This window comes from Streptomyces sp. NEAU-174, assembly GCF_052665095.1.
In genome coordinates this window covers 55,352-111,370 of sequence record NZ_JBQTCE010000023.1, presented here as the reverse complement: position 1 = coordinate 111,370, position 56,019 = coordinate 55,352, and the positions used below count along the sequence as shown (strand labels likewise).

The window sequence follows — 56,019 nt, the reverse complement described above, 5'->3', positions numbered from 1 at the left end:
TCCGCCCCAAGACCCCGGGGGCCCGGGGTACCAGGGGCGGAGCCCCTGGCACACGGCTGTCAGTGGCCCGGCCGGCCCGATGTGACCGCGTAGAAGGCGACCGCCGCTGCCGCGCCCACGTTGAGGGAGTCCACGCCGTGGGCCATGGGGATGCGGACCCACTCGTCCGCGGCCATCAGGGCCTGGGTGGAGAGGCCGTCGCCCTCCGCGCCCAGCATCAGCGCGACCCGCTCCAGGCGGTGCGGGGCCGCGTCGTCGATGGTGGTGGCCTTCTCGTCGGGGGTCAGCGCGAGGATCTTGAAGCCCGCCTCCCGGACCGCCTCCAGCCCGCGCGGCCAGCTCTCCAGCCGGGCGTACGGCACGGAGAAGACGGCGCCCATGGAGACCTTGACCGAGCGCCGGTAGAGGGGGTCGGCGCAGTCCGGGGAGAGGAGCACGGCGTCCATGCCGAGGGCCGCCGCGCTGCGGAAGATGGCGCCGGTGTTGGTGTGGTCGTTGACGGACTCCATGATGGCGACGCGACGCGCGTCCGCCAGGATCGTCTCCGCGTCCGGCAGCGGCTTGCGCTGCATGGAGGCGAGGGCGCCGCGGTGGACGTGGTAGCCCGTCACGCGTTCGGCCAGTTCGGGGCTGACGGCGTAGACGGGGGCGGGGACGTCCTCGATCACGTCCCGCATCACATCGACCCACTTGGACGACAGCAGCATCGAGCGCATCTCGTAACCGGCGACCCGGGCGCGCCGGATCACCTTCTCGCCCTCGGCGATGAACAGGCCCTCGGCCGGCTCCCGCTTGCGGCGTAGCTCCACATCGGTCAGACCCGTGTAATCGCTCAGCCGCGGGTCGTCCGGATCATCGACGGTGATGAGATCAGCCACTTAAGTGATACTGCCTTGTCCTGGATGCGGTGCCAATGAGCCCGACGTGAATAAGTTACCGGCGGTTACGTCCGATGACGTCACCGGTGGTCACGGGACGAGACCGCGACGACCTCACCGATCACCACGACCGCCGGGGGCCGTACGCCCTCGGCCGCGACCCTCTCCCCGACGGTGGCGAGGGTCGCGTCCACCCGGCGCTGGGCCGGGGTGGTGCCCTCCTGGACCACGGCGACGGGGGTGTCGGCGGCGCGGCCGTGGGCGACGAGGGCCGCGGCGATGGCGCCGATCTTCTCGACGGCCATGAGCAGCACCAGCGTGCCGCGCAGCCTCGCCAGCGCCGCCCAGTCCACCAGGGAGCTGGGGTCGTCGGGGGCGACATGGCCGCTGACCACCGTGAATTCATGCGCGACGCCCCGGTGGGTCACCGGGATCCCGGCCGCGCCCGGAACGCTGATGGAGCTGGAGATGCCGGGCACGACGGTGCACGGGATACCGGCCTCGGCGAGCGCCTCCGCCTCCTCCATGCCGCGCCCGAAGACGAAGGGGTCGCCGCCCTTGAGGCGGACCACCGACTTGCCCGCCTTGGCGTGCTCGATCAGCGCGTTGTTGATCGCCTCCTGGGCCATGAAGCGGCCGTACGGGATCTTCGCCGCGTCGATCACCTCGACATGCGGCGGCAGCTCATCGAGCAGATCGCGCGGGCCGAGGCGGTCGGCCACCACCACGTCCGCCTCGGCGAGGAGGCGGCGGCCGCGCACGGTGATCAGGTCCGGATCGCCGGGGCCGCCGCCGACCAGCGCCACATGGGGGCCGCGGGTGCGGTGGCGGGGCGCGGCGAGGGTGCCGTCGCGCAGCCCCTCCACCACGGCGTCCCGTACGGCGGCGGAGCGGCGCGGATCCTGCCCGGTGAGAACGGCGACGGTGACGCCCTCGCTGCGCCCGGTGGCCGGGGTCCAGGCGGAGGCGGCCTCGGCGTCGTCGCTGCGCACACACCAGATGCGGCGCGCCTCGGCCTCGGCGGACGCGGCGGCGTTGGCCTCCGGGTCGTCGGTGGTGATCAGGACGTACCAGGCGCCCTCGAAGTCGCCCTCCTGGTAGCGGCGGCGCTCCCAGCGCACCTCCCCCGCCTCGGCCATGGCCTCGACGGAAGGCGTGGCGGACGGCGAGATCAGCAGGATGTCCGCACCGGCCGCTATCAGCGCGGGCAGCCGGCGCTGGGCGACCTGACCCGCCCCGAGGACGACGACACGCCGCCCGGAAAGGCGCAGCCCGACCGGGTATGCGAAGTTTTCGGACATGGCGGTGCGGCTCTCCTCGTGCGAAGCAACGGCCGCTGCGGCGCTGGAGCGGCTGATCGTCTGTGGGGCGGGGCCCCCGCCGACACCCTACGCGGCGGGGGCACGCGTCAGTTCTTCTCCGTGACCCCCGCGGAGTCGAACGTGGCCACCTCGTGCATCGCCCGTGCGGCGCTCTGCACCACCGGGAGGGCCAGCAGCGCCCCGGTGCCCTCGCCGAGCCGCAGATCCAGGTCGACCAGGGGACGCAGGCCCAGTTTGTTCAGGGCCGCCACATGGCCCGGCTCGGCACTGCGGTGGCCCGCGATGCAGGCCGCCAGCACCTCGGGCGCGATGGCGCGGGCGACCAGCGCGGCGGCGCCCGCGCTCACCCCGTCCAGGATCACGGGCGTACGCAGCGAGGCGCCGCCCAGCAGCAGCCCGGTGATCGCGGCGTGCTCCAGCCCGCCGAACGCCGACATGACGCCGATGGGGTCGGCCGGATCGGGCTGGTGCAGCTCGAGCCCGCGCCGTACGACATCGATCTTGCGCGCGTGCATCTCGTCGTTGATGCCCGTGCCGCGCCCGGTCACCTCGGCCGGGTCGGCGCCGGTGTAGATGGCGACCAGGGCGGCCGACACGGTGGTGTTGGCGATCCCCATCTCCCCGGTGAGCAGCGCCTTGTTCCCGGCGGCCACCAGATCGCGGGCCGTCTCGATGCCCACCTCGATGGCGCGCAGCACCTCCTCGCGGGTGAGCGCGGGGCCGACGGTGAAGTCTCCGGTGCCCGCCCGCACCTTGCGCGGCAGCAGCCCGGGGGTGCTGGGCAGATCGCTCGCCACGCCGACGTCCACGACGCACACCTCGGCGCCCACCTGACCGGCGAAGGCGTTGCAGACCGCGCCGCCGCCCAGGAAGTTGGCCACCATCTGGCCGGTGACCTCCTGCGGCCAGGCGGTGACGCCCTGGGCGTGCACCCCGTGGTCGCCCGCGAAGATCGCGACGGCCGCGGGCTCCGGGATCGGCGGCGGGCACTGCCGGGACAGCCCGCTCAGCTGGGCGGAGATGATCTCCAGCATGCCGAGCGCGCCGGACGGCTTGGTCATCCGCTTCTGCCGCTCCCACGCCTCGCCGAGCGCCTTGGCGTCCAGCGGACGGATGCCCCGCAGGGTCTCCTGGAGCAGATTGTGCGGGTCCCCGCCGGGCAGGGTGCGGCGGCCGTACGACTCCTCGTGGACGACCCAGGACAGCGGGCGGCGCTTGGACCACCCGGCCTTCATCAGCTCGGGCTCCTCCGGGAACTCGTCGACGTAGCCGACGCACAGATACGCCACGACCTCCAGATGCTCGGGCAGCCCGAGCTCCCGCACCATCTCGCGCTCGTCGAAGAAGCTGACCCAGCCGACGCCGAGGCCCTCGGCGCGGGCCGCGAGCCAGAGGTTCTCCACCGCGAGCGCGGAGGAGTACGGCGCCATCTGCGGCTGGGTGTGCCGGCCGAGGGTGTGGCGGCCGCCGCGGGTGGGATCGGCGGTGACGACGATGTTGACCGGGGTCTCGAGGATGGCCTCGATCTTCAGTTCCTTGAACTGCTTGGCCCGGCCCTTGGGGAGGGACTTGGCGTACGCGTCCCGCTGGCGCATGGCCAGGTCGTGCATGGCCCGCCGGGTCTCCGCCGAGCGGATCACGACGAAGTCCCACGGCTGGGAGTGCCCCACGCTGGGCGCGGTGTGCGCGGCCTCGAGGACGCGCAGCAGGACCTCGTGCGGGATGGGGTCGGGGCGGAAGCCGTTGCGGATGTCCCGGCGCTCACGCATCACGCGGTGGACGGCGGCGCGCTCGGCCTCGTCGTACCCCTCGGCGCGGGGGCCGATGGGGATGGGCACCGCTTCGGGCTCGGGCTCGGTTTCCGGCTCGGTTTCCGACTCGGGCTCCGGCGCGGATTCGGGGGCCGTTGCGGGGGCGGCGTCCTCGGGGTTCACGTCCTCGGGGGCCGTCTCGGGTTCCGATGCGGGCTCGGGCTCCGGCTCGAGGGCGGTGGCCTCGGCGTCGGTGGCTTCGGAGTCGGTGGCGTCGGAGTCGGTGGCTTCAGAGTCTGCGGCGTCTGAGTCGGTGGCCTCGGGCTCCGTGGCTTCCGGCTCGGCGGCTTCCGCGTTCGTGGTCTCCGCTTCGGCGGTCTCGGTCTCGGCCTCGGCCTCGGGCTCGGTGGGTTCCATCGCCTCGGCCTCGGGCTCGGTGGCTTCCGGGGTGTCGGCTTCCGGAGCACCGGCCTCCGGCTCCGTGGCCTCCTGCTCGGTGGCCCGGGTCTCGGGCTCAGCTGCCTCGGGCTCGGTGGCTTCGCCTTCGGGAGCCGTTTCGGGGACCGTGGCCTCGGGTTCGGCGGGCTGGGTCTGCGCCCCTGCCTCATCCGTGGGCTCGGTGGCCCCCGTACCGGCCTCCGGCGCTGCCTCGGCGTCCTGGGTGTCCTGGGTGTCCGCCGCTTCCGCCTCCGGCTCGGCGGGCGTCGCCTGGGCCTCGGCGGTCTCGGGCGCCTCCGCCTCGGGCTCTTCGCTCGCGGCGGCCCCGGGCTCCGGGGTGTCGGCCGCTTCGGGCTCGGGAGCCCGCTCCTCCGGGGACGGCTCCTCAGCCACGACCTCGGCCGCCGCCTCAGGAGTCTCCGCCTCGACGGCGGTCGGCTCGGGCTCCACCTCGGCCGCCACCTGCTCCTCGGCGGGCTCCTCGGACGTCGCGGCCTCGGCCTCCGGTGCGACCTCCACCTCAGCCTGCGGCTCGGCGGCGGACGGTTGCTCGGCGACGGCGGGCGCCTCGGGCTGGGGCGTCTCGTCGGCCACTATCGAGTGACCCGGGTCCACGGCGGTCTGCTCCACCGTTTCGGCGGGCTGCTCCGGGAGTTGCTGAGCGGCCTCCTCGGCAGGGGCCTCGGCGGGGGCCTCGGCGGCGGGAGCTGGCGGCATCTCGATCGCGATCGGCTCATGGGCCAGCTGCGCCGGGATCTCGGGCGCGGCCTCCGCGACCGGAGCCGGGGCGGGCTGGGCCTCGGGCCGTTCGGTGACGGGCTCGGTCTGGGCCTGGGCCGGGATCTCGACGACCTGCTCCTCCGCCACGGCGGGCTGTGGGGCGGGCTCCACGACGGGCGCCCCGGCCTGGGCCGGAATGCTCGCACCCGTCTGGTGCGGATCCATGGCAGCCGGATCCACGGCGGCCGGGTCCACATACGCCTGGTCCATCGCGACCGGCTGCGCCTCCGGCGCCACAGCCTCGGGCGCCACAATCTCCGGCGCCACCGCCTCCGGCTGAGCGAACTGCTCCGGAGCGGGCTCCGCTTCGGGCACCCCCGCGACCTGGGGCTCCTCGGCCGGAACGCCCGTCTCCACGGGCACGGCCTGCTGCACCGGCGGCGTGGAGTCCCACGCGTCCCCCGGCGGCGGGGCGTCGACGAGCTGCGAGAGGTCCGCGAGCTGGGGCCCGGGGAGCCGCCCCGGGTCGTCGGGCTGCGGGGTGAAGTACTGCGGCCCGGCGGCGTACTGGGGCGCGGTGGAGTAGTCCGCCGCCAGCGGCTGCTCGGGCATGACCGGCCGCTGCTCAGGCATGACTGGCTGCTGCTCGGGAGCGACAAACTGCTCAGGCGCCGCGAACGGCTGCTCAGGCATGACGAACTGCTCGGGCCCGGCGTACTGCTGCTCGGGCATCCCGTCCTGCTCGGGCACCGGGACGCCCTGCTGGGCCCCCATCCCGTACTCCGGCTGCGGCTCGGGCCGCACCTCCGGCTGGGACGCCCCCTGGTGCGGCACCTGCGGCTGCGGCTCAGGCGCAACCTGTGGCTCTAGGGTCTCCGGAACGGCCTGCTGCTCCGGCGCCGCCTGCGGCTGGGGCTCCGGCTGGCGTACGGGCGCGGCGTGCCGACCCGCCGCCGGACCCCGGTCGGCGAGCGAACGCACCACGCCGCCGGAGGTGTCGGGTACCGGCGGGCCCATGTGGAGCGGGCGCCGGATGGGGGCGGCGGGCGCCGCGTAGGCGGCCGGGGCGGGGGCGGGGGCCGGCTGCGGTACGGGCTGCTCCGCCACGGGCTGGGGCTCGGGCATCTGGGTCTCGGCGTACGCGGCGGGGTCGAGCACCCCCGCCTCGTACGCCCCGGTCTGGTACTGGGCCTGCTGCTCGCTCCAGGCGCCCTGGGCGCCCGGCATCAGCAGCAGGTCGTCCTCCTCGCCCACGTGTTCGGAGCCGTCGAGGAAGGTGTAGGCGGTGCCGGGCTGGACACCGGGCTGTGGCTGTTCGATGTAACCGGCGTCGGCAGGCGGGGCATGGACATCCGCCGGGTGCGGATGTCCGAGTCGTCCGCCTGCGTTCTCCGGCAGTCCCTCGCCCGGGACCTGGCCGGTGTCGGTCATGCGTACCCCTCGCCCATCGCTAGTGCTCCTTCCAACCGCCTACCGCCGAGAGCAAGCCCCCTGAGCAAGAACGAGCATGCGCCGTGCGCGGCACGTAGACACGCCCGAGCCTTGCCTACCGCGGCCCCACCAAGGGAGGGGCACATTCCGGCCTTTGGCCAATAAAGCGCCGAACGCCGGGCAGCGGTATAGGCAGTACAACGATCCGCCAGCCTACCCCGCGCACTACCTCGAGCAGGTCACCGGGGCGAAGCTCGGGGCGAACGTCACAAGGACAAAATCACTGGTGCGGGCGGTGGCCGCACAGCATGAAGGCGACCGCGCGCTCCCGTTCCGTCCAGCCCCGCGTGTCCAGTTCGACGGACTGGAGGAGTACGCATTCGACGGCGTAGCCGCCGTCCTCGAGCGCCGCGCCGATGGCCTCCGCCTCGTCCCGGGTCGTGGCCTGGGTGACGATGCGCTCGGGGCGGCGCGCGGCGCACGCGGCGACCACGGGCGCGCCCCCGCCACCGATCCGCACCACATCCGGCTCCGGCAGGTCCTCCAGCACCCCGGGGGCGACGCCCTGGATCACCTGGAGCTGTACGGCGAAGCGGCGGGCCAGGGTGGCGGTGCGCTCACAGGCGTCCGGGTCGCGGTCGACGGCGATGACGGCGGCGCCGAACCCGGCGGTCTCGACGGCCGCCGCGCCGCTGCCCGCTCCGATGTCCCAGACCAGGTCGCCCAGGCGGGGGCCGACGCGCGCGAGTTGCAGGGAGCGCAGCTGCGGGGACTCGCTCTCGCTCAGCGCGGTCCCGTACGCGGGGCCGGGCAGCGCCCAGCCGCGGACGGTGCCCGGGTAGCCCGGCTCGCGTCCGGCGATCCAGCCGCCGCTCTGGAGCGCGCCACGGGCGGCACCGGCCGACGAGCCGCCGCGGACGGGCGCTATGCCGGAGCCGCCGATGACGATGACGACGTTGGGGTCGCGCCAGGCGTGGTCGGCGGCCTTGTCGGAGGTCAGCACGGTGACCTGCTCGCGCTCGGTGCCCAGGGCCTCGCAGATGACGAAGGTGCGGTGCACCGGGCCGAGCAGCAGCGCGAGTTCGGCGGGCCCGGCGCCGGGCGAGGTGAGGACGGCGACCTTGGTGTGGGCGCGGCAGACGTTGACCGCGCGGCGCAGATCGCGGCTGTGGGCGACGACGACCTGGGCGTCGTCCCAGGGCATCCCGGCCCGCGCGAAGGCGGTGGCGACGGAGGAGACGGCGGGGACGACCTCGACCTCGAGCCCGTGCTCGGGGGCGCGCAGGGCGCGGACGACGCCGAAGAAGCCGGGGTCGCCGTCGGCCAGGACCACGGCGGAGCCGCGGTGCTGGGCGATCCTGCGGGCCGCGAGGTCCACGCTGCCGAGCCGGATCCGCTCGGCACCGGGCGGGACTTCGGGCAGCGCCAGGTGATGGGCGGCGCCGGCCACGAGGGTGGCCGCGCCGAGGGCGGAGCGGGCCGCGTCCGTGAGCGGGGTGCCGTCCCAACCGATCACCGTGACGCGGTCGGCCATCGTCCTTGTTCTCCCCTATGTGTGGCGGGTCGGGTCTGTCGGGTGCGTCGCGGTGGGGTGCGGCTGCGTCGCGGCGGGTTGCCCGTGAGGGTCCACGGGCGGTCGCGGCCGGTGCGCCGCGGATGCGCGGGTCACGGCCCCGGATGCGGCCGAGGCGCGGGTGCTCGGCGCGGACAGAGAGTACCCCGGCTGGTCCGGACCGCCGGAGCGGGGGCGGGCGCTGGGGTGGTGCGCCGAGGGCGCGGACGGCGCGAATGCGCCGGATGTCCGCCCCGGCCGGGGTGCGGTGGGGGTGTCGGCCCCGGCCGGATCAGCCCCAGTCGGAGTGGCTGGGATAGACGCCGAAGCCGTCGGGCCCGGAGAGCTGGCCGGTGGCGCCGTCGAGGTCCTCGGCGAGCAGGCTCCAGACGATGAGGTCGGTGCGCAGATCGGTCCAGCCGCCGTCCTCCGTCTGGGTGCGGGCTATCCAGGCGTGGCGCAGTACGCCCTCGCTGATGCAGCCGACCTTCTGGGCGACCTGCTGGGCGGCGGTGTTGCCGGCGGCGGTGCGCAGCTCCAGGCGCTCGAACTTCTGGTCCTGGAACAGCCAGCGGGCCACGGCCAGCACCGACTCCGAGGCATAGCCCTCACCGCGCGCCCAGTGGGCGACGATATAGCTGACCTCGGTGGCCAGCAGCCGCCAGTCGGTATTGCGCAGATGCACGATGCCGACGAGCCGCTGGGTGAGGAATTCGGCGACCGCGAAGACGATTCCGCGACCGGTGGTCCGTTCCGCCGGGGCGAGCCGCAGCGCCTGGTCGCGGGCGTCGCCGAGGCTGTACGGATAGGGCGCCCGGGTCCAGGCGATGACGCTTTCGTCGTTCATCATGTCGGCGAGCGCGGGTATGTCCGCTTCCTCGAACGGGCGCAGCACCAGCCGTTCCGTGCTGATGGAGATGTCCGGGAAGGTGGATGTCATGCGCCGCTCCGTAACCGGGGGTGGTTGTCTGGGCCGTGGAAAAGCCCAGCATGCAGCATCACCCAGGGGAAATGCAGCACGGGGGGTGAATCGGAAGGCTCCGCATCCGGTCGCGGTCCGGATGCGGAGCCTCGGGGATCCGCCGGCGGGCGGGAAACGTTGGCGAATTCGTTGCGGTGGTGGCGGTGTGCCGCGGGATCAGAAGGACGGCAGTACGGAGCCCTGGTACTGGTCCTTGATGAACTTCTTCACCTGTGGGGAGGTGAGCAGCTTGGCCAGCTTCTTCACGCGCGGGTCGTCCTCGTTGCCCTTCTTCACGGCCAGGAAGTTGGCGTACGGGTTGTTCTGGGGCGACTCGAGGATGATGGCGTCCTTGGCGGGCTTGAGGTGCGCCTCGATGGCGTAGTTGCCGTTGACGACCGCGGCGTCCACGTCGTCGAGCGACCGCGGCAGCTGGGCGGCCTCCAGCTCCTTGAACTTCAGGCCCTTGGGGTTGGCCGTGATGTCCTTGGGGGTGGCCTCGTTGCCGACGCCGCTCTTGAGCTTGATGACCCCATTGGCGTCCAGCAGCTTCAGCGCGCGGGCCTCGTTGACCGTGTCGCTCGGGACGGCCACGGTGGCGCCCTTCTTGAGCTCGTCGGCCTTCTTCACCTTGTGCGAGTAGAGGCCGAGCGGCTCGAGGTGCACGGTGACGACGGGCACGATGTCGGTGCCCTTCTTCTTGTTGAAGTCGTCGAGGAACGGCTGGTTCTGGAAGTAGTTGGCACCGACCGAGCCGTCCTGGGTGGACAGGTTCGGCGTGTTGTAGTCGGTGAACTCCTTCACCTCCAGCTTGAGGCCCGCCTTGTCGGCCAGGTGGTCCTTGACGTAGTTGAGGATCTCCGCGTGCGGGACGGGGCTCGCGGCGACGACCAGCGCGCCGTTCTTGTCGTCCGACGAACCCGGGGCGCCGCACGCGGCGACACCGAGGGCGAGCGCTCCGGCGGCGAGGACGGTGGTGACGGTCTTGGTGGTGTTACGCACGAAAAGTGCCTTTCTTCGAGGGCGCACGAATCCGCCGCGGGTGCGGAAGCGGAGTACGAGCGGGGTGGTACGGGGTGCGGGGGTGTGGGGGCTCAGGGGACCTTGGTGGGCTCCACGGACTCGATCTCGGCGGGCGCCGCCCGCCGCTCCGGCGCCGGAGCGGGCTTCCCGGCCCGGGACGCCCCGCCGCGCAGCAGCACCAGCCGCGGTGCGACCGAGGAGCGGCCGCGGTGCGACAGACCACGGGCGGCGAGGTCGCCCGCGAACTGGATGATGGCGATGACCACCGCGAGGATGGCGACGGTGATCCACATCAGCTTGGTCTCGAACCGCAGATAGCCGTAGCGGACGGCGAGGTCACCGAGGCCACCGGCGCCGACCGTGCCGGCCATCGCGGAATAGCCGATGAGCGCGACGATCGTGGTGGTCGCGCTGGAGATCAGCGACGGCAGCGACTCGGGCAGCAGCACCTTGCGGACGACCGTCCAGGTGGAGCCGCCCATCGACTGCACGGCCTCCACCAGCCCGCCGTCCACCTCGCGCACCGAGGTCTCCACGAGCCGGGCGTAGAAGGGGATGGCGCCGATGGCCAGGGGCACGATGGCGGCCTCGGGACCGATGGTGGTGCCGACGATCGCGCGGGTGAAGGAGATCAGGGCGACCATCAGGATGATGAACGGCATCGAGCGGGCGATGTTGACGACCTGCCCGACGGCCTTGTTCACCACCACGTTCTGGAGCACTCCGCCGCGGTCGGTGAGGACCAGCAGCACACCGAGCGGCAGTCCGCCGGCGACGGCGATCAGCGCCGACCAGCCGACCATGTAGAGGGTGTCCCAACAGGCCTGCTCCAGCAGGGGCTCCATCTCGGACCAGGTCACTTGGCGCCCTCCTTGAGCAGCGGGGTCGGGTTCGCGCGCGGGCCGTCGGCGATGGCCGCGACATCGACCTGGAGGCCCTGCTCCCGCAGGAAGCCGATCGGCACGACGTTCTCCTCGAACCGGCCGGGCAGCTCGATCCGCATCCGCCCGACCTGGTGGCCGCCCACGGTGTCCATGGCGGCGCCGAGGATCGAGATGTCGATGTTGTACGTACGGGACAGCTGGGAGATGACCGGCTTGGTGGCCGCCTCGCCCTGGAAGGTGACGTCCACGACCGTGCGGTCCTCGCCCGAGGGCACCCCGCCGACCGGGAAGAGCTCCTGGGCCAGCTCGGAGCCGGGGGTGGCCAGCAACTCGCTGACCTTGCCGGACTCCACGATCCGCCCGTCGCGCATCAGCGCGGCCGAGTCGCAGATCGTCTTGACGACGTCCATCTCGTGGGTGATGAGCAGCACGGTCAGGCCCAGCTGCTCATTGAGGTCGCGCAGCAGCTGGAGGATCGAGCGGGTGGTCTCGGGGTCGAGCGCGGAGGTCGCCTCGTCCGAGAGCAGCACCTTGGGGTCGCCGGCGAGCGCGCGGGCGATGCCGACGCGCTGCTTCTGGCCGCCGGAGAGCTGTGCGGGGTACGCCTTCGCCTTGTCGGCGAGGCCCACCAGCTCCAGCAGTTCCAGGGCCTTGCGGGTGCGCTCCTTGCCGGAGACGCCGAGGATCTCCAGGGGCAGCTCGACGTTGTCCCGCACGGTGCGCGAGGAGAGCAGGTTGAAGTGCTGGAACACCATGCCGACGCGGCTGCGGGCCTGGCGCAGCGCGGACCCGGCCCGCTGGCCACGCCCGGCCAGTGCGGTGAGGTCCTGGCCGGCCACGGTGACCGTGCCGGAGGTGGGGCGCTCCAGGAGGTTGACACAGCGGATGAGGGTGGACTTCCCGGCGCCGCTCTGGCCGACGACGCCGTACACCTCGCCCTCGCGGACATGCAGATCGACGCCGTCGAGGGCGGTGACCTCGCGGCCTCGTGAGCGGTAGACCTTGGTCAGGTCCGTGGTGGTGATCACAGGGTTTCCGTCACTGTTGAGTGCGCGGCGGTTGGTGCCGCCGGGCACGGCTCGTTCATTTCGGAACGCGGCAGGGTGGACCCGAGGGCGTGCCCGATGTGTGGGCGGGGTTCGGGTTCCGGTGACGCGGGGCGGCGCGGTCCGGCGCGATGGACGCACGGATCCGGCTCAGCGGGTCTCGCTTCGGGGCGCGAGGCTCAGCGGGGGCCCTCAGCAGTCACACATTCGACACCGACAACGAGCACCGGGCGCGGGAATCGCCTCGGTCGCAGGGATGCGGCAGCTCGTCGTGGTCATGGCTGCAAGTAAAACAGACACCGGCGGGGACCCATCAAGGGTGTCCGTATAACGGACGGCTCTGCTCGCTTCGTGGACAGCCGACGGGGTGGCCGGGAGCCGGTTCAGACCCGGCAGGTGATCTCCACTCCGCCTTCGGAGACCCGTGCGGACACGGCCGACAGGTCCTCGACCACGACATCGGCGATCAGCTCTGCCCGGTCGGTCGTTGTGGCCAATGCCACGGTCCGCATCCCGGCCGCGCGGCCCGCCGCGAGCCCGGCCGGGGCGTCCTCGAAGACCACACAGCGTGCCGGGTCGACTCCGAGCCGCTCGGCGGCCAGCAGGAACGGCTCGGGGTGGGGCTTGCCACGGGTGATGTCATCGGCGCTGATCAGCGTCCCGGGCCGGATCGCCACCTCCGCGAGGCGGGCCTCGGCCAGCTCGCGGTAGGCGGAGGTCACCACGGCCCAGCGCCCGGCGGGCAGCCCCGCAAGCAGCTCGGCGGCGCCGGGGAGCAGCTTCACCCCGCCCGGTACGTCCGCCAGCTCCAGCTCGTCGATGCGCGCCCGGGCCCGCGCGGCGCGGTCGGCGGGCAGCAGCTCGGCGATGATGTCGTCGGCCGGACGGCCGTGCAGCTCGACCCGGGCGAAGTCCTCCGCCGCGATCCCCTGCTCCTCGGCCCAGCGGGTCCAGCAGCGCAGGACCGAGTCCAGGGACGAGACGAGGGTTCCGTCGTTGTCGAACAACAGCGCGTCAGCGGAGATCTTCATGCGCCGCAGCGTACGTGGGGCCGGCGGAGGCCCTCGGGCGCGGGGCCGAGCGCAGTGCGCCGGGCCGGGCCGATTACCCTCGTCCCATGCTTGTCACTCCCTGTGTGCGCCGCCGTCGGGTGCGCCGCCGCACCGCGCGGAGGTCCCGTTGATCGACGCGCTGACGGTCGCGCTCGGTGTGACCGCGCTCCTCCTCGCCGCGTGGTGCGGCTTCGCCGCCTACCGGGACCAGCCGACCAAGGACTGGCACTTCATCGGCATGGCCGTGGTGGCCCTGCTGGCGATCGTGCAGCTGGTCATAGGAGTGGTGCGGCTGGCGGGCGGGGCCGACCCCCAGCAGGGCGTGGCCATCTTCGTGGCGTATCTCATCGGCTCGGCGCTCGCGGTGCCGATCGCGGCGTTCATGTCGCTGACGGAGCGGACCCGCTGGGGGTCGGCGACGGTCTCCGCGGCGGCCGTGGTGCTGGCCGTGCTCGAGGTGCGGCTCTACGACATCTGGGGAGGCGTCGGTGGCTGAATCACGGGAGGCGTCGATGACCGAGGAACCGGCGGCCGGCAAGGCGACCGGGAAAGCCGAGAGGGCGGCCGGGAAACCGGAGTCCGCCGCGCGCACCGGGCTCGGTCAGGGGCCGGGGCGGCTGCTGGTGATGCTCTACGGGGTCTTCACGGTGGCCGCCGCGTCCCGCTCGGTCTACCAGCTGATCGCGCAGTACCAGGAGGCCCCGCTCGCCTACATCCTCTCGGCGGTCTCCGCCGTGGTGTACGCGTTCATCACGGTCTCGCTGGTGCGCGGCGGCGAGGGCGCCCGCAAGGCGGCGATCGTCTGCTGTGCGCTGGAGCTGCTGGGGGTGCTGACCGTGGGCACCTGGACCCTCGCCGACCCGTCGGCCTTCCCGGACCAGACGGTGTGGTCCGACTACGGGATGGGCTATCTGTTCATCCCGATCTTCCTGCCGGTCACGGGCCTGCTGTGGCTGCGGAAGGCCCGCCGGAGCTGACCCCGGCGGGCCCCGCGTCCCGCGTCAGGCGCTGCGGGCGTACGCCGTGGCCGTGGCGTCCTTCTCCAGGGTGACCAGGCTCAGCCTGCGGTTGACCTCCTCGGTGCCCACCTGTGCGTAGCCGTAGCGGCGGTACAGCCGCAGATTGCCCTCGCTGCGGTGGCCGGTGAACAGGCGGTACCGCTTGGCGGCCCGCTCCTCGGAGAGTCGCTCCTCGATCGCCGCGAGCAGCCGTCCGCCCAGGCCGTGCCGCTGCATCCGGGGGTGGACGATCAGCTTGGCGATGGCGGCGGTGCCCTTGTCGTCGACGACTCCGCGGACCGAACCGACGACCTCCGCGCCGAGCCGGGCGACGAGCACACAGCCCTCGCTCAGTTCGGCGCGCAGGTCGTCGAGCGACTGCGTCAGCGGTTCGATCGAATAGTCGCCGTAGAGCTCCGCCTCGGCCTGGTAGCACAGATACTGGAGCTTCAGGATCTGCTCGGCGTCGTCCGCGGTCGCCGCGGAGATGGTCACGCTCATGCCCATGTGCGCATGCCTCCCCTATGTCGTCAGTCCACCGGCCGCGGTGAGGGTAGGAGTGCGACCGGGGGTTCATGGCCTGGGTGGAGGCGCCGCGTGGTCGGCGTCCGCCTCCGAGGCGCCGGTTGTCTATCGCTCCTTTCCCCATGGTTCAGGAGCCGCAACCTCCGCCGTGAGCATTCTGCGCAGGCAACCCAGACATCGGGAACGTACCGGGCCCAGACTGCCCTGTGACATTCCCAACTGACCGGCGATTTCGCGATACGTCGGATCGGCGCGGGAGAGCATCGCCGCGAGCAGCGCGGGGCAGCGCCCGGGCAGCCGCCGCACCGCCGCGCGCAGCGTCCGGCGGGTCTCCGCGGTCAGCACGGCGTGTTCGGCCGGGCGCGGCTCGGGGCCGCTGGGCGGGCCGCCGGCCACCGGGTCGTACGGCACCTCGCGGCGCGCCCGGCGCCTGGCCCCGCGCACCTCGGCCCGTACGGCGCAGCGCAGCCAGCGGGCGGGGTGGGGCGGCGGTCCGGTGTCCCGGGTGCGCTCCAGCAGCCGCAGCCAGACGGCCTGTTCGAGTTCGGCGGGCTCGACGCCGACGCCGTGTGCCTCGGCCTCCGCTTCGGCGGCCAGCAACGGGCCCAGCTGCTTCACAAGGTCCATGCCGGGCGGGACGAGGGCCGGTCGTGGGGTGGTTGCCGGGTGACCGTGGTCTCACCCGACCGGGGAAGCGGCGGGGCCGCGCCTTGACGCTCGCGCGCCCCGCCGCCGCCTCTCACGGACGGATCACTCGCCTTACGGCCGGATCGGGCGGATCACTTGCGGAAGTCCGCCGCCGCGAGCAGCGCGGTGTCCGCGTTGTCGGAGAAGATGCCGTCGATTCCGGTCGCGAAGTATGCCTTGAACGCACCGAAAGCGTCACCGTAGGCGTTGGGGTCGCTGCCGCGGCGGAAGTCGGCCGGGAGGAAGGTGTTCTCGTTGCGCATGGTGTACGGGTGCAGGATCAGCCCCGCCGCGTGCGCGTCCTTCACCACGCTGGTCGGCGTGCCCAGCTTGCCGTCCGGCGTCCGGGGGATGATGACCGACAGATCGGGGCCGATGCCCTGGGCGTAGCTCGCGATCCACTTGAGCCCCTCGGGCTTGACCAGGTCCGCGACCGTCCGCGGGTCGTTCGCCTCGACGAAGTCCCAGGGCCTGCTGTTGATCGTGGACAGCAGCACGACGGCCGGGGTGTCCACCAGCTTGCGCAGCCGCTGGATGCTGCTGGGCTCGAAGGACTGGAGGAACAGCGCCGAGTCCTTGCGGTGGCGGCCGTAGCGGCGGAGCAGCTTGGCCACCCGCTCCTCGAGGCCGAGGCCGAGCTTGCGGAAGTAGGTGGGGTGCTTGGTCTCCACGTACAGCCAGACCCGGCGGCCGCGCTCGCGGCCCTGGCGCTCGGCCCACTGGAGCACCTCTTCGAAGGTGGGCACCTCCCAGCGGCCGTCGTAGAGGGTGTTGCGCTGGCGGTTGCCCGGGATGCGCTCCTTGGCGCGCAGCGTCTTCAGCTCGGCGAGGGTGAAGTCCTCGGTGAACCAGCCGGTGAGCTTGGTGCCGTCGACCGTCTTGGTGGTCTTGCGGTCGGCGAACTCCGGGTGGGCGGAGACGTCCGTGGTGGCCGTGATGTCGTTCTCGTGGCGGCAGACCAGATGGCCGTCCTTGGTGGGGACCAGGTCCTGCTCGATGATGTCCGCGCCCATGTCCAGGGCGAGCTGGTACGAGCCGAAAGTGTGCTCGGGCCGGTAGCCGCTGGCGCCGCGGTGGCCGATCACGGTGGGAACCGGGAGCTCATGGCCCCGGCCGGACGCTCCCGCGGCCGCGCCCGGCGCGGTCCGCGTCTCCGCGGCCGTCGCCGTGCCCGCACCGCTCAGCGCCATCGCTCCCGCACCGAGGGCCGCGGCCCCCAGCAGGGCGCGCCGTCCGGGCTTCTGCTCCCGCTCCATGCAGCACTCCTTGATGTGGTGTTCAACACCTGTCAAATCCCGTCAGAGAACGGCCTGATGGTAGGCGTGGGCGGCTTTCCTACGGGAGACATCGGGCGAAACGCGTGGGGAACGCGGGTCAACACGACGTACCAGGTGGGTGAACCTGGTGTGCGCCGGAGCGCGACCGGCGAGTATCGTCCTCATCGGCGCCCGGGTGCGGTACGAGGTTGACGGACCGTACACGGTTGCGTCCCAGACCTTGACCCCGACCGGAGGGCCCGTGTCCCGATTCGCGTTTCTGAAGGCAGTACTCGGTCCGCTGATGCGCCTGATGTTCCGCCCACGGGTCGAGGGGGCCGAGGGCATTCCGGGCTCGGGCCCGGTGATCCTCGCCGGGAACCATCTCACCTTCATCGACTCGATGATCCTGCCGCTGGTCTGTGACCGTCAGGTCTTCTTCATCGGCAAGGACGAGTACGTCACGGGCAAGGGCCTCAAGGGCCGGCTGATGGCCTGGTTCTTCACCGGCGTCGGCATGATCCCGGTGGACCGGGACGGCGGACGCGGCGGTGTGGCGGCGCTGATGACGGGGCGCCGGGTGCTGGAGGAGGGCCGGGTCTTCGGCATCTACCCCGAGGGCACCCGCTCCCCCGACGGCCGCCTCTACCGCGGCCGCACCGGTATCGCCCGCCTCGCGCTGATGACCGGCGCGCCCGTGGTGCCGTTCGCGATGATCGGGACCGACCGGATCCAGCCGGGCGGCAAGGGGCTGCCGCGGCCGGGCAAGGTCGAGGTCCGCTTCGGCGAGCCGCTGGAGTTCACCCGCTACGAGGGCATGGACCGCGACCGCTATGTGCTGCGGGCCGTGACCGACGAGGTGATGAGCGAGGTCATGCGGCTGTCGGGGCAGGAGTACGTGGACATCTACGCCACGAAGGCGAAGTCCGCCGCATAACGGCTGACGCCTGGTGTTTTCGGGCGAACCGCGGCGGTCCGGTGTTCGGACCGACGCGGTTCTGCGTCCGGGCGCGCGGAGTTACATCCGGGCCGCCGGGGTTTGGTCGCGCGGGCGCGCGCGGCCGGGCGCCGTGCGTTTCGGGCAACACGGCCGCCTCGCGCTCCGGCGAGCCGACGCTCCGGCCGGTGTCCTGGGGCATCAGGCTTGCGGAAGATCGGATTCCACTACCCGCTGGTCACCACCGGGCACGGCCACTATGGTGCCGCGAGTGACCACGATGACCGTGCCCTCCCCCGACTTCGTGATGCTGCGCGGTCGGCGGTTCGCCGTGACCGATTTCGGCGGGCCGGGCGACCCGGTCCTGGCCCTGCACGGCCACTTCGGCCGGGGCCGGATGTACGCGCCGCTGGCCGCCGCGCTCGCCCCCGAACGGCGGGTGATCGCCCTCGATCAGCGGGGGCACGGGCTGACCGGCGGCGGTGGCCCCTTCACACTGGACGAGTACGTGGCCGACGCCGCCGCGCTGCTGCGGGAGCTGGACCTCGGCCCGGTCCCGGTCGTCGCCCACTCCACCGGCGCGGTGGGCGCGTACGCGCTGGCCGCCCGCCATCCGGAGCTGGTGAGCGCGCTCGTCGTCGAGGACATCGGCGCGGTGACGGACCGTCCGGTGGTCAGCCATCCGGTGCTCGATGTCTCCGGGTGGCCGACCTGGGCCGTGGACCGGGAGAAGCTGCGCGCCGCCATCGAGTCCCGGGGCATCGCGGACGCCTCGTACTTCCTGGACAGCGCCGAGCCGGACCCGCAATCGGGCGGCTGGCGGCTGCTGTTCGAGCCCAGCCATATGATGGCGTCCCAGCAGGCGATGTGCGGTGACTTCTGGGACGACTGGCTGGGCTCGTCCTGTCCCGCGCTGCTGATGCGTGGCGAGCACAGTTCGCTGCTGCCGCCGGGCCATGCCCATGAGATGGCCACCCGGCGCCCCAACACGCGGCTCCGCGAGTTCGCCGGGTGCGGTCACTGGATCCATGACGACGCGCCTCGGCCGTACACCCGCGCGGTGCGTTCGTTCCTGAGCCTGCTGTAGCGGGTACGGTGCCCGGCGGTACGCGTACGCCTGCGGCGGGCTGCTCCCCTACCCGCCCCTTCCCACAACTGGGGCTCCGCCCCAGACCCCGCTCCTCAAACGCCGGAGGGGCTGAAAAGCGGGGCTCCGCCACGGTGCGCGACCAGCCACGACGGCGCCGCAGACGTCGACGGCATCTCGGGGCCGGAGCCGTCACGCCCAGGGCAGTGCCGAGCGGTGGTGCCAGTAGGTCTCCGGGGGTTCGGCCAGTTCCTCCAGCTGGGCCAGCCGGGGCTCGTCCAGGCGGAGATCCGCGGCGGTCAGGTTGGACCGCAGTTGGTCGGTCGTGGCGGCGCCGGAGAGGACGACCGTCACCCAGGGGCGGTGCAGCACCGCGGCCAGCGCGACCGCGTCCGGAGTGGCACCCGTCTCCTCGGTCACCCGGCGCTGGGCCTCCGGAAGCCGCTCGGCCGCCGCGGTGAGCCGGCCGTTGGCCACGGCCTCCTTGACGATGACCGCCCGGCCCGCCGCATGGGCCTCGGCCAGCGCCGCCCCGGCAGAGGGCTCCAGCAGGTTGTAGGTGGACTGGACGGTACGGAAGAGCGGCCGGCCGTCGACCTCCACGGCCAGCGCGGCGCGGATCGCCTCGGCCTGGCGCGGACCGCTGGTGGACACGCCGACCGTCACGCCCTCCGCGGCGAGCTCCGCCAGCCGCGCGTGCAGCCCGGGGTCGGTGAGGGCCGGACTCTCGGGGGTCACCGAGTGGATCTGGTAGAGGTCCAGCCGGTCGCCGAGCAGCGCGTCGGTCAGCTCGCGCTGCCGCTCGAAGGTCTCGACGCCGTGGTCCTTGACCTCGTGGGTCTCGGCGTCCGTACGCCACTCGGCGACATACGTATAGCCCCACTTGGAGCCGACGACCACGTCCCGCGCGGCGTCCGGGCGCTCCAGCAGCCAGTCGGCGAGGAACTCCTCGGCCCGGCCGTAGGAGCGCGCGGCGTCCAGATAGCGCACCCCGGCGGCGTACGCGGCGTCCAGCAGCTCATGGCTGCGCCGCCGCATCACCTCGACCGGGCGCTCGGCCGGGAGGTCACGGTCCCGGCCGAGGTTGATGTAGGCGGGGCGGCCGACCGCGGCCAGGCCGAGCCCGATCCGGGCCGCCCCCGCATCGGGGGCCGCGATCTCCGTGAGACGTTCGACGCCCATGCTCCGTGTCCCCACCTCTCCCTTTCGGTCCGTCGCTGTCAGCGCTTGGCGCCCGCCCACGCGTACTGGGCGGCCAGGTCCTCCTTGACCTCCGCGAGCTGGGCCCGCACCGCCACGGGGGCGGTGCCGCCGCGGCCGGCGCGCGCGGCCAGCGCGCCCTGCACATTGAGGACGCCGCGGACCTCGGGCGTCAGATGCGGCGAGATCTTGGCGAACTGCTCGTCGGTGAGCTGGTCGAGCTCGATGCCCGTCCGCTCGCACTCCTTGACGCATTCCCCCGCGACCTCGTGTGCCACCCGGAACGGCACACCCTGCCGTACCAGCCATTCGGCGATGTCGGTGGCCAGCGAGAACCCGGCCGGGGCCAGCTCCTCCATGCGCTCGCGGTTGACGGTCAGCGTGGCCATCATCCCGGTGAAGGCCGGGAGCAGCACCTCCAGCTGGTCGCAGGAGTCGAAGACCGGCTCCTTGTCCTCCTGGAGGTCGCGGTTGTACGCGAGCGGCAGGGCCTTGAGCGTGGCCAGCAGCCCGGTGAGGTTGCCGATCAGCCGGCCGGACTTGCCGCGGGCGAGCTCCGCGATGTCCGGGTTCTTCTTCTGCGGCATGATCGAGGAGCCGGTGGAGAAGGCGTCGTGGAGGGTCACGAAGGAGAACTCCTTCGTGTTCCAGAGGATGATCTCCTCCGCGATCCGCGACAGATCGACGCCGATCATGGCGGTGATGAACGCGAACTCGGCGACGAAGTCACGGGAGGCCGTGCCGTCGAGCGAGTTGGCGGACGAGCCCCGCTCGAAGCCGAGGTCGGACGCGACCGCCTGCGGGTCGAGACCCAGCGAGGACCCGGCCAGCGCACCGGAGCCGTACGGCGAGACGGCGGTGCGCTCGTCCCACTGCCGCAGCCGCTCCGCGTCCCGGGACAGCGCCTGGACATGGGCGAGGACATGGTGGGCGAAGAGCACCGGCTGGGCGTGCTGGAGGTGGGTACGGCCGGGCATCGCGACGTCCGGATGCGCCTCCGCGAGCCCCACCAGGGCCTGCTGGAGGTCGGCGATCAGCCCGCCGACGATCCGGGCGTGGTCGCGCAGATACATCCGGAAGAGAGTGGCGATCTGGTCGTTCCGGGACCGTCCGGCCCGCAGCTTGCCGCCGAGGTCCGGGCCCAGCCGCTCCAGCAGTCCGCGCTCCAGGGCGGTGTGGACGTCCTCGTCGGCGATGGTGCCGGTGAACTCGCCGGAGGCGACATCGGCCTCCAGCCGGTCCAGGCCCGCCAGCATCCGCTCCAGCTCATCGGCGGTGAGCAGCCCCGCCGTGTGCAGCACCCGGGCGTGGGCGCGGGATCCGGCGATGTCGTACGGCGCCAGGCGCCAGTCGAAGTGCACGGAGGCGCTGAGCTTCTCCAGTGCCTCGGACGGGCCGTCGGCGAAGCGGCCGCCCCAGAGCCGGACGTCGCCGCTGTTGCCGTTGCTCACGCTGTTGCTCCTGTCGGCTGTGGGTGTGCGACCGCCTCCCCGCCGCGGGGCGGGGAGGCGGCTCGTGACGCGTCGCGTACGTCGGGTACGCGGGCTTGACGCTGGTAGGCAGGCTACTGCTGGAGATCCCGCTTCGCGGCGATCTTGCTGGACATGCCGAAGATCTCGATGAAGCCCTTGGACAGCGACTGGTCGAAGGTGTCGCCGGTGTCGTAGGTCGCCAGGTTGAAGTCGTAGAGCGACGCCTGCGACCTCCGTCCGGTGACGACGGCCCGGCCGCCGTGCAGGGTCATCCGGATCTCGCCGGACACCTGCTCGTTCGCCTCGGCGATGAATCCGTCCAGGGCCCGCTTGAGCGGTGAGAACCACAGGCCGTCGTAGACCAGCTCGCCCCAGCGCTGCTCGACCTGCCGCTTGTAGCGGGCCAGCTCGCGCTCGACGGTGACGGCCTCCAGCTCCTGGTGGGCGGTGATCAGCGCGATGGCGCCGGGCGCCTCGTAGACCTCCCGCGACTTGATGCCCACCAGCCGGTCCTCGACCATGTCGATCCGGCCGACGCCCTGGGCGCCCGCGCGCTCGTTCAGCCGCTGGATGGCCTGGAGCACGGTGACGCGCTCGCCGTCGATCGCGACGGGGACGCCCTTGTCGAAGGTGATGACCACCTCGTCGGCCTCGCGCGGCGTGGCCGGGTTGGAGGTGTACTCGTAGAGGTCCTCGATCGGCGCGTTCCAGATGTCCTCCAGGAAGCCGGTCTCCACGGCCCGCCCGAAGACGTTCTGGTCGATCGAGTACGGGGACTTCTTGCTGGTCGCGATCGGCAGGCCCTTGGCCTCGCAGAAGGCGATCGCCTTGTCCCGGGTCATCGCGTAGTCCCGGACCGGCGCGATGCAGGTCAGATCGGGGGCGAGGGAGGAGATACCGGCCTCGAACCGCACCTGGTCGTTACCCTTGCCGGTGCAGCCGTGGGCGACGGTCCCGGCGCCGTGCTTGCGGGCGGCGGCCACCAGGTGCTTGACGATGGTCGGCCGGGACAGCGCGGAGACCAGCGGGTACCGGTCCATGTACAGCGCGTTGGCCTTGATCGCCGGAAGGCAGTACTCCTCCGCGAACTCGTCCTTGGCGTCCGCGACCTCCGCCTCGACCGCCCCGCAGGCGAGCGCGCGCTTGCGGATGACGTCCAGGTCCTCACCGCCCTGGCCGACGTCCACGGCGACGGCTATGACCTCGGCACCCGTCTCCTCGGCGATCCAGCCGATGGCGACGGAGGTGTCCAGGCCGCCCGAGTAGGCGAGTACGACGCGCTCGGTCACGGGTGCCTCCTTACGATCCATGCGCTCTTACGATCCATGCGCTTCTCTGCATGAGTATGCACTGGACTGTATGTTTCGTCAATGCGGCGGGCTCCGGGCCCTCCCCCGGTCACCGCCCCGTACGCCGCCGGACGTCCGCCATCAGCCTGTCCAGCAGCCCGGCGAGCACCGTGCGCTCCTCGTCCGACAGGCCGTGCACCAGCCTGGCCTCGCGGCCGAGCACGGTGTCGACGGACCGCTCGATGAGGGCGTGGCCCTCGGCCGTCAGACACACCAGGACGGTGCGACGGCCGGTGGTCCCGGGTCTGCGCACGACGAGGCCTTCCCGCTCGGCCCGGGCGACGCGCTGCGAGATCGCTCCGGCGGTCACCATGGTCCGGCGGGCGATCTCGCGCGTGCTCAGGGCGTAGGGCGGGCCGGAGCGGCGGATGACGGACAGCAGATCGAGGGTGGCCGCGTCGATCCCCGCCGCGCGCAGCGCCCGGTCGCGATCGTCGGCGAAGAGCTTCCCCAGCCACCAGATGGGGGTGACGATCTCGATCGACTCCGTGGGGGCACCCGGGCGCTCCCGCCGCCAGGCCGCGGCGATGTCCGCGGCGGAGTGGACGGCCCCGGGCTCCTCCGATGCGCCATAGGCGCCGGGCTCCGGGACATCGGGGGTGGGGCCGGGGTCGGCCATGGATGCGTTCTCCTGTCGCCATGAGTTACGTTTAGACCTAAACGTAGCTGAGTGGAGGAGGAGTTGTGAGCCGGACCGTGCTCATCACCGGTGGCACCAGCGGCATCGGCCGCGCCATCGCGGAGGCGTTCATCGCCGACCAGGCGGAGGTCTTCATCACCGGCCGCCACCCCGACACCGTCGAACGGACCGCCAAGGAGACGGGTGCGCACGGCGTCGTCTGTGACGCCGGCTCCCCCGAGCCGGTCGCCGCCCTCGCCGACCGGCTCGACGAGCTGGACGTCCTGGTCAACGCGGCCGGCGGACTGCCCGAGGCGGCGTCCGACGGCCTCTCGCCCCTGGACGCGCTGCTCGCCCAGTGGCACAGCAGCCTGTCCCAGAACCTGCTCACCGCGGTGCTGACCACCGCCTCCGTCCAGGAGAAGCTGACCGGCGGCGGTTCCGTCATCAGCATCGGCTCGATCGGCGCCGAGCGCCGGGGCGGCTCGTACGGCGCGGCGAAGGCCGCCCTGGCCGCGTGGAACGCCTCGACCTCCGCCGAGCTCGCGCCGAAGGGCGTCACCTGCAATGTCATCTCCGCGGGCTTCATCGCCGGTACGAACTTCTTCCAGGGCCAGATGACCGAAGAACGCCGCGCCGCGCTCGTGGCGGAGACCCACAACAAGCGTGCCGGCACGGCCTGGGACATCGCACGAACCGCCTTCTTCCTCGCCTCGCCCGGCGCGCGGCACATCACCGGCCAGACCATTCACGTCAACGGAGGCGCTTTCACCACGCGGTAGCACCTGCCCATTCGGCCGCCGGGCTGAGACCATGGCGGGGCGGGGAGCGCAGCTGCGGACCGAGGGGGAGTCGGGGCCGGTGCAGAAGAAGCAGATGATGGTGCTCGGCGCATTCGTGGTCGGGGTCCTGTGGATCAACAACCACGGTGACGGCAACACCCGCGACGACAAATCGCCGAATCCGCATCAGACGGCCCGGTATCCCGTCCACTTCGAGAAGGACGACGGAAAGAAGGGCGGCGGGAAGGACGCCAAGAAGCGGCCCGAACCGCGCTCAACGGTGTCCTACCCGATCAAGTTCCACCATCGGTGACGGCCATGGGGGCGCGGACGGCGGACGGCTCCGGCCGAGACGACTCCCACCCGCCCGAGGCCGTTCATGGCGCCGTGGGAAGGCGTTCGGAACCGGAACGCACGCTGACCGCCATGAATCAGCTGAACCCTGCCCCCAGCCGCCGCCGGTTCCTCGCCGCGGCGGCCGGCCTCGGTGCCACCGCCGCCGCCGGGACGGCCGGGGTGGCGGCCGCCGCCACCGGCCCGCGGCCGCTGCGCGTGGCCACGTTCAACATCCACCACGGCGCGAGCCCCGCCGACGTACTCGACCTGGACCGCGTCGCCCGGGTGATCCAGGCCATGCGGGTGGACGTCGTCGGCCTTCAGGAGGTCGACCGGTTCTGGAAGCGCAGCGGCTTCGTCGACCAGCCCGCCTGGCTGGGCGAGCGGCTGGGGATGCGGCACGCCTTCGGCGCCAACCTCGACCTGGACCCGGAGGAGCCCGGCCGGCCACGCCGTCAGTACGGCACCGCGGTGCTCTCCCGCCGGCCGATCCGGTCCTGGACCAACACCCCGCTGCCGCTCATCCCCGGCCATGAGCAGCGCGGTCTGCTCCGGGCCACGCTGGACGTGCGCGGCGCGTGCGTCGACTTCGCGGTGACGCATCTCCAGCACAACGACAGCCAGGAGCGCGAGCGGCAGTCCGCCCGAATCGTCGAGCTCCTCGGCTCCTCCCCCGAGCGCACCATCCTGGTCGGCGATCTGAACGCCACGTCCGAGACCCCGGAGATCCGGACCCTGACCGACGCGCTCGGCGATGTGTGGCCCCAGGCCGGGACCGGCGACGGCTTCACCTACGACTCCGTCAACCCGCACGCCCGTATCGACTTCCTCCTCCCCTCCCGCGACCTGCGCCCGCTCACCGCCCAGGTGTGCACGGCGGACCCGGAGGCGTCGGACCACCTGCCGGTGGTGAGCGAGCTGCTGTTGCCCGTACGCCACCGCCGGTGACGCCCGAAGCCTGTGAAGCCTGAGCCGGACCTGTGAGCCACGGCCGAAATCTGTGAGCCACGGCCGAAACCTGTGAATCCCGGCGGCCTTTGAGTCATCCCGCGCTCGGGGCCGTATTCCCTTGCGCCGGAGCCCAAGGGAAGGGGACAGGCCGTGACGACGCTACTGAACAGCCGGGCCGGGCGGCGGCAGGCGATGCGCCGCATCCAGCCCCGCCGTTCGCATGCCGTGCCGTTGATCCTGCTCAGCCTGGCAGGTGCGGCGGCGGTGCTGTCGCTGTGGTGGCAGAACACCCCGAACGTCGAGGGCACCGCGCAGTGGCTGACCCACGCCGGGCGGCTCAGCGGGCTGCTCGGCGGCTATGTCCTCGCCCTCGTCGTCCTCCAGATGGCGCGCGTTCCGGCGCTGGAGCGGCGGGTGGGGTCGGACCGGGTCTCGCGGTGGCACGCGTTGAGCGGGCGGTACGCGCTGTGTCTGATCGTGGCGCATGTCGGGCTGATCATCGCGGGCTACGCGGAGCAGGCCGGCACCGGCCTCGTCGACCAGTCCGTCACCGTGGTCATGGACTACCCGGACATGATCAAGGCGGTGGTCGGCACCGCGATGCTGGTGGTGATCGGGCTGATCTCGGCGGGGATGGTGCGCCGCCGGATGCCCTACGAGGTCTGGTACTACCTGCATCTGTTCACCTATCTGGCGGTCTTCCTGACGTTCTGGCACCAGCTCGCGACCGGCGCCGAGTTCGTCGGGAACAAGACCGCGGAGACCGCCTGGTACGCGCTGTACGGCACGGTCACCGCGCTGGTGGTCTGGTACCGGCTGCTGGTGCCGCTGCGGCTGAACCTGCGGCACCGGATGCGGGTGGAGGCCGTCGTACCGGAGGCCCCCGGAGTGGTGTCGGTGCTGATCAAGGGGCGCAAGCTGCACCGGATCGGAGCGCAGGCCGGGCAGTTCTTCCGATGGCGGTTCCTGGCCCCGGGGATGCGCTGGGGCTCCCATCCGTACTCGCTCTCCGCGCCGCCCCGGCCGGAGCTGCTGCGGATCACGGTGAAGGCGGTGGGCGGCCACAGCACGGGGCTGGCCTCGCTGAAGCCGGGGACGCGGGTGTGGGCGGAGGGGCCGTACGGCGCGATGACCGCGGCCCGGCGCAGCCGCGGCAAGGTGCTGATGATCGCGGGCGGTGCCGGGATCACCCCGATCCGGGCGCTGTTCGAGACGCTGCCGGGCAAGGGCAGCGACCTCACCCTGCTCTACCGGGCCCGCAGCGTCGAGGACCTGGCGCTGTGGAACGAGCTGAAGCAGATCGCGACCGAGCGCGGGGCCCGGCTGCTGTACGCGGTGAACGGCCCGGACGGCGCCCGGCCGGAGATCACCGCGGAGCGGCTCGGCCATCTGCTCCCCGATATCGAGGACCACGACGTCTATCTGTGCGGCCCACCGGGCCTGGCCGAGCACGCCTACGGGGCGCTGCGTGAGGCGGGGGTTCCGGATCGCCGGATCCACCACGAATCCTTCGAGCTGTGACCGAGGTGAAGCCATGAAGAGGAAGCATCCGCTGCGCCGCATCATCGTGGGAACGGCCGCCACCGTCTCCGGTGTGGTGCTGCTGCTCGCACTGAAGCAGCCCGGTTCCGGGGGCGGCCAGGCCGTCGCCGAGAACCAGCCGGGGCAGGCGCCCCCGGTCGCGGCCACGGCACAGCCGGGCGGGGCGGGCGCGGGGGCCGGGGCGGGCGCGGGCGGCGCCCGTACGGTCACCGGCGACGCCGTGCAGACGCAGTACGGCCCGGTCCAGGTGAGCCTCACCGTCAACGGCGGGAAGATCACCGGCGCGCAGGCGGTCAAGACCCCGGACTCCGGGCCTCGCAGCGAGCAGATCGCCAAGGACTCCATCCCCAAGCTCAACCAGCAGGCGGTGTCCGCGGCGAAGGTGGACACGGTCTCCGGGGCCACCTACACCAGCGAGGGCTACGCCAAGTCGCTCCAGAGCGCGCTCGACAAGGCGGGTGCCAAGTGACGTACGGAATGGACGAACCCGAGCCGCTGCGCCATGTCGAGCACGTCATGGGCACGGTCTTCTCCTTCGACATCCGCGAGGTCGCGCCCGCCGACCGGCCCCGGGTGCAGGCCGCGCTGGACGGGGCCGTGGTCGGGCTGCACCGGGTGGACGAGCTGTTCTCCACCTATCGCCGGGACAGCCAGATCAGCCGGCTGGGGCGCGGTGAGCTGACGCTGTCGCGCTGCGATCCCGAGGTCCGCGATGTGCTGCGGATGTGCGAGGACGCCGAGCACCGCAGCGGCGGCTGGTTCACCGCCCGGTACGCCGGTGGCCGCCTCGACCCGACCGGCCTGGTCAAGGGCTGGGCGGTGGAGCGCGCCGCCCGGATGCTGGTCTCCTCCGGCGCCGGGTCGGTGTGTGTGAACGGCGGCGGCGACGTCCAGGTGCACGGCGGCCCCTGGCGGGTGGGCATCGCCGATCCGCTGCGCCGGGGCGAGCTGGCCGCGATCGTGGAGACCCACGGCGAGCTGGCGGTGGCCACCTCGGGCCCGGCCGAGCGGGGCTGCCACATCCTGGACCCCCGCACCGGCCGCCCCCCGGCGCAGGGCCTGGCCTCGGTCACGGTGATCGCCACCAGCCTGGCCGACGCGGACGCCGTGGCCACCGCGGCCTGCGCCATGGGCGCCGAACGCGCCCGCCCGTGGCTCGGACGGCTCCCCGACGCCGAGGCGTTCGTGATCACCGCGGACGGCTCCACCTGGCACACCAGCGGCTTCGCCCGCTATTCGGCGGAGCTATGTGTCTGAGGCCCTTTCTCGGCGGCGCTCACTCCTGGTCGCGGATCTCCTCGGCCAGCACCTGGACATGGCCGTGGTCGAGGTCCTTCACGGCCGTGAGGAGGGTCAGAGGGCCGGAGGCGGTCAGCTCGCGGAGGTGGGCGACGGCCTCGCGGCGCTCCGGGGCGGTGAGCTCGGCGCGGTAGCGGCGGGTGAATTCCGGGAAGAGATCCGGGTCGTGGCCGTACCAGCGGCGCAGCTCGGTGGACGGGGCGGCGTCCTTGGCCCAGTCGTCCAGCCGGGCGTCGGCCTTGGCGAGGCCGCGCGGCCAGACGCGGTCCACCAGGACGCGGGTGCCGTCGTCCGGGTCGGGGGCGTCGTAAACCCGGCGGATCCGGATCTCGGGCTTGCTCGCGGACGCTTTCTTGGTGGCCATACGCCCATGGAACCATCGCCCCGGCGACCACCCGCAGGGATAATGCGCCACATGGGAAAGGTGTACGAACGTATCGACGGCAGGCTCCGCACCTTCATCGAAGAGCAGAAGATGTTCTTCACCGCCACCGCCCCGCTGGCCGGGGACGGCACGGTGAATCTCTCCCCGAAGGGGCTGACCGGCTCCTTCGCCGTACTCGACGAACTGACCGTGGCCTACCTGGACTTCGCGGGGAGCAACGCGGAGACCATCGCCCATCTGCGGGAGAACGGCAGGATCACCCTGATGTGGTGCGCCTTCACCGGCCCGCCGAACATCGTGCGCGTGCACGGCCGGGGCGAGCCGGTGTTCCGTGACGATCCGCGCTTCCCCGCGCTGCTGAAGCACTTCCCGGACATCGATGTCGAGGACCACGGGCTGCGGGCGGTCATCGTGGTGACGGCCGAGCTGATCCGGGACACCTGCGGTTACGCGGTGCCGTATCTGGACTACCGCGAGGACCGCCCGCTGCACGCCTCCCGCTTCCAGCGGGAGGACGACGAATCGCTGGACCGCTACTTCCACAAGAAGGAGCACATCGCCAGCAGCATCGACGGGCTGCCGGGGCTTCCGCTGCCGCTGCCGCCGCTGAGTTCCCCATAGTGGGTGTAGTGACCACATAACGAGACGGTGTTGCGGAAGGCACCTCCGGAAGCGTTCCATCACGCGGTGCGATCCGAATCGAAGAGCTCCGCGGCCAACTCCCCGACGACGGCGGGGCAGGCGCCCTCGTCGTCGCCGGAGCCCGCCGCCGCCGACCGGGCGGCCCGGCGGGCCGTCACCGTCTTCCCCCTCCTCGTCCTCGCCGCCGGTGCGGCGGGCCTCGCCACGCCCGGCACCTTCAGCGGCTGGGCACCGAACGTGCCCTATCTGCTCGGCGTGGTCATGTTCTGCATGGGGCTCACCATGACCCCGCGGGACTTCTCCGGTGTGGCCAAGCGGCCCTGGGCGGTGGCGCTCGGGCTGGTCGCGCACTATGTGATCATGCCGGGTCTCGGGTGGCTGATCGCCAACGCCCTCGGTCTCTCCCCGCAGTTGGCGGCCGGTGTCATCCTGGTCGGCTGCGCGCCGAGCGGAACGGCCTCCAACGTGGTGACGTATCTGGCGCGCGGCGATGTGGCGCTGTCGGTGTCCGTCGCCACCGTCTCCACGGTGCTCGCGCCGCTGGTCACCCCGCCGCTGACGCTGCTGCTTGCCGGGGAGTTCCTGCCGGTGGACGCGGAGTCGATGGTCACCGACATCCTCAAGACCGTACTGCTGCCGGTGGTCGGGGGGCTGGTCGTACGGCTGGTCGCCGGGCGGTTCATCCAGCGGCTGCTGGGGCTGCTGCCGTGGCTGTCGGCCGTCACCATCGGCGTGATCGTGGCCATCGTGGTGGCCGCCAGCGCGGACGCCATCAAGTCGGCGGCGGCGCTGGTGCTGCTCGCCGTGGTGCTCCACAACGGGCTCGGCCTGGCGCTGGGCTACGGGGCCGGGAAGCTGGCCCGGCTGGGCGCGCCCGCCAGCCGGGCCATGGCCTTCGAGGTCGGCATGCAGAACTCCGGGCTCGCCGCATCCCTGGCCGCCGCCCACTTCAGCCCGCTGGCCGCGCTCCCGGCCGCGGTGTTCTCCGTCTGGCACAACGTCTCGGGGGCGGTGGTGGCGGCCTGGATGTCGTACCGCGCGCGCAGGACGGAGACCGGCTGACGGCGACGGCCCGGCCCGGGCCCCCGGACGCGGCTGACGGCCGCCCCCCTTCGGCCGTCAGCCGATCCTGTCCGGCCGTCGGACGACGGCCGGCTCCCACGCCCGGTCGACCACCCGCACCAGGCCCTTGTCGGTGAGCTTGATCCGCGGCGAGACGGGCAGCGTCATGGTCGAGATGCTCATGAAGGCATTGCGGTGCCGCCAGCCCCACCGGTGCAGCGCCTCCCGTACGGCGGCCGCGCCCCGGGCGACCGCGGCGGCCGGGGCCGGGGACATCACGCCGCCCACCGGCAGCGGGAGGTGGACGACCGGCTCTCCGGCGACGGCCACACAGATGCCACCGTGGGAGCCGATCACCCGATTGGCCGCATGGCGCAGCGCGGTGGCGTCGGTGGCGACGACGGTGAGGTTGTGACTGTCGTGTGCGTACGTGGTGGCGACCGCGCCCTCGGCCAGCTCGAAGCCGACCACGGGGGCCATCGTCCGGCGGCCGGAGCGCTGGTGGCGCTCGTACACCGCGAGCACGGCCGTCCTGCCCTCCCACTTCACGGTGCCGTCCCGTACGGGCAGCACGACCTCGGCCGGTTCGGTGAAGGTGTCCACGGGGTTCACCCGCAGCGCCCGGAAGGTGTGTTCCCCATCGGGCAGCTCCACCCGCCAGCGGCAGTCGTCCTCGTCGAGCGGGCTGAGGCGTACCGAGTCGGCGAAGGGGTTGCGGACCGGGGCCGTCGCGTCGGCGTCGGCGGCCTCGACGACCTGTCCACCGCAGACGACGGTCACCGGCGTCGGGTCCTCCAGCGCGCGCAGCAGGACGAGGTCGGCCCGCTTCCCCGGTGCCACCACGCCACGGTCGTCCAGGCCGAGGCGGCGTGCCGGGTGCAGGGTGAGGGCCCGGAGCACGGTCAGCGGGCTGAGCCCGGCATCCAGCGCGACCCGGGCGATATGGTCCAGATGTCCGCGCTCGAGGATGGCATCGGCTGCCAGATCGTCCGTGACCAGGCAGAAGTCGGGCAGGACGGGGAGCTCGCGGAGGCGGGCCACCAACTCGGGGGTGAGGCACTTCTCCTGGAGCATCAGCAACATTCCGAGCCGGGCCTTCTCGACGGCGACCTCGGGGGTGTTCTTGGTGTGGTCGGAGTCGATCCCCGCCCAGAGGTACTCGCCCAGATCGTCGCCGGTCAGGCCCGGGCAGTGGCCGTCGAGCCGGACGCCCTTGCGCCGGGCGGCCTCGACGATCGACCGCATCCGCGGGGAACCCTCGACGACGGCCCGGTAGTCCATCACCTCGCCGAGCGTGGTCACCCCGTCCCAGTCGAGCATCTCGTCGATGTCCTCGGCGGTGAGCCGGGATCCGGCGGTCTCGAAACCCTCGAGCGCGGGGACGCAGGAGGGCACGGCCCACAGCATGGTCTGCGCGGGCGCGCGGCCCTGCTCGATCATCCAGGCCATGGCGTCGCGCCCGGCGACGTTGACGATCTCGTGCGGATCGGCGAGCACAGTGGTGGTACCGCGCCGCACCGTGATCCGGGCGAACTCGGCGGGGGTGAGCAGCGAGCTCTCGATGTGCATATGGGCGTCGATGTACCCGGGCGCCAGCAGCAGCCCCTCGGCGTCCAGGACGCGGTCGGAGTCGATCCGCACACCGGGCGCGACCACGGCTCGAATGAGGTCCCCGGTCACCACCACGTCCGCCGGCCGGACCTCGCCGGTGTGCACCGAGACGACGCCGGCACCACGGATGAGGAGATCGCAGCGGCTTGGCATCGGCATGGGGGTCTCCTGCTCGTTCTTGCTCTGGAATCGGGAGTGGGAGGGTGCGTCGGCCCTACGCCGAAGCGCCCGGCGCGGCAGCACTCGACGTGGCAGCACTCCGTACGGCAGCACCTGACACGGCAGCGCTCCGTACGGGGGCGCTCGGCGCGGGCGCGGTGGGCGCGCCGTAGCCGTCACGCAGCCGCGACATCAGGAACGCGCGGAACGCTGCCGCGTCGACGCCCGTCGCCACCTTCGCGTTGGGCGGCAGGCCGGTGCGCCCGTGGACGTCGGCGACCAGCGCGCCACGGGTGAACTCGCCCGCGCATTCCACGGTCACCCAGGCCTCGGTCCACTGGAGGAGGTCCGGCCGGATGGCCGCAGCGACAGCGAGCGCGTCGTGCACGGCACAGGCACGCACGGCGTGGCGGCGGGCGTAGCGCTCGATGAGATGGCTCAGCATCCGCCCGGCCGCCGAGGTCGCGGGCGCGCCGTCGGCGATCAGTGCCTCGGCGTCGGCGAGCGGGGTCAGAGCCTTGCGGGTCACATCGAGCCCGACGATGCGCAGCGGCACCCCGGCCTCGGCGACATAGCGGGCGGCCTCGGGGTCGGCGTGGAAGTTGAACTCGGCGGCGGGCGTGGTGTTGCCCGGGGCGAAGGCCGCGCCGCCCATGATGACGATCTCCGCCAGCCGCTCCCGGACGTCGGGGTGGGTGTGCAGCAGCGCGGCGACGTTGGTGAGCGGCGCCGTGGCGATGAGGGTGATCTCCTGGGGGGCGCCGGCACGGATCCGTTCGGCCATCCAGTCCACGGCGTGGCCGGGGTGGGCGGCCCGGGTGGGCGTGGGGAGTTCCACACCGCCCAGGCCGTACGCGCCGTGCACCGGCTCATCGGGGTGGCGCAGCGCGCGGGCCAGTGGCCCGGCGTGGCCGCGGAGCACCGGGGTGACCGCCGCGGCGCCGCCGATCAGGTCGCACAGCCGCAGGGCGTTGTCGACGACCTGATCGAGTCCGACGTTGCCCGCGACGGTGGTCACCCCCACGACGTCGAGTTCGGGTGACGCGTACGCCAGCAGCAGCGCGATCGCGTCGTCGATCCCGGGGTCGCAGTCGATGATGACCCGGTGGGGGGCCTGGCTCATCCGGAGACCTCGCGCTGGAAGCGGTCCACCCAGGCGTCGTTGTGATCGACCGCGTAGCCGAGGTCGGGGGAGGTGAACCCGGCTGCGGACGGGTCGCTCGCGGCCTTGCCCGCCACCTTGGTGAGGGACGCGGGCACCTTGGCGTCCTTGTTGACCGGCTTGTCGTTGAAGGAGGCGGCGGCCTTCTCCTGGACGTCCGCGGAGAGCAGATAGTCGATGAACTTCTCGGCGCCCGCCTTGTTCTTGCCGCCCTTGACGATCTGGGCGGTGTTGGCGGCGACGTAGCGGCCCTTGTCGAACGGTGCCCAGCCGATGGGCTTCCCGGCCTTGGCCGGATCCACGGCGAACAGGTCGAGGCCGGGGGCCATCTCGACCTCACCGCGGTCCAGAAGGCTCACCAGTTCGGTGCTGCGGTTGAAGAACTTGAGCACATGGGGCTTGAGGTCGGAGAGCTTCTTGAATCCGGCGTCGGCGTCCTTGGGGCCCGTGCCGTACGTGGCGGACGTGGCCTCCAGGAAGGGCATTCCGGCGCTGGTGGACATGTCGGGGACGGCGACTTTGCCCTTGTGCTCGGCCTTCCACAGGTCGTTCAGCGTGGGCGGCTCGCTGAACTTGTCGGTGCGGTAGAGCATGCCGAGCAACTGGTAGGTGTAGGCGGGGCCGTAGCCGTCCTCGCTCCTGGCGAACGCGTGCACCTTGGAGAGGTTGGGGACCTTCTTGGGGTCGATCTTGTCGAAGAGGCCCTGCTTCTGGCCCATGGCGGCGAAGAGGTCGGTGATCATGACGACGTCGACGGTGGGGTTCGCCTTGTTGACGCGGAGCTTGGTGAGGCGGTCGGCGTTGGCGCCGGTCTCCACGGTGACATCGATCCCGGTCTTCTTCTCGAACGGCTCGACCACCGTCTTCTCGAAGCGGTCCGCCCCGAAGCCGAAGGTGGAGACGGTCAGCTTCTTGGGGTCGGCGTCGGCGGTTTCGGCGCAGCCGGACAGGGACAGGGAGAGGGCGGCCGCGGCCGCCACGCCGGCGAGGACTCTGGTGCTGTGGGTCATGCGGGACACTCCTGCTGTTTCGAGGTGGCCGGCCGGGCGTCGCCGTCGTCGCCGGCCAGGGGGACGGCCCGCGCGAGGGGCAGGTGGAGCCGTACCGGCTCCCCCGCGCGCAGGGTGTCGTCGGTGCTGATGGCGTGGAGGACCCGGTCGCCGACGGTGGCGGTGACCGCCACGTCCGTACCGCGGAAGCGGACCGCGGCCACGGTCCCCTCGACCACTTCACCGCCGGGGGGCGGCTTCTGTCCGGGGGCGAGGACGCCCACATGCTCGGGCCTGATGGTGATCGGGCCCCGGCCGGGGAGGTCGAGGAAGTTCTCATAGCCCAGGAACTCCGCGACGAAGCGGGTCGCGGGCGCCCGGAAGACCTCGCGCGGCGGGCCCTGCTGCACGATCCGGCCACGGTCGAGGATCACCATGGAGTCGGCGAGCTCCAGCGCCTCCTCCTGGTCGTGGGTGACCAGGATGGCGGTGAGACCCGTCTCGCACTGGACGCGCAGCAGTTCCTGCCGCATCTGGACGCGCAGCCGCGCGTCCAGGTTGGACAGCGGCTCGTCCAGCAGCAGCACCGAGGGGCGGATGGCCACCGCGCGGGCGAGCGCGACCCGCTGCTGCTGGCCGCCGGAGAGCTCCTTGGGCTTGCGCCGGGCGAGATGGGCGAGGCCGACCAACTCCAGTACCTCGCCCACCCGGGTGCGGATCTCGGCGGCGGGCACGCCCCGCATCCGCAACCCGAACGCCACGTTCTTCTCCACGGTCAGATGCGGGAAGAGGGCGTACGACTGGAACACCATGCCGATGTTGCGGCGCTCGGGCGGCAGCCGGGTGGCCTCCTCGCCGTCGAGCAGGATGGTGCCGGAGCTGGGCGGGAGGAAACCCGCGATCATCCGCAGGGTCGTGGTCTTGCCGCAGCCGCTGGGCCCGAGCAGGGCGGTGAACTGTCCGCGCTCCACGGTCAGGTCGATGGCGTCCACGGCCACCGACCCCGAGAACTCCCGGGTGATGGCCCGGAGCTGGACCACTGGCGTCGTCATCTGGCGCATCCCTACTTGCTGAAGACCTTGTTGAATCCGACGAGCCGCTCCGTGACCAGGGCGACCAGCACGGTCGCCACCAGCAGCAGCGTGCTCACGGCCGCGACGACCGGGTCGAAGGAGAATTCCACGTAATGGAGCATCTCGACCGGGAGGGTGGAGACACCGGGACCGTTGAGGAGCAGTGACAGCGGCACATTGTTGAAGGAGGTGAGGAAGGACAGCACGGCCGCGGAGACGATGCCGGGCGTCATCACCGGCAGGGTGATGTGCAGGAACGTCCGCAGCGGCCCCGCGCCGAGACCGCGTCCCGCCTCCTCCAGGGCGGGGTCGGCCATGGCGAGCGAGGCTCCGGTCACCCGCACCGCGTACGGCAGGAGCAGCACGGTGTGGCCGATCAGCAGCGCCCCGAGGGCGGTGATCCGCAGGGTGACCATCAGCTGCTGGAACAGGGCGAACCCCAGGACCAACTCCGGCACGATCGCCGGGGACAGGAACAGCGCCTCGATCGCCCGACGACCGCGGAACCGGCGGCGCTGGATCGCCAGCGCGGCCGGAACACCGACGAGCAGCGCCAGGGCCGTCGCTCCGGCCGCCACCAGCGCGCTGGTGATGAGCGCGTCCTGGAAGGGCTGGTGGGCGAGCGCCTTGGTGAACCACTTCCCCGACAGACCCGGGGGCGGGAACTCGACGGTGTCACCGGAGGAGAACGCGATCGCGACGACGAGCAGGATCGGTCCGAGCAGAAACAGCAGCGCCAGCGCGGACAGCGCGGTGAGCACGGGACGCCCTCGCATCAGACCGCCCCCACCCGGGACAGCCGGCCGGATATCCAGCTCGCGGCGAGCACCAGCACGGTCATGATCAGGGCGACCGCGCTCGCCGCGCTCCAGTCGAGCTTCACATTGGCGTAGTCGTACAGCAGCGTGGCCAGCGTGCGGTTGCGGGTGCCGCCGAGCAGCAGCGGGGTGGTGAACGCGGTGACCGCGCCGGCGAAGACCAGGGTCGCGCCGACCAGCACGCCGGGCAGCGCGAGGGGCAGCACCACGCTCCGGAACGCCCGGCCCGGTTTGGCCCCGAGCCCCCTGGCCGCGTCCTCCAACTTGGCGTCGATATGGGAGAGCGAACTGTAGGAGGTCAGGATCATGATCGGGGTGAAGAGCTGGGTGAGCCCGGCGACCAGGGCGAATTCGGTGTAGAGCAGTTGGGTGCCACCGTCCACGAGCTTCAGGTCGATCAGCACGGAGCTGATCAGTCCGTTGCGGCCGAGGATGACCAGCCAGGAGAAGGTGCGGACGACGGTGGAGAGCAACAGCGGAAAGACGGCGAGCGCGAGCAGCAGGCCCTGACGGCGCCTGGGTGCCCGGGAGATCAGGTAGGCCACCGGGAAGCCGAGCAGCAGACAGATGACCGTGGTGAGGGCGGCGACCCGGATGGTCCGGGCCGCCACCTCCAGGACGTAGGCGTCACCGAGCATCCCGCCGAGATCGCCGAGTACATCAGGGTGCTCGGCGGCGGGCGGAGCGAACAGGGTGACGCCGAAGGGATAGAGGAAGCCGAAGGCGAGCAGCACCGCCCCGGGCAGGAGCAAGAGGCCAGACGCCGCTCTGCGTGACACGAACCCGCCCTCCGTCGACAATACGGTGCGCTGTGCACCACCACCGGTATGCAACCGGTTGCAGCAACCGGTTGCAGGCAAGGTACGCTAGGCCCGGGGAGGCCGTCAACGGCCATCGGTTAAAACCGTGTAACCGGCAACGAGAGCAGGGGCGGATGGTTCGACTGGCAGACGTCGCTCGAGCGGCGGGCGTGTCCACTTCCACGGCGTCACGTGCGCTCAGCAGGCCCGACATGGTCGCGGCGGAGACCCGGGAGCGGGTGTCCCTCGTGGCCGCCGAGATGGGATTCCGGCTCAACGCCACCGCCCGCGCCCTGACCACCGGCCACACCGGGCTGGTGGGAGTCATCGTCCCCACCCTCGCCAACCCCTTCTTCCCGCCCATCGTCACGGGCGTTCAGCAGCCCCTCACCGAGGCGGGCGGAAACGTCCTGCTCGGCGTCTCCGACCACTCGGCGGACCGTGAGCGGGAGTTGGTGCACCAACTGGGCCCGCGGGTCGACGGGCTCATCCTGGTCGCGCCGGTCAGCCCGGACGCCGCCCTGCGCTCGTTCGCCGAGCGGCTGCCCGTGGTGACGGTGGACCGCACGGCCCCGGGGCTGCCCGGGGTGGTGGTGGACACCCCCGGCGGAGTGACGAAACTGATGGACCATCTCCTCGGCCTCGGCCACCGTCGCATCGCCTACCTCGGCGGTCCGCCCGGCTCCTGGATGGACCGGCAGCGCCGGAAGGCCGCCCTGACCGCGGTGGCCGACGGCGGCGGCGAACTGATCGTCCTGGATCCCGTACCGCCCCGGTTCGACGCCGGACTGGCCACGGCGGAACACCTGGTGCGGCAGGAGACCCCGGTCACCGCCGTCATGGTCTACAGCAGCTATGTGCTGCTCGGCCTCTTCATGGGACTGGGCAGCGCCGGACTGCGGGTCCCGGAGGACATCAGCCTCGCCGCCTCCGACGACCTGACCGTCATCGGCATGACCCAGCCGGGCAGCACCGCGCTCCATGTCCCCCTCCAGGAGGCGGGAAGCGAGGCATGCCGACTGGTGCGCGAAACCCCCGCGGCGGGCTCCCGGCCACCGCGCGTCCGGATCGCCACGCGGCTGGTGGTGCGCGACTCCACCGCGGCCCCGCCCAGCGGGTCGACGCGCACACCGCCGCTGACGTCACGCGCCCCGTCGCGCGCCCGGAAGAGTTAGCGCTCCTTCTGGGCCAGCCTCAGCAGATGGTCGGCGAGCGCCTGGCCGCCCAGTGGGTCGCGGCTGATCAGCAGGAGCGTGTCGTCGCCCGCGATGGTGCCGAGGATGTCGTGCAGCTCCGCCGAGTCGATGGCCGAGGCGAGGAACTGGGCGGCGCCCGGCGGAGTGCGCAGCACCACGAGGTTGGCCGACGCCTCCGCCGAGATCAGCAGCTCACCCGCCAGCCGGGCCATCCGCGCCTCGCTCGCCGACTCGCCGAGCGGGGCGCGCGGCGTGCGGTCGCCGCCCTCGCTCGGCACCGCGTAGATCAGCTCACCGCCGGTGTTGCGGATCTTCACCGCGCCCAGCTCGTCCAGGTCCCGGGAGAGCGTCGCCTGGGTGACGGAGAGCCCGTCGTCCGCGAGCAGCTTGGCGAGCTGGCTCTGGGAGCGCACGGCCTGCCGGTTCAGGATGTCCACGATCCGGCGGTGGCGTGCAGTGCGGGTCTGCGGCACGGCCGGTCCGCCGTGGCCCACGTCCTGCGCGTCGGTGTGCTGCGCCTCGGTCATCGGTGTCGTCAGTCTCCGGCTCGTCGTTCCCCGTCTCCCTCATGTGCGGCGTCCAGGACGGCGGGCAGCTCCCGGAGGAAGGTGTCCACCTCGCCGTCGGAGATGACGAGCGGCGGGGCGAGCCGGACCACATCCGGCGCGACCGCGTTCACCAGGAGTCCCGCGTCCTGAGCCGCCTTCTGCACCTGCGGCGCGAGGGACTCTGTGAGCACGATACCGAGCAGCAGCCCGGCGCCGCGGACCCGGGCGACCGATGCGTGGTCGAGCGACTCGATTCCGTTACGCAGCCGCTCCCCCGCCCGCTTGACCCGGTCCAGGAGGCCGTCGGCGGCGATGGTGTCGAGGACGGCGAGACCGGCCGCGCAGGAGACGGGGTTGCCGCCGAAGGTGGAGCCGTGCTGCCCCGGGGTCAGCAGGTCGGCCGCGGGCCCGAAGGCCAGGGTGGCGCCGATGGGCAGCCCGGCGCCGAGCCCCTTGGCGAGGGTGACGACATCGGGCTCGACGCCCTGCGCCTGGTGCTCGAACCAGTGCCCGGTCCGCCCGATCCCGGTCTGGATCTCGTCGAGCACCAGCAGGGTGCCGGTGGCCCGGGTGATCTCCCGCGCCGCGGCCAGATAGCCGGCCGGCGGCACGATGACGCCGTTCTCGCCCTGGATGGGCTCCAGGATGACGAGGGCGGTGTCGGTGGTGACGGCCGCGCGCAGCGCCTCCACGTCCCCGTACGGCACATGGGTCACATCGCCGGGCAGCGGGAGGAAGGGCTCCTGCTTGGCGGGCTGGCCGGTCAGGGCCAGCGCGCCCATGGTGCGGCCGTGGAAGCCGCCGTCGGTGGCCACCATATGGGTGCGCCCGGTGCGCCGCCCGATCTTGAAGGCGGCCTCGACCGCCTCCGCGCCGGAGTTGGAGAAGTACACGCGTCCGGAGCGGCCGGAGAGCTGGAGCAGCCGCTCGGCGAGCGCCACCGGGGGCTCGGCCACGAAGAGGTTGGAGACATGGCCGAGGGTGGCGATCTGGTCGGACACCGCCCGGACGACGGCCGGGTGGGCATGGCCGAGGGAGTTGACCGCGATACCGCCGACGAAGTCGAGGTACTCCTTGCCGTCCGCGTCCCAGACCTTGGTGCCCTCACCGTGGGTGAGCGGGAGGCGGGGGGTGCCGTAGTTGTCCATGAGCGCCCCCTGCCAGCGCCGCTTCAGCTCCGCGTTGCTCACTGGTCCTCCCCCTTGTCGCCGTCGCTGTCCTGGTCTTCCGTGTCTTCCGTGCCGATCGCGGCCCCGTCCGGCAGGACCATCGTGCCGATGCCCTCGTCGGTGAAGATCTCCAGCAGGATGGAGTGCGGTACCCGCCCGTCGAGCACCCGGGCGGTGGTGACGCCGTGGCGCACGGCGTACAGACAGCCCTCCATCTTCGGCACCATGCCGCTGGCCAGCTCCGGCAGCAGCTTCTCCAGCTGGCTCGCGGTGAGCTTGCTGATCACCTCGTCGCTGTTGGGCCAGTCGGCGTAGAGGCCCTCGACATCGGTGAGCACCATCAGCGTTTCGGCGCCCAGCGCGACGGCGAGGGCGGCCGCGGCCGTGTCGGCGTTGACGTTGTAGACATGGCCGTCGTCGGCGCTGCGGGCGATGGAGGAGACGACCGGGATCCGGCCGTCGTCCAGCAGGGCCCGGACCGCGCCGGTGTCCATCTCGGTGATCTGGCCGACCCGTCCGATGTCCACCTGCTCGCCGTCGATCTCGGCGAAGTGCTTGGTGGCGGACATCAGATGGGCGTCCTCGCCGGTCATGCCGACGGCCAGCGGGCCGTGCCGGTTGAGCAGCCCGACCAGTTCGCGCTGGACCTGTCCGGCCAGCACCATCCGTACGACGTCCATGGCGTCGTCGGTGGTGACCCGCAGCCCGGCCTTGAACTCGCTCACCAGGCCGTGCCGGTCCAGCTGTGCGCTGATCTGGGGGCCGCCGCCGTGGACGACGACCGGGCGCAGACCCGCGTGGCGCAGGAAGACGACGTCCTGGGCGAAGGCGGCCTTCAGCTCGTCGTCGACCATGGCGTTGCCGCCGAACTTGACCACCACGGTCTTGCCGTGGTGCCGGGTCAGCCACGGCAGCGCCTCGATGAGGATGCGGGCCTTGGGCAGGGCGGTGTGCTTACGGGTGGTGGTCGGCCGGCTCATGACGCGTACGCGCTGTTCTCGTGGACGTAGTCGGCGGTGAGGTCGTTGGCCCAGATGACCGCCGAGGCGCTGCCCGCGGACAGGTCGGCGGTGATGCGGACCTCGCGGTAGCGCATGTCGACCAGCTCCCGGTCCTCGCCCACCGAGCCGTTCTTGCACACCCAGACGTCGTTGATCGCGACGTTGAGCTGGTCCGGTTCGAAGGCGGCCGAGGTGGTGCCGATCGCGGAGAGCACCCGGCCCCAGTTGGGGTCCTCGCCGTGCACGGCGCACTTGAGGAGGTTGTTACGGGCGATCGAGCGGCCCACCTCCACCGCGTCGTCCTCGGTGGCCGCGCCCACGACCTCGATCCGGATGTCCTTGGAGGCGCCCTCGGCGTCCCCGATCAGCTGGCGGGCGAGATCGGCGCAGACCTCGCGGACCGCCTCGGCGAACTCCGCGGTGTCGGGGGCGGCACCGGAGGCGCCGGAGGCCATCAGCAGCACCATGTCGTTGGTGGACATGCAGCCGTCGGAGTCGATCCGGTCGAAGGTGGTGCGGGTGGCGGCGCGCAGTGCGGTGTCCAGTCCGGGGGCGTCCACGTCGGCGTCGGTGGTGAGGACGACGAGCATGGTGGCCAGGCCCGGGGCCAGCATCCCGGCGCCCTTGGCCATACCGCCCACGGTCCAGCCGGCCGGGCTCTGTACGACGGCCGTCTTGTGGACGGTGTCGGTGGTCTTGATGGCGATCGCGGCCTTCTCGCCGCCGTGCGGGGAGAGCGCCTCGGCGGCCTTGCCGACCCCGGACAGCACCGCGTCCATGGGCAGCCGGACGCCGATGAGCCCGGTGGAGGCCACGGCGACCTCGCCCGCGCTGTGGCCGAGGACCTCCGCGACCTTCTCGGCGGTGGCGTGGGTGTCCTGGAAGCCCAGCGGGCCGGTGCAGGCGTTGGCGCCACCGGAGTTGAGGACGGCGGCCGAGACCTGACCGCCCTTGATGACCTGCTCGGACCACAGGACGGGGGCGGCCTTGACGCGGTTGGAGGTGAAGACGGCCGCGGCGGCGAGGCGCGGGCCGGTGTTCACCACGAGTGCGAGGTCGGGGTTTCCGTTCTCCTTGATCCCTGCCGCGACGCCGGAGGCCGTGAAGCCCTGGGCTGCCGTAACGCTCATGGAGCGACTCCGATCGTGGAAAGTCCCAGCTCCTCGGGGAGGCCGAGGGCGATGTTCATGCTCTGCACCGCGCCGCCCGCGGTGCCCTTGGTCAGGTTGTCGATGGCGCTGATCACGAGGGCGCGGCCGGCCGCCTCGTCATGGGCGACCTGGAGCAGCGCGGCGTTGGATCCGTACACGGCGGCGGTGGAGGGCCACTGGCCCTCGGGGAGGAGGGTGACGAACGGTTCGTCCCGCAGCGCCTTGTCGTACGCGGCGCGCAGGCTCTCCCCGGTGACTCCGGGCCTGGCCTTGGCGCTGCACGTGGCGAGGATGCCGCGGGGCATCGGGGCGAGGGTCGGGGTGAAGGAGACCGACACCCGCTCCCCCGCTGCGGCGGACAGGTTCTGGATCATCTCGGGGGTGTGCCGGTGGCCGCCGCCGACGCCGTACGGGCTCATGGAGCCCATGACCTCGCTGCCCAGCAGATGCGGCTTGGGCGCCTTGCCCGCGCCCGAGGTCCCGGAGGCGGCGACGATGACCGCCTCCGGCTCCAGCAGCCCGGCCGCGTACGCCGGGAAGAGCGCGAGGGAGACGGCGGTGGGGTAGCAGCCCGGCACCGCGATGCGCTTGGCGCCCGCCAGCGCGGCGCGGGCGCCGGGCAGCTCGGGCAGGCCGTAGGGCCAGGTGCCGGCGTGCGGCGAACCGTAGAACTTCTCCCAGTCCGCCGCGTCCTTCAGCCGGAAGTCGGCACCGCAGTCGACGACCAGGACCTGGTCCCCGAGCTGCTCGGCCACGGCGGCGGACTGCCCGTGCGGCAGCGCCAGGAAGACCACGTCGTGCCCGGCCAGCGCCTCGGCGGTGGTGGGCTCCAGCACCCGCCCGGCCAGCGGGAGCAGATGGGGCTGAAGCCCGGCGAGGGGCTGTCCGGCGTTGGAGTTTCCGGTCAGGGTGCCGATCTCCACCTCGGGGTGGGCGAGCAGCAGCCGCAGCAGTTCCCCGCCCGCGTATCCGCTCGCGCCCGCCACCGCAGCACGTATGGCCATCGCCGTCGTCCTCCCTAGATGATGGCATGACTATACGTTCGGCGACAGCTTTATGCAAAGGGTGGCCGGATTCCCACCGCCGAGATGAAGCGGCTCAGATGACGATGACCCGGCGCCCGCGCGTATGACCGGCCTGGCTGTCGATATGCGCCGCCGCGGCCTCGGCGAGCGGGTACGACTTCTCCACCGGGATGTGGAGCCTTCCGCGCGAGATGAGGTCGACGGCCTCGGCGAGCGCTTCCGGCACGCTCCCGGCCACGCCGGAGAACCGGACGCCGAGCTCCGGCGCGCCGAGGTCGGCGATGGAGATCACCTTCCGCGGATCGCCGGTCAGCTCGACGAGTTCGCGGATCACCCCCGAACCGGCCAGGTCGAGAGCCGCGTCGACCCGGCCGAGCCGCCGCACCCGCTCGACCCAGCCCTCGCCGTACGTCGTGGGGATGGCGCCCAGGCTCCGCAGATAGTCCTGGTTCGCGGCCCCGGCCGTGCCGATCACCGTGATGCCGCGGTCGTGGGCGATCTGGAGCACCGCCGAGCCGACTCCCCCGGACGCGCCGCTGACCAGCAGCGTCTGGCCGGGCCGTACGCCGACCTCGCGGATGACGCGCAGCGCGGTCTCCACCACGGAGGGGTATCCGGCCGCCTCCTCGAACGTCAGCCCCTCGGGCATCCGGGCCCAGGCCGACAGCACGGCGAACTCGGCATAGGTGCTCGAACCCTCGCCGAACACACGGTCGCCGACCTCGACCCCTTCGACGCCCTCGCCGACCTCGTCCACCACCCCGGAGGCGTCCAGCCCGACTCCGGAGGGCAACACGGTCGGATGGGCCCCCAGGACCTGGCCTTCACGGATCCGCCAGTCGACGGGGTTCACGCCCGCCGCCCGCACGGCGATGCGTATCCGGCCGGGGCCCGCGTGGGGCTCCTCGGCGTCGATGAGGTGCAGAACGTCCGGACCGCCGAACTCGGCGAAGCTCACTTTCTTCATGTCGCCGACCGTAACACTAACGGTTAGGGTTTAAAAACGGTTTCGGTTTTGGATTTGATAGCGTGAGGCGCATGACCGTGCCGCCCGGACGCCGTGAGCGCAAGAAGGCCGCGACCCGCCAGAAGATCGCCGATACCGCCCTGCGGCTCTTCCAGGAACGCGGGTACGAGGCGGTGGGCATCCGTGAGGTGGCTGCCGAGGCCGACGTGGCCGTCACCACGCTCTTCTCCCACTTCGCCTCGAAAGAGGCCCTGGTGTTCGAGCAGGACCGGGACTTCGAGCAACGCCTCACCCAGGCGGTCACCGGCCGGGCGCCGGACGAGCCGCTCCTCCCCGCGCTGCGCCGTGAGATCCACGCCCTGGTGCGCCATTGCACGGCGGACGGCGCCGCCCCGATCTGGCACATGATCGAGGCATCGCCCGCACTGCGGGAGTACGAGGAGTCGATGAGGCTGCGCCATGCCGAGTCGCTGGCGGCGGCCATCGCCGCCGATCCCGGGCTGTCGCGGACCACGACGGCCTGCCGGACGATCGCGAGGTTCGTGATCGACGCCTATGCGCTGGCCCGTGAGGCGGCCGACCCGGAGGCCGCGGTGGACGAGATCTTCCGGATGATCGAGGCGGCCTGGGAGGTCGCCGCACCGGCCCGGCGGGCGTGAGGAACTGTTCCTCCAGGTAAAAACTGTTCCTCCAGGTAAAAGGAACCGCCCCCGGCCGGGCGAGTGCCGGCCGGGGGCGGTGTGGTGCGGTGTGGTGGTGCTTCAGGCGCGCCAGACGGGTCAGGCGCGCCCGGCGGGGTCAGCCGAGGGTGGCGAGGGCCTGGTTGAAGGTCGCGGACGGGCGCATGACGGCCGCGGCCTTGGCCGTGTCGGGCCGGTAGTAGCCGCCGATGTCGGCCGGGGAGCCCTGGACCGCGAGCAGCTCGTCGACGATCGTCTGCTCCTGGGCGGAGAGCGTCTCGGCGAGCTGGGCGAACGCCTTGGCCAGGTCGGCGTCGTCGGTCTGCTTGGCCAGTTCCTGGGCCCAGTACAGGGCCAGGTAGAAGTGGCTGCCGCGGTTGTCGATACCGCCGACGCGACGGCTGGGCGACTTGTTCTCGGCGAGGAAGGTGCCGGTCGCCCGGTCGAGGGTGTCGGCGAGGACCTGGGCCCGCGCGTTGCCCGTCTTCTGCGCGAGGTGCTCGAAGCTGACCGCGAGGGCCAGGAACTCGCCCAGGCTGTCCCAGCGCAGGTAGTTCTCCTTGACCAGCTGCTGGACGTGCTTGGGCGCCGAGCCGCCCGCGCCGGTCTCGAACAGACCGCCGCCGTTGATCAGCGGGACGACCGAGAGCATCTTGGCGCTGGTGCCCAGCTCCAGGATGGGGAACAGGTCGGTCAGGTAGTCACGCAGGACGTTGCCGGTGACCGAGATCGTGTTCTCACCGCGGCGGATCCGCTCGAGGGAGAGCTTGATCGCCTCGACCGGGTCCAGGATCCTGATGTCCAGGCCCTCGGTGTCGTGCTCCGGCAGGTACGCCTTGACCTTCTCGATGAGGTTGGCGTCGTGGGCGCGGCCCTCGTCCAGCCAGAAGACGGCCGGGTCGCCGGTGGCGCGGGCGCGGGTGACGGCCAGCTTGACCCAGTCCTGGATCGGCACGTCCTTGGTCTGGCACATCCGGAAGATGTCACCGGCGCCGACGACCTGCTCGAGGACCACGTTGCCCGCCCCGTCCAGGACGCGGACGGTGCCGGTGGTGGGGATCTCGAAGGTCTTGTCGTGGCTGCCGTACTCCTCGGCCTTCTGCGCCATCAGGCCGACGTTGGGCACCGAGCCCATCGTGGCCGGGTCGAAGGCACCGTGGGCGCGGCAGTCGTCGATGACGGCCTGGTAGATCCCGGCGTAGCTGCTGTCCGGGATCACCGCGAGGGTGTCGTGCTCCTCGCCGTCCGGGCCCCACATGTGGCCGGAGGTGCGGATCATGGCCGGCATGGAGGCGTCGACGATGACGTCGGACGGCACATGCAGGTTGGTGATGCCGCGGTCGGAGTCGACCATGGCCAGCTCCGGGCCCTCGGCCAGCTCGGCGTCGAAGGACGCCTTGATCGCCGCGCCCTCGGGCAGGCCCTCCAGGCCCTTGAGGATGCCGCCCAGACCGTCGTTCGGGGTCAGGCCGGCGGCGGCGAGGGTCTCACCGTGCTCGGCGAAGGTCTTGGGGAAGAAGGCGCGTACGCCGTGGCCGAAGACGATCGGGTCGGAGACCTTCATCATCGTGGCCTTCAGGTGCAGCGAGAACAGCACGCCCTCCGCCTTGGCGCGGGCCACCTGCGCCGAGAGGAACTCGCGCAGCGCCGCGACGCGCATCACGGAGGCGTCCACGACCTCGCCCGCCAGCACCGGTACCGACTCGCGCAGCACGGTGGTGGAGCCGTCGTCGCCCGCCAGCTCGATGCGCAGCGAGCCGTCCTCCGGGATCACCACGGACTTCTCGGTGGAGCGGAAGTCATCGGTGTCCATGTGGGCCACATTGGTCTTGGAATCGGCCGTCCAGGCGCCCATGCGGTGCGGGTTGGCCTTGGCGTAGTTCTTCACCGCGGCGGCGGCGCGGCGGTCGGAGTTGCCCTCGCGCAGCACCGGGTTCACCGCGGAGCCCTTGACCTTGTCGTAACGGGCGCGGATCTCCCGCTCCTCGTCGGTCTTCGGGTCGTCCGGGTAGTCCGGCAGCGCGTAGCCCTGCTGCTGGAGCTCGGCGACCGCGGCCTTCAGCTGCGGGATCGAGGCCGAGATGTTCGGCAGCTTGATGATGTTGGCCTCGGGGGTCTTGGCAAGGTCACCCAGCTCGGCGAGGGCGTCGGGGATGCGCTGGCCCTCTTCCAGGTGCTCGGGGAACTGGGCGATGATCCGGCCCGCCAGGGAGATGTCCCGGCTCTCCACACCGACCCCGGCGGTGGAGGCATACGCCTCGATCACCGGCAGGAACGAGTACGTCGCGAGGGCAGGGGCCTCGTCCGTGTGCGTATAGATGATGGTCGAGTCAGTCACCGGGTGCTCCGCTCCACGTCTGCAACATTGCTCGACATCAAGATATCCGGTGCCGAGTGCTTTCCCGAAAGGGCCCTGGGCAGAAAGCCACGCCCTGGTCACGGCCCGCGCTCCGATGGGATCGTCCGGTCCATGCCGATGACTCTGCGGGGCGCGCGGGTGGTGCTGCGCCCCACCGTCCCTTCCGATGTTCCCTCCCTGGCCGCGATCCGCGCCACGCCCGAGGTGTACGCGCGCTGGCGGGGTGGCGAGGACCTGGTGGCGGCCGTGCGCGAGGACCTGGCCGAGCCCGGCGCCGAGCAGCTGACCATCGAGGACGGGGACGGGGACGAGGACGGGGGCGGGGGCGTGGTGATCGGCATGATCCAGTGGTCGGCCGAGGCCGATCCGGACTACCGGCACGCGAGCATCGACATCTATCTGGACCCGGCGGTGCACGGGCGGGGGCTGGGCACCGACGCCGTACGCACCCTGGCCCGCCATCTGATCGCCGACCACGGCCACCACCGGATCGTGATCGACCCGGCGGCCGACAACGCCGCCGCGATCCGCTGCTACGCCAAGGTCGGCTTCCGGCCCGTCGGCGTCATGCGGTCCTATGAGCGCGGCGCCGACGGTACGTGGCATGACGGCCTGCTGATGGATCTGCTGGCCGAGGAGCTCACGCCGTGAGCGGAGGCCCGCCCGGGGAACGCTCCGGTCACGTACCGTCCACGCGCAGCCGCCACTCGCCCGCCCGGCCGGTGAGGGTGACCGTGGAGAGCGGGCGGACGTCGACGTTCCAGTAGCAGTGCGGCGGCGCCTTGATCGCGTACATCAGGGCGGCGCGGACCACCCCGGGGTCGGCCACGGCCACCATCTTGGCGTGGTCCTCGGCCGGGCGGGTGTCCAACCAGCCGCCGATCCGCATGATGAACGCGTGCAGCGACTCCCCGCCGTGCGGTGATGAGCGCGGATCGCCGAGCCAGGCGTCCACCTCCGCGGGTTCGCGCGCCATCACATCGGCGAGGGAACGGCCCGCCCAGCGGCCCATGTCGCAGTCGCGCAGGGCGAGCTGGACCAGCGGGGTGAAGCCGAGCGCGTCGCCGGTCTCCCGGCTGCGGGTCGACGGCGAGCAGTAGCGCAGCTCCGCCGCGGCCAGCGGCAGCAGCCCGGGGGCCGCGCGCTCGGCGGCGAGCCGGCCCTCCGAATCCAGCGGCCGGTCGTCGCCGAAGCGCTCCCCCAGCCGGGAGGAGCTACGGCCGGCGGCGACCAGCGTCAGCCGAAACGTCATCCCGGCATCGTAAGGTCACGGCCGCGGCGACAGGGCCGGTAACCAGGAGAAGAGCCGCGCCTTCCGGTGTGCGCCGGGTCACCGGGCGGCTCGAAGCGGCCGTCGCGTGAACGGCGTGCGCATCGTGGGTGGCGTGCAGGGTGCGGGGTGCCCCGGAGGGGCGGGGGCGGTGTCGATGCGCGGCTCCGCCGCGCTTTCCCCTCCCGGCAGCATGCATGCGCGGCGACGCTGCCCTTCCCCCTCCCCGCCCCTTCCCGATACCAGGGGCTCCGCCCCTGGACCCCGAGTCCAGGGGCAGAGCCCCGCCACGCGGCGGAGCCGCATATCGATGCCGCGGGAAGGGACGGAGCCCGGGTTCGAGGTCTAGGGCGAAGCCCCGCTCCGAGGCCCCGGGCGGAGCCCCCGGTCCGGGGCCTGGGGCGGAGCCCGGGTTCGAGGCCTGGGGCGAAGCCCCGCTCCGGGATCTGGGACGGAGCCCGGGTCCGGGATCTGAGGCGAAGCCCCGGGTCGGCCCCGGGCGGAGCCCCAGTTTCGGGGTCTGGGGCGAAGCCCCCGGGATGGGATCTAGAGCGAAGCCCCGGTACGGGCCTGGAGCGGAGCCCGGGTTCGGGGCCTGGGACGAAGCCCCCGGTCCGGGGTCTGGGGCGGAGCCCCGGGTTCGGGGGCTGGGGCGGAGCCTCAGTTTCGGGGAGGGGCGGGGAGGGGAGCAGCTCGCCGCAGCGGGCCGGTTCGCGGGCGGGGTCTACGCCAGTACCTCCTCGCATGCGGTGCGCAACCGCCGCACCCCCTCGGCCAGTTCCCCCGTGCCCGCCACCGACGCGAAGCTCAGACGGACATGTGGCGCGGGCGGTTCGGCGCAGAAGTACGGGCGGCCGGGGGCCACGGCGACCCCGGCGCGCAGCGCGGCGGAGGCCAGGGCGGCCTCGTCGGTGCCCTGGGGCAGCCGCAGCCACAGGTGGTAGCCGCCGGGCGGAACATGGCGCAGCTCCAGCGCGGGCAGCTCCCGCCGTACGGCGGTGACGAGCGCCTCGCGGCGGGTGTGCAGTTCCGCGGCCACGGCGCGCAGATGGCGGGGCCAGGAAGGCGCGCCGACGAGTTCCAGGGCGGTCTCCTGGAGCGGGCGGGGCACGAAGAAGCTGTCGACCACCTGGATCGCGCGCAGCCGCTCCAGCGCGGGGCCGCGGGCGGCGAGCGCGCCCACCCGCAGGCTCGGCGAGGTGGCCTTGGTGAGCGAGCAGACGTGGACCACCGCCCCGTCGGGGTCGTCCGCGGCGAGGGTGGCGGGCAGCGGGCCCGCGTCCTCGTGGACGAGCCGGCGCGCGAAGTCGTCCTCCACCACGAACGCGCCCGCCTCGCGGGCGATCGCGAGCACCTCCCGGCGCCGCTCGGTGGAGAGCATCGCGCCGGTGGGGTTCTGGAACAGCGGCTGGCAGACGAAGACCCGGGCGCCGGTCGCCCGCAGCGCCTCGGCGAGCAGATCGGGGCGCACCCCGTCGGCGTCCACCGGGACCGGGACGGGCCGCAGCCCGGAGGCGCGGGCGGCGGCGAGCATGCCGGGGTAGGTCGGGGACTCGACGAGGACGGGCGCGCCGGGCGGTGCGAGCGCGCGCAGCGCGCAGGTGAGCGCGGACTGGCCGCCCGCGGTGACCAGGACGTCGGAGGCGCCGATGGCCCCGGCCGGGCCGCCGATCTCGCGGGCGAACCAGGCGCGCAGTTCGGGCAGGCCCTCCACCGGCGGGCGGCCCCAGGCCCCGGGCCGCCGCCCGGCGCGGGCCAGGGCGGCGGCCAGCGCCCGTTCGGGCTGGAGGGAGGAGTGCAGATAGCCGCCGTTGAACTCCAGGATCCCGGGCGGCGGGGCGGCGAGCGTGGCCAGGACGCCGGAGGCGTCCACCGAGCGCGGCACCGACTCACCGGCCGTCTCCACGCTCAGCGCGACCTCCTGCCAGGAGGTGTCGCCCGGCCGCGGCGCCCCGGCCCGTGGCCGGTCGGCGCGGAAGGCACCGGCGCCGGGGCGGGTGACCACCAGCCCTTCGGCGACGAGCGCGGCGAGGGCGCGGGAGACGGTCACCGGGCTCACCCGGTGGCGCTCGACCAGGGCCCGACTGGACGGCAGCTTCTCACCGGGTGAGTAGCGGTCCAGGTCCCGTCGCAGCGATTCCGCGAGGTCAGCCACACTGCTACGCTGTTGCATGACAGCACAGGATAGCGCTACTGACGGCAGTGCGATAGCGGTGAGCGGCGCCCCCGCGCCGGGTGCCACCCCGGCCCCGAGCGCCGGTCCCGCCCCGGGCGCCACCCCAGGTGCCCGTCCCGCCCCGGGTGCCGACCCCGCCCCGCGCGGCGGCCCCTCCCCGGGCCGGGGCGGCGCTCACGCCGCGGCCCCGGCGCTCCCGACACCGTTCGCCCTCCGCACCGGCACCCTGCTCGCCGCCCTCGGCGTGGCCGCCTTCTCCCTCACCTTCCCCGCCACCGCCTGGGCGCTCACCGGCCTCGGCCCCTGGTCGGTGACCACCTGCCGGGTGGTGCTCGCCGCGCTGATCGCGGGCGGGGCGCTGGCCGCCCTGCGGGTCCCGGTGCCGGACCGCCGCCACTGGCCGGGGCTGCTGGTCGTCGCGGCCGGGGTCGTCGTGGGCTTCCCGCTGCTGACCACGCTCGCCCTGGAGACCTCCACCACCGCGCACGCGGCCGTGGTGGTCGGCCTGCTGCCGCTCACCACCGCCGCCTTCTCCGCCGTACGCACCGGGGTGCGGCCCTCACGGGTGTTCTGGGCGGCGGCGCTGGCCGGGGCCGCGGTCGTGATCGCCTTCGCGGTGCAGCAGAGCGGTGGGGCGCTCACCGCCGGCGATCTGTATCTGTTCGGCGCGCTGGTGGTGTGCGCGGCGGGCTACACCGAGGGCGGGCGGCTGGCCGGCCATATGCCGGGCTGGCAGGTGATCGGCTGGGCGCTGGTGGGCTGTCTGCCGCTGTCGGTGCCGGGCGCGGTGCTCGCGCTGGCGGGCGAGGACGTCCACCTCGGCGGCCGTGCGGTGGCCGGGCTGCTGTGGCTGGCGGTCGGTTCGCAGTTCGTGGGCCTGGTGGTCTGGTACCGGGGGATGGCCGCCATCGGAGTGGCCAGGGCCAGCCAGCTCCAACTGGCCCAGCCGCTGCTCACCCTGGTGTGGTCGGTGCTGCTGCTCGGCGAGACGCTGACCCCCGCGGCCCCGATCGCCGCCGTCGCGGTGCTGGTGTGCATCGGGGTGACGCAGCGGGCCCGGGTCCCGGCGGGCGTGGTACGGGCCTCCGGCCCCGGCGGGACGCGCACGGCCGAAACCGTCGAAGGGGCCGGACGGATCCCCGAAACGGCTGACCCGAATCACTCCCCGGCCGGAGCAAACCAGGACAACCGGCCATAGACTGGCCTCAGGGATCGCATGCCCTCAGCAGACCGCATGCCCTCGGCAGACCGTATTGCCCTCCAGCGGACGGGAGGTCACGCACATGGAGGCGACCGTAGGTGACAAGCTGCTGGTGCACGGCAGGGTTGTCGGAATTCACGATCGTGTAGCGGAGATCATCGAAGTGCTCGGGGATAACGGGGAACCGCCCTACCGCGTGCGTTACGAGGACGACGGACACGAGTGCCTGTTCTCGCCCGGGCCCGACTCGGTCGTCCGCCACTTGGCCGCCGGCCCCGGGCAGCGTTAGGGCGGAGCCGCATACCCACAACTGGGGCTCCGCCCCAGACCCCGCTCCTCAAACGCCGGAGGGGCTGGAAGGTCAGACCCCGCTCCTCAAACTCCCCCAGCTACCGCTGGGAGGTGCCCCCTGGAGGGGCTGGAAGGTGGGGCTCCGCCCCGGACCCCGGGCCCAGGGGCGAAGCCCCTGCCACGCGGCAGAGCCGCATATCGGCGCTATATCGGCGCTGCGGGCGAGACGGGGCGGGGACAGGAGCAGCCCGCCGGGCGCCCCGTAGCCGTCCCCGCTGACCCCGCTGACCCGGGGCAGGCCCCGGGTCAGCGGGGCGGGCGGACGCGATACGGATAGTGGTCGGCGACCACACGCGCCATGGCGCCGTTGCGGTCGGCGGCCACTTCCTTCGCCGAGAAGTACACATTGCCGCGCACCTGCGGAAAGCCCCGGTCGAAGGCGAGGTGCCGGGACAGCTCCGCCGGGTCCTGCCAGGGCGCGGGCTGCGCCGGATCGCCCGCCTTGTAGAGCGCCTCGCCGATGTAGAGGTTCACCCCGGTGTCCCGGACCGCCTCCGACCACCAGGGGACGAGCACCGCGTAGTCGGCGGCGGCGAAGCCGATGTTCCAGTAGACCTGTGGGACGACGTAATCCAGCCATCCCCGCCGCACCCAGCCACGGGTGTCCGCGTAGAGGTCGTCGTAGGTCTGCACCCCCGCCGTGGTGGCGGAGCCGAGCGGGTCGGTGGCCTGGTTGCGCCAGACGCCGAAGGGGCTGATGCCGAACCGCACCCGCTGCTTCAGCCGTTTGACGCGCACGGCCGTCTCGTACACCAGCCGGTCGATGTTGTTCCGCCGCCAGGCCGCACGGTCCGGGAAGCCCGCGCCGTGGCGCTCGTACGCCGCGTCGTCGTCGAAGACCTGCCCGGCCACCGGATACGGGTAGAAGTAGTCGTCCCAGTGGACGGCGTCGATGTCATAGCGCGCGACCGCGTCCAGCATGGCGTCCTGGACGAAGCGGCGGACCTCGGGCAGCCCGGGGTTGTAGTAGAGCTTCCCGCCGTACGGGACGACCCAGTCGGGGTGCACCCGGGCCGGATGGGTGGGGATCAGCCGCGACGGATCGGTGTGGTTGGCGATCCGGTACGGGTTGAACCAGGCGTGCAGCTCAAGACCGCGCCGGTGTGCCTCGCGCACGGCGGTGCCCAGCGGATCCCAGCCCGGGTCCCTGCCCTGGACACCGGTGAGGCACTCCGCCCACGGCTCGTACGGTGAGGGCCACAGCGCGTCCGCCGTCGGCCGCACCTGGAAGACCACCGCGTTGAGCCGGCGGCTCACGGCGGTGTCGAGGAAGCCCAGCAGCTCGGCCCGCTGCCGCTCCGCGGGGAGACCGGGCCTGGACGGCCAGTCGCGGTTGGCGACGGTGGCCAGCCACATCCCGCGGAACTCGGGCCGGTGCCCACCCCCTCGCCCCTCCGCCAGCGCGTCACCCGCCGTGACGGTGGCGGCCAGGGCCCCGGCGGCCGCCACCGTGAGACTTCTGCGCGTGATCCGACCCATGAAACCCAGCTCCTCGCCCCAGGGACCTGCACGGCAACTCCCGCTGATGATGGGGCCCTTGTGGGGCGCCCGCAATGCCTACCGCGAATCCCGGACGGTCCGGCCCAACGCCCCTCGAGGACCCCTTGACTTCACTCTTCTCGCACGGCCATCCGGCCGCTAGCATCGGATGACGCACGCATGGGAGCGCTCCCAAATACCCTCGTCCGCATGGCCCGCACGCCTCACACCCCCACGTCCGGAGAGGAAGTTCCCGTGCGCAGCAACGGCAGAAGACCGGTCGGCGCGCTCATGGCCGCGCTGGCGCTCGTCGGCGGATTACTCACCGCGGCGGCCTCCCCCGCCGCGGCCCGCCCCGAAGCCGCCCCCGCCCGGGGCACCGCCCAGGCCGACGCCTACACCTGGAAGAACGTCCGCGTGGACGGCGGCGGCTTCGTCCCCGGCATCGTCTTCAACCGCAAGGAGAAGAACCTCGCCTACGCCCGCACCGACATCGGCGGGGCGTACCGCTGGGACCAGTCCGGCAAGCGGTGGGTGCCGCTGCTGGACTCGCTGGACTGGGACCACTGGGGCTGGACCGGGGTGGTGAGCCTGGCCAGCGACTCGGTGGATCCCAACAAGGTCTATGTGGCGGCCGGTACGTACACCAACAGCTGGGACCCGGGCAATGGCGCGATCCTGCGCTCGTCCAACCGGGGCGCCAGCTGGCAGTCCACCACCCTCCCCTTCAAGCTGGGCGGCAACATGCCCGGCCGCGGCATGGGTGAGCGGCTGGCGGTGGACCCCAACCGGAACAGCGTGCTCTACCTCGGCGCGCCGAGCGGCAACGGGCTGTGGCGCTCCACCGACTCCGGTGTCACCTGGTCCAAGGTGACGTCCTTCCCCAACCCCGGCACATACGTCCAGGACGCGAGCGACACCAGCGGCTATCTGAGCGACAACCAGGGCGTGGTGTGGGTGACCTTCGACGAGCGCACCGGCTCCTCCGGCAGCGCCACGAAGACCATCTACGTGGGCGTGGCGGACAAGGACAACACCGTCTACCGCTCGACGGACGCGGGCGCCACCTGGTCGCGGGTGGCCGGGCAGCCCACCGGCTATCTCTCCCACAAGGGCGTCCTGGACGCCAAGAACGGCTATCTGTACCTGACCACCAGCGACAAGGGCGGCCCGTACGACGGGGAGAAGGGCCAGGTGTGGCGGTACACCACGGCCACCGGGGAGTGGAAGAACATCAGCCCCATGGCGGACGCCGACACCTACTTCGGCTACAGCGGGCTCACGGTCGACCGCCAGAAGCCGGGCACGCTGATGGTGACCGGCTACAGCTCCTGGTGGCCGGACACCCAGATCTTCCGCTCCACCGACTCCGGCGCCACCTGGACCCGGGCCTGGGACTTCACCAGCTATCCGAACCGGTCCTTCCGCTACACCCAGGACGTCAGTGCCGTCCCCTGGCTGACCTTCGGCACCAACCCCTCCCCGCCCGAAGTCACCCCGAAGCTGGGCTGGATGACCGAGGCGCTGGAGATCGACCCGTTCGACTCCAACCGGATGATGTACGGCACGGGGGCGACGGTCTACGGTACGGAGAACCTCGGAAACTGGGACACGGGCGGCAAAATCGCCATCACGCCCATGGTCAAGGGCCTGGAGGAGACGGCGGTCAATGACCTGGCCAGCCCGCCCGCCGGCGCCCCGCTGCTCAGCGCGCTCGGTGACATCGGGGGCTTCCGGCACACCGATCCCGACGCGGTGCCCGCGAGGATGTACACCTCGCCGACGTTCACCACGACCACCAGCCTGGACTACGCCGAGACCAGTCCGAATACCGTGGTCCGGGTGGGGAACAACGACTCCGCGCCGCGGATCGCCTTCTCGACCGACAACGGCGCCAACTGGTTCCAGGGCAGCGAGCCGTCCGGGGTCACCGGCGGCGGCACGGTGGCCGCGGCGGCCGACGGCAGCGGCTTCGTCTGGGCCCCGGAGGGCACCTCGGCCGTCTACCACACCACCGGTTTCGGCAACGCGTGGTCGGCGTCGAGCGGCATCCCGGCCGGGGCGGTCGTGGAGTCCGACCGTAAGAATCCCAAGAAGTTCTACGGCTTCAAGGCGGGCACCTTCTACGTCTCCACCGACGGCGGCGCCACCTTCACCGCCCGGGCCTCCGCCGGACTGCCGGCCGACGGCCCGGTGCGGTTCAAGGCGCTGCCGGGCGCCGAGGGCGACATCTGGCTCGCGGGCGGCGGCACCGGCGGGGCGTACGGGCTGTGGCACTCCACGGACTCCGGCGCGACCTTCACCAAGCTGAGCGGCGTCCAGCAGGCGGACACCATCGGCTTCGGCAAGGCGGCGCCGGGCGCCTCGTACCAGGCGCTCTACACCAGCGCGAGAATCGGCGGGGTACGCGGCATCTTCCGCTCCACGGACGCCGGGGCGAGCTGGACCCGGATCAACGACGACGCCCATCAGTGGGGCTGGACGGGCGCCTCGATCACCGGCGACCCACGGGTCTACGGACGGGTCTACGTGGCCACCAACGGGCGCGGCATTCTGCGCGGCGACATCTCCTGACGGCGGGGGCGGGGGGGGGGGGGGGTGTTGTTTGTTTCCTTCTTCCTCCCCCCCCCCTCCCCAACACTAGCCC

At 72.4% G+C, this 56,019-nt stretch carries 51 protein-coding genes; 18 read left to right on the top strand and 33 right to left on the bottom strand.

Going from position 1 to position 56,019, the window contains the following annotated elements:
- Positions 1-59 precede the first annotated feature (59 nt).
- The 9 genes from ACT2CW_RS44095 to ACT2CW_RS44055 all read right to left on the bottom strand — a co-directional run bounded on the left by ACT2CW_RS44095 (position 60) and on the right by ACT2CW_RS44055 (position 13,037).
- A complete protein-coding gene (locus tag ACT2CW_RS44095) occupies positions 60-878 on the bottom strand; it encodes a TrmH family RNA methyltransferase (protein ID WP_138916611.1) in 819 nt (272 codons plus the stop codon).
- Positions 879-958: 80 nt separating this feature from the next.
- The gene (gene cobA, locus ACT2CW_RS44090; RefSeq protein ID WP_445520671.1) at positions 959-2,179 is read right to left on the bottom strand and encodes a uroporphyrinogen-III C-methyltransferase; all 1,221 of its coding nucleotides are present in this window, start codon (positions 2,177-2,179) and stop codon (positions 959-961) included.
- 107 nt (positions 2,180-2,286) lie between these two features.
- Entirely contained in the window at positions 2,287-6,540 is a 4,254-nt protein-coding gene (cobT, locus tag ACT2CW_RS44085; protein WP_445520670.1) for a nicotinate-nucleotide--dimethylbenzimidazole phosphoribosyltransferase, read from the bottom strand.
- A 280-nt stretch (positions 6,541-6,820) separates the two neighbouring features.
- The gene (gene cbiE, locus ACT2CW_RS44080) at positions 6,821-8,074 is read right to left on the bottom strand and encodes a precorrin-6y C5,15-methyltransferase (decarboxylating) subunit CbiE (RefSeq protein WP_182469702.1); all 1,254 of its coding nucleotides are present in this window, start codon (positions 8,072-8,074) and stop codon (positions 6,821-6,823) included.
- A gap of 310 nt (positions 8,075-8,384) precedes the next feature.
- Positions 8,385-9,032, bottom strand: a complete 648-nt coding sequence (locus tag ACT2CW_RS44075) for a GNAT family N-acetyltransferase (protein ID WP_164434722.1) — start codon at positions 9,030-9,032, stop codon at positions 8,385-8,387.
- Positions 9,033-9,230: 198 nt separating this feature from the next.
- The gene (locus ACT2CW_RS44070) at positions 9,231-10,055 is read right to left on the bottom strand and encodes a MetQ/NlpA family ABC transporter substrate-binding protein (RefSeq protein ID WP_445520669.1); all 825 of its coding nucleotides are present in this window, start codon (positions 10,053-10,055) and stop codon (positions 9,231-9,233) included.
- A gap of 92 nt (positions 10,056-10,147) precedes the next feature.
- Positions 10,148-10,936 (bottom strand): methionine ABC transporter permease, encoded by a 789-nt coding sequence (locus tag ACT2CW_RS44065; RefSeq protein WP_445520668.1) that lies wholly within the window; start codon positions 10,934-10,936, stop codon positions 10,148-10,150.
- Positions 10,933-11,988, bottom strand: a complete 1,056-nt coding sequence (locus ACT2CW_RS44060; RefSeq protein WP_138916618.1) for a methionine ABC transporter ATP-binding protein — start codon at positions 11,986-11,988, stop codon at positions 10,933-10,935. Before ACT2CW_RS44060 ends, ACT2CW_RS44065 begins: the two co-directional genes overlap by 4 nt.
- Positions 11,989-12,389: 401 nt before the next feature.
- A complete protein-coding gene (locus ACT2CW_RS44055; protein ID WP_138916619.1) occupies positions 12,390-13,037 on the bottom strand; it encodes an HAD-IA family hydrolase in 648 nt (215 codons plus the stop codon).
- 148 nt (positions 13,038-13,185) lie between these two features.
- On the opposite strand from ACT2CW_RS44055, the gene ACT2CW_RS44050 reads away from it, so the two are divergent.
- Both ACT2CW_RS44050 and ACT2CW_RS44045 read left to right on the top strand, forming a co-directional pair.
- Positions 13,186-13,554, top strand: a complete 369-nt coding sequence (locus tag ACT2CW_RS44050; RefSeq protein ID WP_020867132.1) for a hypothetical protein — start codon at positions 13,186-13,188, stop codon at positions 13,552-13,554.
- Positions 13,555-13,570: 16 nt separating this feature from the next.
- Positions 13,571-14,035, top strand: a complete 465-nt coding sequence (locus tag ACT2CW_RS44045; RefSeq protein WP_445520703.1) for a hypothetical protein — start codon at positions 13,571-13,573, stop codon at positions 14,033-14,035.
- 24 nt (positions 14,036-14,059) lie between these two features.
- On the opposite strand, the gene ACT2CW_RS44040 is transcribed toward ACT2CW_RS44045, so the two are convergent.
- From ACT2CW_RS44040 to ACT2CW_RS44030, 3 genes are all read right to left on the bottom strand, one after another.
- Positions 14,060-14,563 (bottom strand): GNAT family N-acetyltransferase, encoded by a 504-nt coding sequence (locus ACT2CW_RS44040; protein ID WP_164434715.1) that lies wholly within the window; start codon positions 14,561-14,563, stop codon positions 14,060-14,062.
- A 123-nt stretch (positions 14,564-14,686) separates the two neighbouring features.
- Complete coding sequence (locus ACT2CW_RS44035; protein ID WP_445520667.1) at positions 14,687-15,208, bottom strand: sigma-70 family RNA polymerase sigma factor; 522 nt, start codon at positions 15,206-15,208, stop codon at positions 14,687-14,689.
- A 152-nt stretch (positions 15,209-15,360) separates the two neighbouring features.
- Positions 15,361-16,524 (bottom strand): glycerophosphodiester phosphodiesterase, encoded by a 1,164-nt coding sequence (locus ACT2CW_RS44030; protein WP_445520666.1) that lies wholly within the window; start codon positions 16,522-16,524, stop codon positions 15,361-15,363.
- Positions 16,525-16,828: 304 nt separating this feature from the next.
- On the opposite strand from ACT2CW_RS44030, the gene ACT2CW_RS44025 reads away from it, so the two are divergent.
- Positions 16,829-17,461: a lysophospholipid acyltransferase family protein gene (locus tag ACT2CW_RS44025; RefSeq protein WP_166484177.1), complete on the top strand. Its 633-nt coding sequence runs from the start codon at positions 16,829-16,831 to the stop codon at positions 17,459-17,461.
- 280 nt (positions 17,462-17,741) lie between these two features.
- On the top strand, positions 17,742-18,548 hold the full coding sequence (locus tag ACT2CW_RS44020) for an alpha/beta fold hydrolase (RefSeq protein ID WP_250853462.1): 807 nt from the start codon (positions 17,742-17,744) through the stop codon (positions 18,546-18,548).
- A gap of 192 nt (positions 18,549-18,740) precedes the next feature.
- Here the strand turns inward: ACT2CW_RS44020 and ACT2CW_RS44015 are convergent, their stop codons facing one another.
- The 4 genes from ACT2CW_RS44015 to ACT2CW_RS44000 form a co-directional block, all read right to left on the bottom strand.
- Positions 18,741-19,730, bottom strand: a complete 990-nt coding sequence (locus tag ACT2CW_RS44015; RefSeq protein ID WP_445520665.1) for an aldo/keto reductase — start codon at positions 19,728-19,730, stop codon at positions 18,741-18,743.
- Between the two features lie 38 nt (positions 19,731-19,768).
- The gene (gene argH / locus ACT2CW_RS44010) at positions 19,769-21,199 is read right to left on the bottom strand and encodes an argininosuccinate lyase (protein WP_445520664.1); all 1,431 of its coding nucleotides are present in this window, start codon (positions 21,197-21,199) and stop codon (positions 19,769-19,771) included.
- A 113-nt stretch (positions 21,200-21,312) separates the two neighbouring features.
- Positions 21,313-22,509, bottom strand: coding sequence for an argininosuccinate synthase (locus ACT2CW_RS44005; RefSeq protein WP_182469710.1), 1,197 nt, complete (start codon positions 22,507-22,509; stop codon positions 21,313-21,315).
- A gap of 109 nt (positions 22,510-22,618) precedes the next feature.
- Entirely contained in the window at positions 22,619-23,188 is a 570-nt protein-coding gene (locus ACT2CW_RS44000; RefSeq protein WP_445520663.1) for a MarR family winged helix-turn-helix transcriptional regulator, read from the bottom strand.
- A 65-nt stretch (positions 23,189-23,253) separates the two neighbouring features.
- On the opposite strand from ACT2CW_RS44000, the gene ACT2CW_RS43995 reads away from it, so the two are divergent.
- The 6 genes from ACT2CW_RS43995 (at position 23,254) to ACT2CW_RS43970 (ending at position 28,056) form a co-directional block, all read left to right on the top strand.
- Positions 23,254-23,970 (top strand): SDR family NAD(P)-dependent oxidoreductase, encoded by a 717-nt coding sequence (locus tag ACT2CW_RS43995; RefSeq protein WP_445520662.1) that lies wholly within the window; start codon positions 23,254-23,256, stop codon positions 23,968-23,970.
- A 31-nt stretch (positions 23,971-24,001) separates the two neighbouring features.
- Entirely contained in the window at positions 24,002-24,283 is a 282-nt protein-coding gene (locus ACT2CW_RS43990; protein ID WP_445520661.1) for a hypothetical protein, read from the top strand.
- A gap of 113 nt (positions 24,284-24,396) precedes the next feature.
- Entirely contained in the window at positions 24,397-25,254 is an 858-nt protein-coding gene (locus ACT2CW_RS43985; protein ID WP_445520660.1) for an endonuclease/exonuclease/phosphatase family protein, read from the top strand.
- Positions 25,255-25,449: 195 nt separating this feature from the next.
- Positions 25,450-26,778, top strand: a complete 1,329-nt coding sequence (locus ACT2CW_RS43980; protein WP_166484175.1) for a ferredoxin reductase family protein — start codon at positions 25,450-25,452, stop codon at positions 26,776-26,778.
- 13 nt (positions 26,779-26,791) lie between these two features.
- Positions 26,792-27,268: an FMN-binding protein gene (locus ACT2CW_RS43975; protein ID WP_037964513.1), complete on the top strand. Its 477-nt coding sequence runs from the start codon at positions 26,792-26,794 to the stop codon at positions 27,266-27,268.
- Between the two features lie 47 nt (positions 27,269-27,315).
- Positions 27,316-28,056: an FAD:protein FMN transferase gene (locus ACT2CW_RS43970; protein ID WP_445520702.1), complete on the top strand. Its 741-nt coding sequence runs from the start codon at positions 27,316-27,318 to the stop codon at positions 28,054-28,056.
- A gap of 19 nt (positions 28,057-28,075) precedes the next feature.
- Here the strand turns inward: ACT2CW_RS43970 and ACT2CW_RS43965 are convergent, their stop codons facing one another.
- Positions 28,076-28,462, bottom strand: coding sequence for a DUF488 domain-containing protein (locus ACT2CW_RS43965; protein ID WP_445520659.1), 387 nt, complete (start codon positions 28,460-28,462; stop codon positions 28,076-28,078).
- 51 nt (positions 28,463-28,513) lie between these two features.
- On the opposite strand from ACT2CW_RS43965, the gene ACT2CW_RS43960 reads away from it, so the two are divergent.
- The gene (locus ACT2CW_RS43960; protein WP_445520658.1) at positions 28,514-29,104 is read left to right on the top strand and encodes a pyridoxamine 5'-phosphate oxidase family protein; all 591 of its coding nucleotides are present in this window, start codon (positions 28,514-28,516) and stop codon (positions 29,102-29,104) included.
- Positions 29,105-29,170: 66 nt separating this feature from the next.
- Positions 29,171-30,187: a bile acid:sodium symporter family protein gene (locus tag ACT2CW_RS43955; RefSeq protein ID WP_445520657.1), complete on the top strand. Its 1,017-nt coding sequence runs from the start codon at positions 29,171-29,173 to the stop codon at positions 30,185-30,187.
- A gap of 57 nt (positions 30,188-30,244) precedes the next feature.
- Here ACT2CW_RS43955 and ACT2CW_RS43950 read toward each other — a convergent pair whose 3' ends face one another.
- From ACT2CW_RS43950 to ACT2CW_RS43925, 6 genes are read right to left on the bottom strand one after another with little or no spacing between them, the layout of a single operon-like run.
- Positions 30,245-31,957 carry an adenine deaminase C-terminal domain-containing protein gene (locus tag ACT2CW_RS43950; protein ID WP_445520656.1) on the bottom strand — a complete coding sequence of 571 codons (1,713 nt, stop codon included), beginning with the start codon at positions 31,955-31,957 and terminating at the stop codon, positions 30,245-30,247.
- Positions 31,958-32,012: 55 nt separating this feature from the next.
- Complete coding sequence (locus ACT2CW_RS43945) at positions 32,013-33,080, bottom strand: nucleoside hydrolase (protein ID WP_445520655.1); 1,068 nt, start codon at positions 33,078-33,080, stop codon at positions 32,013-32,015.
- Complete coding sequence (locus ACT2CW_RS43940; RefSeq protein WP_445520654.1) at positions 33,077-34,129, bottom strand: ABC transporter substrate-binding protein; 1,053 nt, start codon at positions 34,127-34,129, stop codon at positions 33,077-33,079. The genes ACT2CW_RS43945 and ACT2CW_RS43940 overlap by 4 nt, the downstream gene beginning before the upstream one ends.
- Positions 34,126-35,160, bottom strand: coding sequence for an ABC transporter ATP-binding protein (locus ACT2CW_RS43935; protein ID WP_445520653.1), 1,035 nt, complete (start codon positions 35,158-35,160; stop codon positions 34,126-34,128). The genes ACT2CW_RS43940 and ACT2CW_RS43935 overlap by 4 nt, the downstream gene beginning before the upstream one ends.
- Before the next feature lie 11 nt (positions 35,161-35,171).
- Positions 35,172-35,957 carry an ABC transporter permease gene (locus ACT2CW_RS43930; RefSeq protein WP_174890224.1) on the bottom strand — a complete coding sequence of 262 codons (786 nt, stop codon included), beginning with the start codon at positions 35,955-35,957 and terminating at the stop codon, positions 35,172-35,174.
- Complete coding sequence (locus tag ACT2CW_RS43925; protein ID WP_311767000.1) at positions 35,957-36,778, bottom strand: ABC transporter permease; 822 nt, start codon at positions 36,776-36,778, stop codon at positions 35,957-35,959. The genes ACT2CW_RS43930 and ACT2CW_RS43925 overlap by 1 nt, the downstream gene beginning before the upstream one ends.
- 155 nt (positions 36,779-36,933) lie before the next feature.
- Here ACT2CW_RS43925 and ACT2CW_RS43920 point away from each other — a divergent pair, with 155 nt between their 5' ends.
- Positions 36,934-37,974 carry a LacI family DNA-binding transcriptional regulator gene (locus tag ACT2CW_RS43920; protein WP_164434679.1) on the top strand — a complete coding sequence of 347 codons (1,041 nt, stop codon included), beginning with the start codon at positions 36,934-36,936 and terminating at the stop codon, positions 37,972-37,974.
- On the opposite strand, the gene ACT2CW_RS43915 is transcribed toward ACT2CW_RS43920, so the two are convergent.
- From ACT2CW_RS43915 to ACT2CW_RS43890, 6 genes are all read right to left on the bottom strand, one after another.
- Positions 37,971-38,522 carry an arginine repressor gene (locus tag ACT2CW_RS43915; protein ID WP_037964504.1) on the bottom strand — a complete coding sequence of 184 codons (552 nt, stop codon included), beginning with the start codon at positions 38,520-38,522 and terminating at the stop codon, positions 37,971-37,973. The genes ACT2CW_RS43920 and ACT2CW_RS43915 overlap by 4 nt on opposite strands.
- Positions 38,523-38,530: 8 nt before the next feature.
- Entirely contained in the window at positions 38,531-39,733 is a 1,203-nt protein-coding gene (locus ACT2CW_RS43910; protein WP_414082650.1) for an acetylornithine transaminase, read from the bottom strand.
- Positions 39,730-40,692, bottom strand: coding sequence for an acetylglutamate kinase (gene argB / locus ACT2CW_RS43905; RefSeq protein WP_445520652.1), 963 nt, complete (start codon positions 40,690-40,692; stop codon positions 39,730-39,732). The genes ACT2CW_RS43910 and argB overlap by 4 nt, the downstream gene beginning before the upstream one ends.
- Complete coding sequence (gene argJ / locus ACT2CW_RS43900; RefSeq protein WP_445520651.1) at positions 40,689-41,843, bottom strand: bifunctional glutamate N-acetyltransferase/amino-acid acetyltransferase ArgJ; 1,155 nt, start codon at positions 41,841-41,843, stop codon at positions 40,689-40,691. Before argJ ends, argB begins: the two co-directional genes overlap by 4 nt.
- The gene (gene argC / locus ACT2CW_RS43895) at positions 41,840-42,868 is read right to left on the bottom strand and encodes an N-acetyl-gamma-glutamyl-phosphate reductase (RefSeq protein WP_445520650.1); all 1,029 of its coding nucleotides are present in this window, start codon (positions 42,866-42,868) and stop codon (positions 41,840-41,842) included. Before argC ends, argJ begins: the two co-directional genes overlap by 4 nt.
- Before the next feature lie 94 nt (positions 42,869-42,962).
- Positions 42,963-43,856: an NADP-dependent oxidoreductase gene (locus tag ACT2CW_RS43890; RefSeq protein WP_445520649.1), complete on the bottom strand. Its 894-nt coding sequence runs from the start codon at positions 43,854-43,856 to the stop codon at positions 42,963-42,965.
- A 71-nt stretch (positions 43,857-43,927) separates the two neighbouring features.
- Between ACT2CW_RS43890 and ACT2CW_RS43885 the strand changes: the two genes are divergently transcribed.
- On the top strand, positions 43,928-44,515 hold the full coding sequence (locus ACT2CW_RS43885) for a TetR/AcrR family transcriptional regulator (RefSeq protein WP_445520648.1): 588 nt from the start codon (positions 43,928-43,930) through the stop codon (positions 44,513-44,515).
- Positions 44,516-44,654: 139 nt separating this feature from the next.
- Here the strand turns inward: ACT2CW_RS43885 and ACT2CW_RS43880 are convergent, their stop codons facing one another.
- Complete coding sequence (locus ACT2CW_RS43880) at positions 44,655-46,874, bottom strand: NADP-dependent isocitrate dehydrogenase (protein ID WP_445520647.1); 2,220 nt, start codon at positions 46,872-46,874, stop codon at positions 44,655-44,657.
- 138 nt (positions 46,875-47,012) lie between these two features.
- Between ACT2CW_RS43880 and ACT2CW_RS43875 the strand changes: the two genes are divergently transcribed.
- Positions 47,013-47,546 (top strand): GNAT family N-acetyltransferase, encoded by a 534-nt coding sequence (locus tag ACT2CW_RS43875; RefSeq protein WP_445520701.1) that lies wholly within the window; start codon positions 47,013-47,015, stop codon positions 47,544-47,546.
- A gap of 28 nt (positions 47,547-47,574) precedes the next feature.
- On the opposite strand, the gene ACT2CW_RS43870 is transcribed toward ACT2CW_RS43875, so the two are convergent.
- Both ACT2CW_RS43870 and ACT2CW_RS43865 read right to left on the bottom strand, forming a co-directional pair.
- Positions 47,575-48,147, bottom strand: a complete 573-nt coding sequence (locus tag ACT2CW_RS43870; RefSeq protein ID WP_182469727.1) for a histidine phosphatase family protein — start codon at positions 48,145-48,147, stop codon at positions 47,575-47,577.
- A gap of 742 nt (positions 48,148-48,889) precedes the next feature.
- Entirely contained in the window at positions 48,890-50,338 is a 1,449-nt protein-coding gene (locus ACT2CW_RS43865; protein ID WP_445520646.1) for an aminotransferase-like domain-containing protein, read from the bottom strand.
- On the opposite strand from ACT2CW_RS43865, the gene ACT2CW_RS43860 reads away from it, so the two are divergent.
- Complete coding sequence (locus ACT2CW_RS43860; protein ID WP_445520645.1) at positions 50,337-51,539, top strand: DMT family transporter; 1,203 nt, start codon at positions 50,337-50,339, stop codon at positions 51,537-51,539. The genes ACT2CW_RS43865 and ACT2CW_RS43860 overlap by 2 nt on opposite strands.
- Before the next feature lie 85 nt (positions 51,540-51,624).
- Positions 51,625-51,831 (top strand): DUF1918 domain-containing protein, encoded by a 207-nt coding sequence (locus tag ACT2CW_RS43855; RefSeq protein ID WP_020867170.1) that lies wholly within the window; start codon positions 51,625-51,627, stop codon positions 51,829-51,831.
- Between the two features lie 308 nt (positions 51,832-52,139).
- Here ACT2CW_RS43855 and ACT2CW_RS43850 read toward each other — a convergent pair whose 3' ends face one another.
- Complete coding sequence (locus ACT2CW_RS43850; RefSeq protein WP_445520644.1) at positions 52,140-53,372, bottom strand: glycoside hydrolase family 10 protein; 1,233 nt, start codon at positions 53,370-53,372, stop codon at positions 52,140-52,142.
- Between the two features lie 255 nt (positions 53,373-53,627).
- On the opposite strand from ACT2CW_RS43850, the gene ACT2CW_RS43845 reads away from it, so the two are divergent.
- Positions 53,628-55,946, top strand: a complete 2,319-nt coding sequence (locus ACT2CW_RS43845; protein WP_445520700.1) for a xyloglucanase — start codon at positions 53,628-53,630, stop codon at positions 55,944-55,946.
- Positions 55,947-56,019 lie beyond the last annotated feature (73 nt).

Excerpts from the sequence above, each read along its gene's own strand:
- cobA (WP_445520671.1), bottom strand. The coding sequence starts at position 2,179 with ATGTCCGAAAACTTCGCATACCCGGTCGGGCTGCGCCTTTCCGGGCGG.
- cobT (WP_445520670.1), bottom strand. The coding sequence starts at position 6,540 with ATGACCGACACCGGCCAGGTCCCGGGCGAGGGACTGCCGGAGAACGCA.
- cbiE (WP_182469702.1), bottom strand. The coding sequence starts at position 8,074 with ATGGCCGACCGCGTCACGGTGATCGGTTGGGACGGCACCCCGCTCACG.
- ACT2CW_RS44075 (WP_164434722.1), bottom strand. The coding sequence starts at position 9,032 with ATGACATCCACCTTCCCGGACATCTCCATCAGCACGGAACGGCTGGTG.
- ACT2CW_RS44055 (WP_138916619.1), bottom strand. The coding sequence starts at position 13,037 with ATGAAGATCTCCGCTGACGCGCTGTTGTTCGACAACGACGGAACCCTC.
- ACT2CW_RS44045 (WP_445520703.1), top strand. The coding sequence starts at position 13,571 with ATGACCGAGGAACCGGCGGCCGGCAAGGCGACCGGGAAAGCCGAGAGG.
- ACT2CW_RS44040 (WP_164434715.1), bottom strand. The coding sequence starts at position 14,563 with ATGGGCATGAGCGTGACCATCTCCGCGGCGACCGCGGACGACGCCGAG.
- ACT2CW_RS44035 (WP_445520667.1), bottom strand. The coding sequence starts at position 15,208 with ATGGACCTTGTGAAGCAGCTGGGCCCGTTGCTGGCCGCCGAAGCGGAG.
- ACT2CW_RS44030 (WP_445520666.1), bottom strand. The coding sequence starts at position 16,524 with ATGGAGCGGGAGCAGAAGCCCGGACGGCGCGCCCTGCTGGGGGCCGCG.
- ACT2CW_RS44025 (WP_166484177.1), top strand. The coding sequence starts at position 16,829 with ATGCGCCTGATGTTCCGCCCACGGGTCGAGGGGGCCGAGGGCATTCCG.
- ACT2CW_RS44020 (WP_250853462.1), top strand. The coding sequence starts at position 17,742 with ATGACCGTGCCCTCCCCCGACTTCGTGATGCTGCGCGGTCGGCGGTTC.
- ACT2CW_RS44015 (WP_445520665.1), bottom strand. The coding sequence starts at position 19,730 with ATGGGCGTCGAACGTCTCACGGAGATCGCGGCCCCCGATGCGGGGGCG.
- ACT2CW_RS44000 (WP_445520663.1), bottom strand. The coding sequence starts at position 23,188 with ATGGCCGACCCCGGCCCCACCCCCGATGTCCCGGAGCCCGGCGCCTAT.
- ACT2CW_RS43990 (WP_445520661.1), top strand. The coding sequence starts at position 24,002 with ATGGCGGGGCGGGGAGCGCAGCTGCGGACCGAGGGGGAGTCGGGGCCG.
- ACT2CW_RS43985 (WP_445520660.1), top strand. The coding sequence starts at position 24,397 with ATGAATCAGCTGAACCCTGCCCCCAGCCGCCGCCGGTTCCTCGCCGCG.
- ACT2CW_RS43980 (WP_166484175.1), top strand. The coding sequence starts at position 25,450 with ATGCGCCGCATCCAGCCCCGCCGTTCGCATGCCGTGCCGTTGATCCTG.
- ACT2CW_RS43975 (WP_037964513.1), top strand. The coding sequence starts at position 26,792 with ATGAAGAGGAAGCATCCGCTGCGCCGCATCATCGTGGGAACGGCCGCC.
- ACT2CW_RS43970 (WP_445520702.1), top strand. The coding sequence starts at position 27,316 with ATGGGCACGGTCTTCTCCTTCGACATCCGCGAGGTCGCGCCCGCCGAC.
- ACT2CW_RS43965 (WP_445520659.1), bottom strand. The coding sequence starts at position 28,462 with ATGGCCACCAAGAAAGCGTCCGCGAGCAAGCCCGAGATCCGGATCCGC.
- ACT2CW_RS43960 (WP_445520658.1), top strand. The coding sequence starts at position 28,514 with ATGGGAAAGGTGTACGAACGTATCGACGGCAGGCTCCGCACCTTCATC.
- ACT2CW_RS43950 (WP_445520656.1), bottom strand. The coding sequence starts at position 31,957 with ATGCCGATGCCAAGCCGCTGCGATCTCCTCATCCGTGGTGCCGGCGTC.
- ACT2CW_RS43945 (WP_445520655.1), bottom strand. The coding sequence starts at position 33,080 with ATGAGCCAGGCCCCCCACCGGGTCATCATCGACTGCGACCCCGGGATC.
- ACT2CW_RS43940 (WP_445520654.1), bottom strand. The coding sequence starts at position 34,129 with ATGACCCACAGCACCAGAGTCCTCGCCGGCGTGGCGGCCGCGGCCGCC.
- ACT2CW_RS43935 (WP_445520653.1), bottom strand. The coding sequence starts at position 35,160 with ATGACGACGCCAGTGGTCCAGCTCCGGGCCATCACCCGGGAGTTCTCG.
- ACT2CW_RS43930 (WP_174890224.1), bottom strand. The coding sequence starts at position 35,957 with ATGCGAGGGCGTCCCGTGCTCACCGCGCTGTCCGCGCTGGCGCTGCTG.
- ACT2CW_RS43920 (WP_164434679.1), top strand. The coding sequence starts at position 36,934 with ATGGTTCGACTGGCAGACGTCGCTCGAGCGGCGGGCGTGTCCACTTCC.
- ACT2CW_RS43915 (WP_037964504.1), bottom strand. The coding sequence starts at position 38,522 with ATGACCGAGGCGCAGCACACCGACGCGCAGGACGTGGGCCACGGCGGA.
- argB (WP_445520652.1), bottom strand. The coding sequence starts at position 40,692 with ATGAGCCGGCCGACCACCACCCGTAAGCACACCGCCCTGCCCAAGGCC.
- argJ (WP_445520651.1), bottom strand. The coding sequence starts at position 41,843 with ATGAGCGTTACGGCAGCCCAGGGCTTCACGGCCTCCGGCGTCGCGGCA.
- argC (WP_445520650.1), bottom strand. The coding sequence starts at position 42,868 with ATGGCCATACGTGCTGCGGTGGCGGGCGCGAGCGGATACGCGGGCGGG.
- ACT2CW_RS43890 (WP_445520649.1), bottom strand. The coding sequence starts at position 43,856 with ATGAAGAAAGTGAGCTTCGCCGAGTTCGGCGGTCCGGACGTTCTGCAC.
- ACT2CW_RS43885 (WP_445520648.1), top strand. The coding sequence starts at position 43,928 with ATGACCGTGCCGCCCGGACGCCGTGAGCGCAAGAAGGCCGCGACCCGC.
- ACT2CW_RS43875 (WP_445520701.1), top strand. The coding sequence starts at position 47,013 with ATGACTCTGCGGGGCGCGCGGGTGGTGCTGCGCCCCACCGTCCCTTCC.
- ACT2CW_RS43870 (WP_182469727.1), bottom strand. The coding sequence starts at position 48,147 with ATGACGTTTCGGCTGACGCTGGTCGCCGCCGGCCGTAGCTCCTCCCGG.
- ACT2CW_RS43860 (WP_445520645.1), top strand. The coding sequence starts at position 50,337 with ATGACAGCACAGGATAGCGCTACTGACGGCAGTGCGATAGCGGTGAGC.
- ACT2CW_RS43865 (WP_445520646.1), bottom strand. The coding sequence starts at position 50,338 with ATGCAACAGCGTAGCAGTGTGGCTGACCTCGCGGAATCGCTGCGACGG.
- ACT2CW_RS43855 (WP_020867170.1), top strand. The coding sequence starts at position 51,625 with ATGGAGGCGACCGTAGGTGACAAGCTGCTGGTGCACGGCAGGGTTGTC.
- ACT2CW_RS43850 (WP_445520644.1), bottom strand. The coding sequence starts at position 53,372 with ATGGGTCGGATCACGCGCAGAAGTCTCACGGTGGCGGCCGCCGGGGCC.